Genomic DNA, 57,671 nt, shown 5'->3' on the forward strand with positions numbered 1-57,671 from the left:
TAGATGGCGTGGGGGGGGGGGGGGGGGGGGGGGGGGATAACCGGGATGGCTTTTATCTCAAAAAGATTTTTTCCGGGAAAGCATCTCCGGCGCGGGAAGGAGATGCCTTGAGTATGACAAAATTTGAAGAGCACGTGGTGATTTGCAGGCCTGTAGACAAGGTGTTTGCGTACGTTGCCGATTTGAAAAACAGTCATAAATGGCAAACCAGCCTTGAGTCACTGAATATCACCTCGGAAAAACAAACCGGTGCCGGCGCCACGTATCATATAGTAAACCGAATCATGGGATATAGAATCGAGGCCAACGGAATTGTTTCTGAATATGAGGCAGACAGGTGCTGTATCTATAAAGTGGTATCGGGGCTTATCATGGGGCAGAGCCGGATGAGTGTCGAGCCTTTTGGCGAGGGAACGAAATTGACCATTGAGGCGGAAGCAGACCTGAATACGTTCAGGCTTATGAAATCCCTGATCGCATCCAAAGCCAGAAAACAATTGTCAATGGATCTGAAGACGTTGAAAAAAGTGTTGGAAAACGAGTCCTGAGCACAATGACCGTACCTGTTGGTGTGCATTCGATCAGGGGAAAGTGATTATTTTGTATGGTGATGTCTGTATCTGAAAGACTGAAGCGTTTTTATCAGCAGTTTTCAGGTGATGATCAGGTGCTGATCGTCATCAATGCGGATCCGGATTCCATTGCCAGTGCCATGGCAATAAAAAGACTGCTTTGGCGAAAAGTTGCCAGTATAACCCTGTCGAATATCAATGTCGTAAAGCGGCCTGATAATCTGTCGATGATCAGGCTTTTGAACCTGAAGCTCGTTTATTTCGATGAGATCGATGTGGCTCGTTATACCCGATTTGTCATGGTTGATTCACAGCCCGCCCATCATGAGCTTTTTCAGAGAATACATCCGGATGTCATCATCGACCATCATCCTTATACCGGAGTTGAAGCTTCTTTTCTGGATATCCGTCCCCAGTACGGCGCTGCGGCAAGTATTATGGCCGAATACCTGAAGGCAGCCAAAATCAAACCCTCGATCAAACTGGCCTCGGGCCTGTGTTATGCGATTAAAACGGATACGAATAATTTTGAGCGCCAGACCCATATTGAAGATGTTAAGGCGTTTCAATTTTTTTTTAAGCATGCCAGCGTTGCGCTGATTCGGAAAATTGAGCATTCGGAGCTGAAGGTCGAGTTTTTAAAGTATTTCCGGCGTGCGCTTCAAACCATGTATATGGTGAAGGGCAAGGTGTTCGTTCATCTGGGGACGGTCAGCACTCCGGATGTGTGTGTGCTGGTTGCCGATTTTTATATGAAAGTGGATACGGTCAACACGACCGTTGTTTCAGGTTTATATGATGATAAACTGGTTATTGTATTAAGAAATGACGGGTTGAGGAAACATGCCGGCGAAGCCGCAAAACGGGGGTTTGGGCAGATTGGTTCTGCCGGTGGCCATAAAACAAGGGCCCGGGCTGAAATTCGCTTTTCCGAGTTAGTCAAATGTGTAGATCATAAAAATGATAAAAAACTGCTCCGATGGATCCGCCAGAGGGTCAGCCGTAATTACAGGCCAAAAAAGGAGATAAACTCTTGACAGTGTGGAATGAACCATGTCTTATAGTCATTTTTGCATGGATCTGAGTATACTTGGGTCAGGTACTTGCGTGCCATCGTTAAGTAGAAGTTCCTGCTCTGTATTGATCCGTTCAGGAGATGAAAAGATGCTGCTGGATTTAGGCGCCGGAACGATCCGGCGTCTCCTTGAAGCAGGAGAAAATATTCGGGAGATATCGGTTGTTTTCTTCAGTCATTTTCATCCGGATCATACCGGAGAGTTTGTATCGTTTTTATTCGCCAATAAATATCCGGACAGGGCCGCCCGGCAACGGATGCTTACGGTCATGGGCGGCAAGGGGTTGTCCCGTTTTTATTCCGGGTTAAGAGACGTTTACGGGCATGTGATCGAATTGCCGGGACGGCTTTTCAGGCTTGTTGAAACGGATGCGAAGGGCTATGATACCCGGCAGCTTGGAGTGTTTTTGGTGCAATCGGTGCCGGTTGCACATTGCCCGGAAAGTATTGCCTGTAAAATTACAGCCGCGGACGGACGATCCGTTGTATATTCGGGTGATACGGATTATTGTGATTCCCTGATCGAACTGGCCCGGGATGCGGATGTGCTCATTTGCGAATCCTCATTTCCGGATGGCATGAAAGTTAAAGGACATCTGACACCATCAATGGCGGGTGAAATTGCCGCCCGGGCGAACGTGCGCAAACTGGTACTGACGCATTTTTATCCGGAATGCGATACGGTCGATATTGAAGCTCAGTGTCGCAGGGCATACAGCGGTTCGCTGGTACTGGCCACTGATATGTTGAAAGTTGAGATTTAGCGTCCCGACAAGAATAATTTGTACCGTCTTGCCTGCCTTTTTGTCCGTCTTCAGCGTTGTATCAAAGCGTACGATGAGTATGTACATTTGATACGCCTTGAAGACGGGAAAATCCCGCGCAATCCCGGCATAATTTATTTGTGCCGGGGCCCTTACCTGAATCATGATTCTGATGAATTCATATGCGATATTACCCGGTATTTTTTGATATTCACGGTAAGCGCTGCCTGGTTGTTGGCGGAGGGACTGTCGGGACACGTAAGGTTTTGACACTGCTCAAGTGCGGTGCGGACGTTACGGTCGTCAGTCCCTGTTTTGATGACAGGCTTCTCGGGCTTGCAGAAACCGGGGCTGTTTCGTTAAAAAGCAGGTGCTATCGTTCTTCGGATCTGGAAGGCGTATTTATGGTTTTTGGCGCCACAGACAATGAGGAATTAAATCGTCGTGTCCATGAGGATGCGGAAAAGTGCAACGTGCTGTGCAATATTGTCGACCGGCCGGAGGCCTGCAGCTTTGTTCTGCCGTCGGTTGTTGAAAGAGGGGATCTGCTGATCGCCATATCGACATCCGGCAAAAGCCCGGCTCTGGCCAGGAAGCTGAGAACGGAACTGGAAAAGCAGTTCGGACAGGAATATGATGATTTGTTGATTTTAATGGGGGCGGTACGTAAAAAACTGCTTGCCCGCCATCATAATTCATGCGAGCATCAGAAAATTTTTCGCCAACTTATCGAAAGTGATCTTATTGAAAGGATCCGGGATCATGACGTTGACCGGATCAACGAGCGACTCAGAGAAATTCTGGGTGAAGGATATGCTTTTGCCGATTTAATGCGGATGAATTCATAAACTGGAGATAAACCCCGAAGGGGTGATCAATGGAGTATGTAATTTTTATTATAATTTTATGCTATCTGTGCAGCTCAGCGGTATATATGGCCTATTTGTTTTTTCAGAAAAATTATCTGCACAAGGCCGGGTATTATCTGATGCTGGCCGGATTGTTATGCCATTCACTGGCTATCGGGTACCGGTTTGCCCAGACAGGCCATTTCCCCGTCAACAACCTGTATGAGACATTGATGCTGTCCGGCTGGGCAATAGCGGTTGTCTTTATCCTGTTTCAATATAAATTCAACCTGAGAATACTCGGGGTGTATGCAGCGCCCCTGGCTGCATTGGTTACGATCGCCGCCTACCTGGTTCCAAATGAGCCGGTGGAAATGAATTACATTCTTAACAGCATGTGGATTGTGTTTCATGTCATCGTGATTCTCATCGGTGAGGCTTCATTTGCGCTGGCCTGCGGGCTGGGGATTTTGTATCTGATGCAGGAGCACGCGATAAAAACCAAATCGCATGGGTTTTTGTTCAGACGGCTGCCCTCCCTGGATCTGCTGGACAGCGCCGGATATGCGTGTCTGATCGCCGGTTTTATCATGCTGTCGCTGGGGCTTATTTCCGGGCTTGTTTATGCGAAATCGGTCTGGGGCAGATTTTGGGGATGGGATCCAAAAGAAGTCTGGTCAGCAATTACCTGGCTGTTTTACGCCGCGTTGCTTCATGAACGGCTGACGGTCGGGTGGCGGGGGCGTAAGTCCGCAGTGATGGCGATTATCGGCTTTGCTGTTCTTTTATTTACGTTTCTGGGGGTCAATTTTTTACTGGAGGGGCATCATGGCGCCTTTACCAGCATGTAGACTGCCTGATCGGTGAGGGCAATATCATGTGAGGATGAACCGGTTGTCAACGGGAATGACTACAGGGTAATTATAAGCAGCGAAAAAAGAAATTATCATGCGTGATATCGTATTAATGGGGATGAATCATAAGACCGCTCCGGTAGAGCTCAGAGAGTGCGTTGCATTTTCGAATGATGAAATATCGTCTGCGCTGGAATTGCTTCGAGACTATGAGTCGATTGATGAAGTTGTTTTTATTTCCACCTGCAACCGGGTGGAAGTGCTGATGGCGACCGAAGAGGCAAGCGGTGCGGTAGCTCAGGTCAAAGATTATATCATACGGGCAAAGAACGTATCCCGGCATGAACTTGAAAAATCCTTATATGTTTACGAGGGGGCTGAGGCGGTCCGGCACATGTTTCTGGTAGCTTCCAGCCTGGATTCCATGATGGTTGGCGAGCCTCAAATCCTGGGTCAGATCAAGGAAGCATATTTAAGGGCTGCTTCCAAAAAAACATCCGGAGTGATTTTAAACCGGTTGATGCACCGGACATTTTTTGTGGCAAAGCGTATTCGAACGGAAACCGGCATCGGTGACCATGCCGTATCAATCAGTTATGCGGCCATTGAGCTGGGACGGAAAATATTCGGTTCCCTGGAAGGAAAGAAAGTGTTGCTGATCGGGGCCGGTGAAATGGCAGAGCTGGCCGTCGAGCATCTGATTCGAAATCGCGTCGGCGATATATGCGTCGCCAACCGGACGTTTGAACGGGGGCTTGACCTGGCCAGCCGGTTTGGCGGGAATGCCATCCGGTTTGAAGAAATTTCCGATGTTCTTCAAACGGTCGATATCATTATCAGCTCGACCGGTTCTGCCGAATTTGTCATTCAGTACGATCAGGTCAGAAAGGTGGTTCGGAAAAGAAAAAATCGTCCGATTTTTTTCATCGATATTGCCGTTCCCCGTGATATCGATCCGAAAATTAACCGGATAACCAATTCGTATGTTTATGACATAGATGATTTGACAGGGGTGATCGAAGATAATATTGAAGATCGCAACAAAGAAGCCGTAAAAGGCCAGCGAATCGTTGATGAATCGGTCATTCAGTTTCGCCGCTGGTATGAGAGTCTCGATGTCATCCCGACCATTGTTGCCGTACGAAATATGATGAGCGAGATTGCCGATGCGGAAATGAAAAAAACGTTTCATTCATTGACTCATCTGGCAGAACCGGACTGTCAGGCGATCGAGAGGATGACCCAGGCCGTGATCAATAAAATACTGCATCACCCTACACTTTGTCTGAAAAACAACCATTTCCATGGTGATAAGCCCGTTTATCTGGACGTTACCCGAAAACTGTTTAATCTTGATAAATAGCCGGGCGTTTTGAAATCCGTTCCTCATCCTGACGGCCGGGTGTCATGGGCTTTTGAAGGTGCGCGTTCCGTTGTCCGGGTGGTATGAAACCGCTCGGCAGGAGAGTTAAAACGTTTAATTACAGGAGGCAGGCGTTGAAAAAGACAGCATTTCTATTCCCGGGCCAGGGATCGCAAAAGGTCGGTATGGCACTGGATTTTTACCAGGAATTCGAATTTGTCAGAGAGCGGTTTGATATGGCTGAGGAACTGACGAAAATTAACATATCCAGGCTTTGTTTCAAAGGCCCGATGGAGGAGCTGACGCAAACCGTGAATCTGCAGCCCGCGGTGACGGTCGTAAGTCTGGCATGCCTGGCCGCTATCGAAAAAGAAGGCATCCGGGCCGATATCTCTGCCGGTCACAGTCTGGGTGAATTCAGCGCCCTTTGTAATGCCGGAGTCGTATCTGAAGAAGACACCATCAGGCTCGTTCATAAGAGAGGGGCGCTGATGCACAGAGAGGCCGTAGCGCATACCGGCGCGATGCATGCCGTTATCGGACTTTCGATTGAAACGGTTCAGGCGATTGTGGATGATGTCCGGAAGACGGGAGTTGTCGCTGTAGCCAATCATAATGCTGAGAAACAAATCGTTATCACGGGAGCGCCGGATCAGGTTAAAAAGGTATCCGAGATAGCGGCTTCAAAAGGCGCCAGAGCAATTCCATTGAACGTCAGCGGGGCATGGCACAGCGATTTGATGAAAGGTGCGGAAAAAGAATTTGCAGCGGTGCTGGAGTCTGTTACGTTTCATTCGCCGGCTACGCCGGTTATTCACAATGTTACGGCAGATGTGGCCCTTGATTCCATGGCGATCAGGACGATTATGGGACAGCAGCTTTGCCACCCTGTAAAATGGTACGATTCTGTATGTAAAATGATGGAAAAAGGGATTGAAAATTTTGTGGAAGTCGGTCCGGGTAAGGTTCTGTCGGGATTATTGAAAAAAATTGTTCCCAAAGATTATCCGTACACTGTCTATACGGTTAGTTCACTTAAGGAATTTGAAAAACTGGTAGCCGATATTTCCTGATGGATTGCAAGCGGCTCGAGCCCATGGGACTTTTAGGCGGTAAAGCGATCCCCATGGGGGCCTGGGCATGAGAAATATGCGGCGAACGGCGATCTGCCGGATCGCTGTCGTTTATTAATTTCCAGGATCGATTTTAACCCATACCATACGGTTTTTCCCCCGTGTGCATCCCGACGTTTTTTAATCAAGCCGGAAGCTGTTCTTTTAAAGAATGAGGTCAACCGGTTCATGTTGCATGCGATAAACGCAAATAGCGTGCCATCGGAAAAAGTCCGCTGATCGGGATGTCGGGTCCATGAAGCGAAAGCGCAAAAACTCGGCACGCCTCAAACCGTTTGCGCTTCTTAACGCTTCATGGCCCCGACATCTTTTCCCCGGATCGCGCGCCATGTCGTACACCGGCAACGGGCGGAACTCCGAGGCTACGCACAGCAAAATACGGTCGCAGTTATGATCAAACCCAAATTTCAAATACCTGTGGGATGCTGAATACGTTTTGAAGCGCTGTTTTTTCATAAAACGGCTTTACATCTAAAATGACGTATGCTAAATAAATATATTTATTTAAAATATCAGACATCTATCGAAGGATAGCACCATGGATCAAAAAGAAATAGACTATTTTGAACAATTGCTAAGAAAGCGGTTAGATGATCTGCTGAGTCAGGCAGATGACACAGTGACAGACATGACTGGCCAACGGGAAAATTTTCCTGATCCGACGGACCGCGCTTCTCTTGAATCAGATCGGAATTTTATGTTGCGAATACGGGACAGGGAAAGCAAACTGATCAGAAAAATAAAAAAGGCACTCGAACGGATTGAAAACGGTACGTTCGGCGTATGTGAGAAGTGCGGGGAAGATATTACTGTTGAACGGTTAGAGGCCAGACCTGTTACCACTCTCTGCATAGATTGTAAAACCAGAGAGGAAGCTGTGGAAAAAGCGCTTGGATTGTAATTCGGGCGTGAAAATTGACCTTCATATACATTCATCGGCATCCGATGGAACCCTTGCGCCGGGTGAGATTCTATCCCTGGCGTATCGCCTGAATCTTGGCGCCATTTCAATTACAGACCACGATACGGTCCTGGGGGTGAAAGATGCGCTTCAAATCGGTATACCGGAATCCATTAAATTCATAACCGGTGTTGAAATCAGTGTAACCCCGCCTGCTTTTTTTCGTTTTTCCGGAAGTTGTCACATCCTGGGGTATTTTATCAGACTTGACGATCCGGAATTAAACCGATCTCTTAAAATGTTGCAAGCGGCCAGAGAAAGCCGGGCTCCCCGAATTATAGAACGCCTTGAGGTGCTGGGGATCGGTTTGTCCATGGATGAAGTTCTGACAGTGTCCGGGGGCGGTCAGATCGGCCGGCCTCATATTGCACGCGCGATGGTAAATAAACATCTGGTTCGATCGATTCATGAAGCTTTTGATCTTTATCTGGGTCGCGGAAAGCCGGCATATGTGGATAAGTATCGGATGAATTGTGAGCAGGCTATTCAGATTATAGCCAATGCGGGCGGTATCCCCGTACTGGCTCATCCGGTTCTTTTGAACATCCGGCAAAACGAGGTGCTGGAGGCATTCATTCGCGAGTTGAAAGAAATGGGGCTTAAGGGAATGGAGGTCTATTATCCTGAGCATTCAATTATCCATCAACGGTTTTATTTCGATATGGCGAAACGATATGAATTGCTGATGACAGGGGGATCTGATTTTCACGGTTCATTAAAGCCGGATATTCAAATGGGAACGGGCAGGGGAGACCTGTGTGTGCCTTATGAGGTATATGAAAATTTGATTCAATCTCAAAACAATTGATGGACCCGTAAACCGTCTTCTTTGATTCAAAAGGCGTTTTACGAATTTATCAATGAGATTGTCCATCCTCTTGTTTTCGTTCCCTCATCATCCCCTGCTTTGCTTGCAGCGTTTCCGGATAAGTCAACATCACGGCACCAGCCCCGATGAACCGGGTTCAGTCAGTGCTTTTTGTGCTTTTACGACGGGAATTTGTGCATTGCAATGGCCCAGAAGATTTCAATAACAACAATACGTGGTTTTCTGATTATAGATTCATGCCGAATCCGTAGTCGTTGAAACCGAGTTTGCCCATGAACTGCATATGGTGAAGCCCGTTTTGTTAAAAATATGATGAAATTCTGAATCTGATGAGATGGTAAAAGACGGTATGAAACCTCGAAATTTGATTGAAATTAAACAAAAAATATCATACGAATTCAAGAACCGGGAATTGCTTGAAGAAGCGCTTCGGCACAGTTCCTTTGTGAACGAATTGTCGAATTCATATTTAAGAGATAATGAGTGTTTTGAATTTTTAGGTGATGCGGTATTAAATCTGGTCATCGGTCATATCCTCATGATACGGTTTCCGAAATTAAAAGAAGGTCAGCTGTCCAGAATGAGAGCGGCGCTTGTAAATGAAACGCAGCTGGCGGATTTAGCCGGAAAGACGGGGTTGGGCGCTTATTTAAGCCTCGGAAAAGGAGAAATCCAGACACAGGGGCGAAAAAAGAAATCTATTCTGGCGGATGCTGTTGAAGCGGTTATTGCGGCGGTGTATCTGGATGGAGGGTTTGAAACGGCATTCCGGTTTATCGAATACCATTTCGATCCGATAATCAGTTCCATGGATGAACCCGATGGCAATCATGATTACAAAAGTCAGCTGCAGGAGCTGGTGCAGATCAAGCACAAGATGGTTCCGGAGTATAAGGTTATCGGAGAGTGTGGCCCGGATCATGACAAGATCTTCAGCGTTCAGCTCAACATTCAGGATATTCAGACCGAAGGCGAAGGAAAAAGTAAAAAAATAGCGGAACAGGATGCCGCCAGAAAAGCGGTTGAACTATTGATAAAAGAATAAAACTTGACGGCTGCGTAAAAAGTCCATGCGTTGCGCTTCATTCCGTGTTCACCGGGGCGTAAATAAGTACGCCCGATTCCACGGAATTTGCGATGCAGCGATTTTTTTATTTTGCCGTCTCAAATTTGATTTTTTACGAGTTTGTCAAACTTATGCCGGTTGAACGACCTTTTATTATTCCAATTTTTATTCCTGAAGGCGGGTGTCCGCATCAATGTGCCTTTTGCAATCAGGCTGCCATTACAGGAATTAAACGACACCTTCTTTCTCCGGACAAGCTCAGAACGCTGATTGATCAATTTCTTCAGTACAGGGGGCCCCATCGGTCTTCGGTTCAGCTGTCGTTTTACGGGGGGAATTTCCTGGGGCTGGACAAAAACTGCATGACATCGTTGCTTCAGACTGCAGCGGTATATGTGGATCAAGGCAAGGTGGACAGTCTCAGGTTTTCAACCCGACCCGATACGGTTGACGAAGAACGCCTTGAGATCCTGAAGGAATATCCCGTTAAAACAATTGAGCTGGGTGTTCAGTCCATGGATGACAGGGTTTTGGAGATGTCCAGGCGGGGGCATTCGGCCGCGGATTCCGAGCAGGCGACGGCGCTGCTAAAACAGAGAAAGTATGAGATCGGTTTGCAAATGATGGTCGGCCTGCCGGGTGATGATAAAGACACCTGCCTGGCGACCGGGCAGCGAATAGCCGCCCTTTCACCGGATTTTGTAAGGATTTATCCCACACTGGTGCTTCAAAACAGTTTGCTGGCAATATGGTATCAAAAAGGGCAATATGTCCCCCTGACCCTTGAACAGGGCATTTCGTGGGTAAAACCCCTGTATCTTTTATTCCGGGAGTATGGGATAAAGGTGATTCGAATGGGACTGCAGCCGACGGATGAGCTTTCTGACGGCACGACGGTCCTGGCAGGGCCTTATCATCCGGCGTTCGGTCATCTGGTCTTCTCGGATGTTTTTCTGGATATGACGTTGTCTCAATTAGCCTCTAAAGCAGATCTGACAGATCCGGTTGTCATTCACGTTCATCCTGGAAGCATCCCGAAGTTAAGAGGCCATAAAAACCGGAATCTTCGGGAAATAAAAAGCAGATATCATATTGAAACCATTCATATTGTTGCCGATCCGTCCCTGGATGAGAGCGCGGTCCGGGTGATTTGACAGTGTATATCCGATAAAGGAATTGCCGATATGGTTACCAGCAGTAATTATATTATGGAAAGTGAAGAAGAGTCGTTGCGTCTGGATTGGAAAACCGACACCGCACAGGTGTGTCAGCAGGCCTTGTGGGCCGGAATCAAGCCGGGGATGAGAGTGGCTGATATCGGATGTGGTCCAGGCAAAACGACCAGTTGCCTTAATGAACTGGTTCAGCCGGATGGCAGTGCGGTTGGCATCGACTTTTCCGGGCAGAGGATTCTGTATGCGGAAAACCATAATCAGGCCAGAGGGCTGACATTTATTCAAAAGGACTTTCTGGCTCCTTTGGATGAATTGGGTGCGGTGGATTTTATCTGGATTCGGTTTGTTCTGGAATACCATCGGTCCAGGAGTTATGAAATCATAAAGAATATAACAAAAATTCTTGAACCGGGGGGTATCCTGTGCATGATCGATCTGGATCTGAACTGCCTGTGCCATTACGGTATGCCCCGGCGGCTTGAGCTGGCCGTTTTCAATATCATGGATACGTTGGAAAAACATGCGGATTTTGATCCCTATGCCGGGAGAAAACTCTATTCCTTCTGTTACGATCTTGGTTATGAGGATATCGATGTCTCCGTAGCGTCTCATCATTTATTTTATGGTGGAATCAACGCATCGGACATGTATAACTGGACTCAGAAAGTGAAGATCGCCGCAAAAGAATCCGGGTACGATTTTAAAGAATATGGCGGAGATTATCATTGCTTCTATCGGGAGTTTCAAGATTTTTTCAGTAACCCCAAACGGTTTACCTATACTCCCCTGATTGCCTGCCGCGGGCGGAAACCTTCGCTCTGACCATGAGGATATCCTCGCTTCCGGGAGCGGGGGAGAGGGCATTGGACTGGGTATCTGATTCCGGAAGCAGAGAAACTGTAAGTTTGTTTTCAAAGGATTTGGTAAAGTAGTTCCAGAATGCATCAACAATATCTTCGTCCAGGTGCTGATTACATTCCTCCTTTAATATGCCTAACGCTTTGTCTACGGGCATCGGGTCGCGGTAATGACGTTTGGCGGTAATCGCTTCGAAAATGTCAGCTACTGCGATTATTTTCGATCCCAATGGAATGTCTTCCCCTTTCAGGCCATCAGGATACCCGCTGCCGTCATTTTTTTCATGATGCGCCCCTGCAATTTCAGGGATAAGACTGAATATTCCCTCAAAATTGATCTGTTTGAGAATTTCTCGGGTTTGGACGGCATGGGTTTTTACGATATCACGCTCCTGGTCGGTCAGGGTGCCCCTTTTCTTTAAAATAGAGTCCGGAATGGCAATTTTACCATAATCATGGAGAAGGGCGGCGACTCGTATCATTTCCGTGTATTCTTCGGAAAGCCCCAATTCCCGACAGATGCCTACCGCATATTCGGTCACTTTTTCAGAATGGCCGGCCGTCAGTGGGTCACGCGCATCAATGCTGGCAGCCAATACCTGAATAAACGATTTGAACTGTTTGGTGCGGTTATTCAGCAGATCCGCATTTCGGATGCTGATGCCGATGCTGGTGGAAATGCCCATCAGCAAGCTGACGTCACTTTGAACCAGAGCCCTTTTGGATTCGATATTATCCAGAGCAAATATTCCGATTGATTCCCCCTCACATACCACCGGGCAGCATATAAAGGATTGCGTACCCAGTTGCTTTGAGAATTCCAGGCTGCGCAGGGAAAGGTTCTCCTCGATGTCTTTGATATTGTTGATCAGAAAAGGCCGCTGTTCCCGGAATGAGACAATGAAAATACCCTTGGATTCAGGGTTGTCCAGGCGAAAGCGAGTGTGCTGAAACAACTTGAGCTGGCCGTCGGTATAGCCGAATCCGGCACGAAATATCAGCCGGTTTTTTTCCGGATTGGCAAGCAGAATAATGCCGCGGTCATAATCCAGGCGGTTTTGTGAGATTTGAATGACATTGCTCAGAATGTTTTCAACGGTTGTGTGCCGACTGATTGCCTGGCCGATTTCATTGGTTACCAGTATATTGTTGTAGTTGATATTTATCTGCTCAACCAGTTTGTCCGCAGAGACCATCTGGTATTCAAGACTGGTCAGCAGGTCTTTCTCATGAATTTTCTGGCTGATTAACGCCAGTGTCAGGTAAATGACGCCTGAAACCGGTGCAATGGTTTCCAGGGTCAGCAACGGATTTTTGATCAGGAACCAACAGGAGCACAGAAATAGAATCAATCCCGTAAATTTGCTGATTTTGAGCCAGATATCCGATGGGTTTTTTTGCCATGAGATTACATAACGGCAATGCCTGTCGCCTTTGAATATGCATTCGGGATGATGTATAGTCGGGCGTTTGTTGTTGAAAATAATTGCGATGGCTTCAAAATAACCGATTCGGTTTTCACATTGAAACGGTTTTTCCTGCACACCGTCTGCTGGGGTTACAATGATTTCAACCTTATTGGCGGCTATGGCCCGGGATTCATAAACCGCGGATCGTGTAAAATTGCGTGTTATTTTTGTTATTTTTTCGACAACTTTCTTTGGTCCAATCAGTCCGAGTATGTAATGCCTCATCGCACCGATGGATTCAGGCGATGCAGCATACCTTCCCGCTTCACGGGCGATATCTTCATTATGGGTCAGCTGTACCAGTCGTTCATAAAACAGATTGATTTGCGTTTGAGTAAACCAGTGCCCCTGATCGGCAACCTCGTATGGTTTCATTCGGGCGTAATTCAGCAAGTCATCGATGTCGATAGGACTGTATTTCTGTTGGATCAGTTTTATGTATGTGTCGATAATCCTGCTGTTATACAAAGGCTTTTCGTTTAAGTTATCCGAGGTGTTCATTTTGATTCATTTGATTTGAAACACGTTATTAGTTAAACTGATCAATATAAATCGGTATTTGGAAGTGCCCCTGTGAAGATGACCTTCTTCAGGACAGCTTCTCTCGGAATATTCGATTTGTAAAGCAAACCCGTAAATATATCTTCACCACCGTTAACCTCTATAAACACTTTATATGATTTTTTCAAGTAAAGTGTTTTGATTGGACAAGGGCGGTGAAAAAAATTTGGCTTATTTTTTTTAAACAAGAGGGACTTTGACGCTCAAGTCTCTCTGAGAGCTGGCCGGAGGAATTCGGAGGGCAGAGTTAATAGCGTATACATCGCAGCATTTTGTTTAAAAATTTGAAATAATTATCCGTAAACTGAGTGTTCAGTACCCATAGATTATATTTTTTTTCAACCTTGATGGAGTGACTTTCGGCATACGTTTCCGGATAGATCAACAGCGGAATCTGATCCTGTTCAAAATTTGAATCAAGTGTCGCCAAAGATGCATATAATATATCTTTTGTCAGTTCCTCCGGGTCCAGAATAATCACATTGGCACTGCTGGTCAGATCCGACAGGTTCAGGCCGATATCCGATATGTTGATCGAAAGCACCGCCGTTAAGCGGTTATTTTTTTTAAGAGAAAAAATAGAGCATTTTCTTTTTAATCCGGCTTTTTGGTACGCCTCGGACAATTCGGTAAAATCTTGTCCATGGGGCTTGAGGCCGATTGCATCGAGCATCAACCCTCCGGATGCATTTTCATAAAAACTTTCCAGCTCGGTAAGCTCATCGTCAGTGTTTTGAGTTAATTGCCAACCTTGCGGTAGGGCCAGATGTGAAATTTCGGCTTTGTCGTAATGGAGGTATGAAAACGTGTCGATGGAGCACCCTTTTGGATGATCGATACGCGTTTGTGCCCCGCCAAAAACTCGGTTCGGGAATTTATTGTCCGGTCTGTAATAGCAGATCAGGTACTCCATGTGAATGGAATAAAGGCTGTGGGAATCATTAATAAACCTCCCGATCTGATTCAGTACCGTCAGACCGGCCAGGGGGGATTCGCTTTTCCGGGAAGCATGGTGGTGAATCAGCCAGGTATTCGGATAAAACCGGATCGTCGCCATATGAGCCAGAATCCGGCCGTTTTTCTGGTTGATAAAATGCCGGGCAATACCTGGATGCTGGGTATATATTTTTTTATACGTCTGTTTAACAGCCGTTTTGTTGGCTTCGATATGTGCATATTTTCCCGGATAAATAAAGCCGGTTTCAAAGAAGAAATTCCACAGCTCCTCCAGATCGATATCCTTGCACATATAGGTATGAGAATCTTCAGCCTGGTACAGAAGTGACAAAAGTTTGATGTGGTCCTGAATATCCATGTCGAGAATGGTGAAGCCGTATTTGATCTGCTTTTTTCCCGAGCCGTTATCGAGGCTTTTTTTATAAACTATCTGCGCCATGCATTTAATAATAAACGTGTTTGCGAAACTCATCGAGAGATCAGAAATGGTCAGGCCCGGTAATAATCCGGAAAATGTGTCAATCTCGATAACCGAAAATCCCAAACCCGATAGATCGTGTATCTTCAGATTAATTATTTTACGGGTGACTGGATGCTGAAATGTAATGTCGGGAGAGGGGGAAAGACGCTGCCGGGTGCTTCGATACTCTTTGGGTTTAAAACGTCGTCTGGCCTGCTGCTGAATGGGTTGAAGATTATAACTCCGGGTGTATTGGCCGCTGCTTTGGCTGGCTATCCGGCATTGGCCTGAGTAGATAGTTTCATTTTTATCATGAATAATGATGCTTACCAGGGATTGAGAGTCAATCCACTGAAATGATTGCGGGGGTTTATACGAAATATCGACGCTTAAATTTTCCGGACCGAATTCTTTCAACGTTCCGGAAAATACGGCACTGTTTTGAATCAGCGTTATATCGATACCATTACAGCAATGTCTCGTATGGGTTTGAATTTGGGCCTCTAAACATGAATCCGTTAGCCGGAAACAGACTGTGTGATCGTCCATTCGGATTAATTGAGGAGCGATCAGGAATTGCATATGATCGTCAGAAAAAACAAGGTTCTCAAAACGGTACGATTCTGTGAGGTGATGAATATCCTCTTTGTTTGCCCAGGTGCATTCTAGCAAGTCATTGGTACATGGCTTGGGTTTGATATCGCATGTAATCGTGTGCGGTAATTTTCTGTGTGTGAGATTCATCAGAATGGTATCATTCTGGAAGTTGATAAAGTTCAGCTTGTTGATTAGTAATGATTTGCTGATTTTTACAGTAGTTGAGCGTTTTGAATCGTCTTCTGCTGAAAGAATCGGAACAATATCTGATGTAAGTTGCACAGTCCTGTCCCATCAAATGTTGACAAAAGTTCTGATCGTCAATTCTTTAGGGGCCGTTACGAAATAACCATTACATTTCTATCCATTTTGATACGGCCCTTTATGCCGGTTAAGACATTACAATGTTATAGTTATTTTTGAACAACGGCTTAACACTGAAGAATTAAAACCGATCGATTAAAATACGTATAACCAATTCCAAAAACCCTGGGCTCTCGTAACGATTAATGCAACAAATTTATGATAGCAGCCTGCAGAAAAAAGTTTTGCCTTCCGGCATTTGTAGACTTTTTTTGCCGCCCTCAGGCAACCCCGGCTATGACAATCCGACTCCCCTGTGCCGGACGAATTGCATAAGCGTCGTCTTCCGCGCAGGAATAAATTGGACCCAAAGCAGTAAAAAAATCTATATTTCCATCATGACGACAAATTGTTACATAGCCATCTGCGGGCTCAACGCTTTGGGAAAGTATATGTATTTTTTGCTGAAACGCAAGGATTTTCCTACGGTAAGCTGCGCATTTTAATGCGATGTATTTTAGCTATAGTCAAGTTATATTTGTAATTTACTTGCCTGGGGGCAGGGGTCCTGAAGCTCAGGGAAGGCGAAGTGATTTTAATTGCAGTATCCAAAATGATTTTGCATGATGTCCGGTGTGAAAAATCGGGATCCCGGCATAAAGCCTTGCAGCTTGACATGTTCATGTGCCCAGCATATAGTTAACGTATATATATGCCTCATTTGGTCATTGCTTCACTCTTTATCATCTTGATCCGTTCATATCAAAGGTTCCTTTTTATACGATCGTAATACATCGTGGTCTGACAACTTGTGCTGTCCTGATCATTGCCATTATAACCGCCGGGCCGGGTTGAACAGGCATGGACGTCAACGGATATGGAGAGGCCAGCCAGATTGAGGGGGAATTCTCAAATCATCTGCTAATCCAATCCATCCTGTCCCGGATTCGTTTACTGCCAGCGGGCGCCCATTTTTTCAGATTTTGAATAAAGGCTCTACAACGCATTGTAAAGTTCACCATTGAAGAAAATTAATGAGATTCTTGAGTCGGGTCGTGGATAGGGGGGTCGATTCTAATCGGTAAACAAAGAGGGGGAAAAATGATAGCAAAAACCTTTAAGCAGCTTCTTGTTTTTATTCTCGGTTTAATGATGGTCGGTTGCGCTGCTCGAGCACCTGTTCAGGAAGCGCCTTTTTTTGAACCGTTTGGTCTGAATTCAAAAATTCAGTCCGGTGCGTTTGTGCAAAAGGTGGATAATTATCTGATTATCCTGGATGCATCTCAATCCATGTCAACCGCATACAAATATAAGGATTATAGCAAATTTACCTTTACCAAAGAAATCATTCGGCGGATGAATCAGGCACTGCCGGATTTGAAAATCAACGGGGCACTGAGAACGTTCGGGCATGGGGCCTGTCTGCCGAAAGAATTAACCCTGCTGATCAATCCCCTGGATACCCACACAAAATCCAGACTGGATGCGGGGCTTGAAAAGGTGTCCTGTGCAGGGGGTACAAGTCCCATTCGTGAGGCTGTTCAGGCTGTTGAAGAAGACCTGAGCCAGGCCCAGGGGAGTACGGCGCTCATTATTTTCAGCGATGGAAAGGATATGAATGAAACGCCGGTGGCGGCTGCCAAACGCATAAAAGGTCGATTTGGGGATAAATTGTGCATTTATACGGTACTGGTGGGCGATGATCCTGCAGGCCAGATTTTGATGGAAAAGATCGCAACCGCCGGGGAATGCGGATTTTCGCTTAATGCCGAGGATATCGCCACGGGCCAGGGGATGGCAAATTTTGTTGAACGGGTATTTTTAAAGGAAGGGAAAGATTCTGACGGCGATGGGATCATGGATAAACTGGATCGGTGTCCGGGTACGCCCAAAGGGGTTACGGTCGATAGCAACGGGTGCCCGGTGGATTCGGATGGGGATGGTATTTCCGATGACCTGGACCGCTGCCCGAATACGCCCGCGGGTGTCCGGGTCGACAGATACGGCTGTCCATTGGTTATCGATACGGATGGCGACGGTGTCTCCGATGCTCTGGATCAGTGTCCGGATACCCCCAGGGGCGCGGCCGTAAATGATGTGGGTTGCTGGGTATGCAACCCCGTGCAATTTGAATTTGATAAATGGAAGATCACCCCTCAGCATTACGATGCGCTTGAAGGGCTGCTGCGGTGTTTAAAACAGTCGCCTTCATTGACGTTCGAAGTCCAGGGGCATACCTGTAATATCGGTACGGGACCGTATAATCAGACATTGTCAGAAAAACGGGCCAGATCCGTCATGGAATACCTGGTAATAAAAGGCGTTGAGAAGGATCGGCTGATGATCAGGGGCTATGGCTTGACGCAGCCGATTGATTCGAATGAAACAAGAGAGGGAAGATCAAAAAACAGGCGGGTGCAGTTAAAACCGATTGATTAATCATATAATGCGTGCCTGAAATCCGGGAAAACGATATGTTGCCGGGGCAGGCGAACTGTCTGCCCCGCTTTTCATCTGGATAGTATAGAAATTTTCATTATTCGATTGATTTTATCAGCAGACTTCAGGCTGAGGGGTGCTGCGTTTGAAGGGCGGGAGCTTTGCTCTCCGGTCCGCAGGACGCTGATTTAAAAATTATCAAATATTTCAGATAATTGAAAGGCGGTTTCAGGAGGTCGGGTTATGAATAAAATCATCAAATGGATTGCGATGGGTGTGGGCGCACTGGTTGTAATCGTGCTGGCGGCCCTGATATTTATTCCAAAACTGGTGGATATGGAACAGTATCGACCGCGGATAGAACAGCAGGTGGCGAAGGCCATCGGGAGGCCTTTTTCTCTGGGAAAGGATTTGCAGCTGTCATTATTTCCATGGGCCGGGATATCGTTTACGGATCTTTCGATAGGAAGCCCTCCGGATTTCAGGGAAAAAAACTTTATGACGGTAAAATCCTTTGAGGCGAGAGTAAAGCTGATTCCTCTGCTGTTCAGGGATATTCAGGTGAAGCGGTTTGTGTTGAAAGGTCCTCAAATCGTGTTGGAAACGCTTGCCGATGGAAGAGTGAACTGGGAATTTAAACCGGAAAAAGAACCGGTTGTCGTACCGGAAGTGCCAAAAGGGCCATCGCCGGCCAAAAAGGGGGGCGGCGGGTTCTCGATTAAGTCGCTGGCGGTCGGTGAGTTTTCGATTAGCGGAGGTTCGCTGCTGTGGGTTGATCACGGTAAAAAACAACAAAAAGAAATTACGGATATTCGTCTTGATCTTGAAGATGTTTCGTTTGACCGTCCGATCCGTCTGATTTTATCGGCAATGATCGCACAGGTTCCGGTTTCCCTGCAGGGAACCATCGGACCAGTTGGCAAAGATATCGGCAAAAATGCTTTGCCTGTGGAAATCACTGTACAGGCTGCGGAGCAGATTCATATGAACGTCAGTGGAACGGTTTCCGACTGGGTGGATTCTCCCCGGTATGATTTAAAAATAGATCTGGCTTCGTTTTCCCCCCGTCGTCTGATGGGGGCGGTTTTTCCGGAAAGACCGTTTCCGGTTAAAACATCGGCCCCGGACGTGCTTGATCGCGTATCTCTCAAGGCCGAATTGAAGGGGGATACGCAGAAGGTTGATCTGACATCGGCTGTGGCGATTTTAGATGATTCCCGATTCGAGTTTGATCTCAGGGTAAAAAATTTTGCAAAACCCGATCTGACATTTGATGTAAAGCTGGATAAGATAGATGTTGACCGCTATCTTCCTCCTCCGGTGGTACCGGGGAAAGCAAAGGAGGGGCGAGCACCCCAATCTCCATCGGTTTCGGGTGAAAAAAAGATGGATTATTCGCCTCTGCGTCGTATGGCCCTGAATGGCGCGGTCAGTATTGGTGAATTGAAAGCCGTTAACGCGCGTCTGGCGCAGGTGAAACTGAAGGCAGACGCTAAAGATGGTATCATTCGTCTCGGCAGCCTCTCTTTTGACCTGTATCAGGGACATATCGAGGGCAGCGCCGGAATCAATGTCCAAAAGGATATTCCGGGCACTCATGTCGAGCTGACGGCGAATCAGATTCAGGTGGGGCCGTTGCTGGGCGATGTCATGCAGTTGGATGTGCTCGAAGGCGCGATGGAAGCCAAAGTGGCTATTGATGCTTCCGGAGATGCGCCCGAGAGCATAAAACGCACGTTGAATGGAAACGGAAATATTCGTTTTCTGGATGGAGCGGTAAAAGGCATAGATCTGGCGGGAATGGTGCGGAACGCGCAGGCGGCATTCGGGTTGGCTGAAAAGCCGGAGGAAAAACCCCGGACCGATTTTTCCGAAATTGAAGTTCCGTTCGATATCAGCAATGGCAGGGTGCATACCGCCAATGCCCGACTCATGTCTCCGGTCATAAGGATAACGGCCATGGGCGATGCGGATCTGGTCAAAGAGGTGCTTGATTTCAGGGTCGAGCCTAAATTCGTAGCCACGTTGATCGGTCAGGGAGATACCGTGGAGCGTTCCGGAATAATGGTGCCAATTTTGGTCAGCGGGTCTTTTTCATCGCCGCGATTCCGGCCGGATCTCAAAGGGATGATTCAACAGAAGCTTGAGGGACAAGTGCCGGACATCCCGGATATAACAAAAACGATTACCGATAAAGAAGCTCTGAAAAAGACGTTAAAGCCGCTTGAAGAAACCGCAAAAGAGGTGTTGAAAGGACTGCCGTTCGGTCCATGAGCAGACTTTTTTCCAGTGTGCCGGCCTGATCCGCCGGCATACTGAAAATCATGAAGGCTGGTTATTCTGTAACCATCAGAAGTTATATTTTTTTCAAAATAGCTTCCGGTTTCAGGAAACATAAGTCAAAATCCGTATTTTTCAATGAATTGCTATCTTTAATATCCAGTCATACTTGTTCCCATTCCCGCAAAATCGGTTCAGACCGCAAAGCCAACCCATCCTATAATATCAGAAAAAAATTCGAAAAAATTATCCACTTTTAGGGCTTGATCATAACTGCGGCCATAACGTCGTGAGGACCGTCCCGGCCGTTTCCGGCTTCCCCCGATCGTGCCATGTCGTACGCCGGCAATGGCCGGGGCTTCGAAACTACACGTAAGAGAATATGGCCGCAGTTATGATCAAGCCCCACTTTTAATATAAAATATAGCATAGGGATTTCGGGCTGGGTTCCAACTTCGGCCAAATTCATTGTTACAGCGTTACATCCCGTTTTCGTCATTCCATCTGTGCGGCAATGACGAGATGCCCGATGAAAGAACCCCCCTGGATTTTTTCATTTTTCGATTGGCTTTATCTGCAGGTTGCAGACTTATTGATGCTGAGATTGAGGGACGAAAGCTTTGCTTTATTTAGAATGCTATAAGATAAACGCTTTTTGTTTTTCGTTTTAAACAAAGTGCTCACTGCCAGTGACGGCCGCTTCTCAGCCAGTCCGCAGACCATTGATTCAATGCGCGATACGTTGCATCCATATCAGGGATAACGCGGTGGAGACTTGTTTAGTCAACTGAGTGCAGATATTTGGGTATTGCTTTCCTTTGAATATCTTGGTAACGTCCAAAAAATTCGAGTAAAATTATTATCTTAATGTGTTACTGCTTGATGACTTGAAGATAGCATGGTGTCATTCATCTATTTTCCTGTTTTTCTGTGCAAATGGTCTCTGCCGATAAGGCTCAGTATCAGTCGATATGAAATATAATCATATACCTTATCGGCCATTTGAAAAAAGCGGTCGGATAAAGTGATTGAGCCGGATGAAAATTATTAAGGAGGAGAATGATGAGAAATTTTTTAAAAGAAATATGGTCAGGCGTTTTTATTCTGTTCATCGTGTCATTGTTCATCGCAACAGAATCTTTTGCAGGCGTATACAGGTTTTCCGGCGGTCCTTCCGGCGGAACGTATCAATACTATGCAAGTGGCATTTCGACTCTTGCCAAAAAATCCGGTATCAATGTCCTGGCCAGTTCATCCAGGGGCTCGGTTGAAAATATTCGTCTGACACACTCGGGAAAGGCAAATTTTTCAGTTGCTTATTCCGGGGATATTTTCCAGGGCAGGAATGGAACGCTCAAACAGGATACAAGAAAATATGATAATATTCTGGCGCTGGCCTATCTTTATGGTGCACCGGCACAGCTGATCGTGAAGGCGGATTCCAATATCAAATCGACCTGTGATCTGGAAGGCAGGCGAATCGGAGTCGGTACGCCGGGTTCTGGCGCTGCAGCCAGCTGTGAGACATATTTTACGGCGATGGGACTCTGGGATAAAATCGAAAGAAATTTTTTAGGGTATCGTGAGGCGGCAGATGCATTCAAAAATAATCAGCTGGATGGATTCTGGGTATTGGCGGGCTTTCCGAACGCTTCGGTTCTTGAGGCGGCGCTGCAGACCGATATCAATCTGATCAATACCTACAAAGACGGCGAATCGGTCGGGCTGTTTGAAAAATATCCGTGTTTTTCAAAGGTGATTGTCCCTGCAAATGTCTACAAAGGGGTTGTTGCTGATGTTGTTACGTTTCAGGATTCCACCATATGGATTGCCAATAAAATGGTTCCTGAAGAAGTGGTTTATAATCTGATGAAGACGGTATTTGCCAAAGAAGGGCTGGCCTATATGATCAGCATTCATAAATCCGCCAAGGAAATGACGATTGCCGGCGGTGTCAAGGGGATCGTTACGCCACTTCATCCCGGCGCCGAGAAATTCTGGAAAGAAAACGGGGTGGTGAAATAAAAGTGGATATTAGAAAGGGAGGTGAAGATGAATCGCCTCTCTTTTTTACTTTCAGATAATATGCAATAGGCAGGTTAAACGTGTACGATAGGTTAAATAAAGTAGAAAAACTGGCGTTTGATATTTTATCCGTAGGCCTGGTCCTGTTTTATTCCTTTTCGGCTATCATCAGACCCGCATCGACCCAGTATCACCGGGGGATTCTGGTTATCATTACGTATGTTCTCGTGTTTCTTCTGTATCGTTCAAAAAGCAGAATCATGCGGGTGGCGGATTATCTGCTTATCATGGGTTCTGTTATATTCTGTGGTTACTGGATGTTGAACTTTGAAGCGCTGAACTATCGTGCAGGCGCGGAAACGTATACGGACCAGCTGATCGGGGTGGCCGGTGTTCTGATAGGAATAGAAGTCGCCCGCAGGGTGATCGGACTGGTGTTTGTCATTTTAGGCGCTGTGGCGATTGCTTACGGCGTGTACGGACCCTATGTCCCTGAATTATTCGCTCATCCGGGAGACAGTTTTATCGGGATGTGTACCACCATTTTTTATCAGAGTGATGGCGTATTTGGAATTATGGCCGATGTAGTGGCCACTTATGTGCTGTTGTTTGTCCTTTTCGGATCGTTTCTGGAAAAGTCGGGGGCACAGAAATTTTTTATGGACTTTCCGCTTGCCGCGGTTGGGCACAGAACCGGCGGGCCGGCAAAAGTGGCGGTCATTGCCAGCGCATTGTTCGGCTCTATTTCAGGAAGCGCCATTGCCAATACGGTATCTACAGGCGCATTCACCATTCCTCTGATGAAAAAAGCCGGTTTCCGTCCTCATGTCGCGGGAGCAATCGAGCCGGCGGCATCCATTGGCGGCATGTTCATGCCGCCGATTATGGGAGCCGGCGGATTTATCATGGCGGAGCTTACGGGCGTTTCGTATTCCAGGATCATGCTGATTGCGCTGTTCCCCGCGTTCATGTATTTTTTCAGTGTGTTTGTGATGGTTCATTACGAGGCCAAAGCCCACAACATCAGGGGGGTAAAATCCGAATTCAGCCCGTGGAGTATCCTGAAAGCCGAATGGTACTATATGCTTCCATTGATTCTCATCACGGGGTTTATGCTGAAAGGCTATTCAGCGGGATTTTCCGCAATCATCGGTATCTTAAGCTGCATAGCGGTCAGCTGGGTCAAAAAGGAGACCCGGATCGATTTGAAAGGCTTTGTTGCGGCATCCCGGTCAGGGGCTGAAAGCAGCCTCAAAATCGGGGCAACGATCGGGGTGATCGGTATTATCATCTCTGTGCTGACATACAGCGGGTTGATATTGACCTTTGCGGACATCGTCATACAGCTGGCCGGCGGTAAACTGTTTTTAACGATTCTGCTCATCGCGTTTGCATCTCTTTTCCTGGGGATGGGCGTGCCGGTGACGGCCGCATATCTGATTACGGCCGTGGTTGCAGTACCTGCGCTGACTCATCTGGGCGTCAATGAAGTCGCGGCGCATATGATCGTATACTGGCTTTCACAGGATTCCAATATCACCCCGCCGGTATGTATCGCGGCGTTTGCCGGTGCAACCATTGCAAGGGCCAATATGTGGAGAACCGCTTTTTCATCATTCAAATTTGCCAAATTTCTCTACCTGGGCCCCTTCCTGTTCGGATATGTGCCCGGCTTTTCCCTGCAGGGGGATACCGCGGATATTATCAAAGTCTTTGTACTCGTTACCATCGGCACCTTTTCCTATTCCTGGTTCCTGAGTCTCATCTGGTGGTACAAGATAAAAGAAATGTGGAAAAAACGCGCAGTTGCCGCCTGATTCCGGTTTTCGTTCAAGCACAGCTTGAAGTTAAAACCCCGTCGCAGTATCGGCGGGGTTTTTTATTGGGGGGATGAACCGGGAAAACAGCCGGAATTATAAAAAAACTGTTGCTGCTTGAAAAAAACGGTATCCATAGTATCATAGCGTTGCGTTACCGACTTGACGTGTTTTTAAGTGCTTCGATATTGGCTTGACATAAACAGGAGCGTTCTGATGGCTGTTAACCGGATTCCATGCGGCTGGTGTGGTAAAATTGCACGAATTGATTTAACATCAAAGCAGTGGACCGTTGAAATTCCCGACCCTGAAACCTTAATGAAATTTATCGGGGGCAGGGGGCTTGCCGGTTTTTATTTGAGGGATCATATAACCTTGAACTGGGATGATCCGGATATGCCGCTTCTGCTATTTACCGGGCCTCTTGTGAATACACCGTCACCGACTTCGGGCAGGATGACGATCATGTCGCGCTCGCCACTGACCGGTACGATCGGGGACTGCTCGGTAGGCGGCTCTCTGGGCGTACAGCTTAAAAGCGCCGGTTTTGACGGCATTATTATTACAGGCAAAAGTGATTTGCCCTGCGGTATTGAGATTGAAGATCATGCGATCCGGTTTGCTTCGGCGGAATCTGTGACGGGCATGTCCACCAGTGACGCCTGCAGGATTTTTAAACCCAAAGGGGCGGTTGCCGTAACCGGGCCGGCTGCCGAACGCGGCGTACTGTATTCAAATGTGATCATTGACGGTCATTATGCAGCCGGACGAAATGGCCTGGGGCTGGTTTTCGCCTCCAAAAAACTTAAATACATCACGGTGCGGGGGACGGGTAAAACAGGCATTTATGATTCGGAAGAATTGCGGCGGGCAAAGGAAGACATTTTGCGCCTGGTTGCAGCCTCTCCGGCGATTATGGGCCATTTCGGAATTTCCCGGTTCGGTACGGGGGCGTTGTATGATCTGATGGATGCCCGATGCATGATGCCGACCGATAATTTCCGTAACAGCCGGTTCCATTGCGCCTCATCGATGAATGCGGTTGCTTACGCGAAGCAGTACCATCCTGTCAAGACCGGATGCCGGGGGTGTCATATCCGGTGCAAGAAAAAAAATCGGGACGGAATCCATATCCCTGAATTTGAGACGATGTCTCATTTCAGCGCGCTTTTGGGAAACTGCGATATGAAGACAGTAATTGAAGCAAACCGGATCTGTAACGATCTGGGAATGGATACGATTTCGGCGGCGGTTACACTGGCGTGTTATGCGGAAATTACAGAAAAACGGCTTTCCCCGGAACAAATTCTACGGCTTTTGTCGGAAACGGGGACGCAAAAAAATCCGGGCAGGGACCTGGGGGTGGGTGCTGCCCGGATGGCGCAACAGCATAATCGCCCGGAATTTGCCATGGCGGTTAAACGACAGGAACTTCCCGCCTATGATCCCCGTGGCGCTTACGGGATGGCACTGGCCTATGCCGTATCAACACGTGGGGCTTGCCATTTGAGGGCCTATCCCATCAGCCATGAAATTCTGAGAAAACCCGTAGCGACGGACCGGTTCTCCTTTGAGGGAAAAGCAAGGATTATCAAGATCAATGAAGATGTCAATGCGGTAGTGGACTCATTAACTGTGTGCAAATTTGTTTTTTTTGCCGCCACGCTGGAGGAATACGCCAGAGTATTTTCTGCGGTTACCGGCCTTCAGGTATATGGCCAGGATTTACTGAAGACCGGAGAGCGAATCTGTTATCTGGAACGGATGATGAATGCCCAAAACGGATTTGGCAAGGCTGATGACGATTTGCCGTCCCGGTTTTTCGAGACCCCCGGATATATCAGCCCGACAAAGAAAAATGATCCCATCAACCGGGATCGATTTATGAGAGCGTTAGCCGATTATTATACTGTCAGAGGGCTGGATGAAAACGGGATGCCTGTTTTGTCCAGAGCAAAAGAACTGGGGCTGGTATAACGCAGAACCTGTATACGTTGTATGACATGGAAAGATCCGGATAAATGGAAAGTGCTCTGCAGATATATGAAAATAAACTCTACGAAAGCGGGTTGGTCAGTCCCGGAGATGCCGTTCTGGGCAGTCTGGATGCCACGCTGGACTGGAATAAAAACGACGGCGTCTGTGAGCTGCTGGAAACGCTATTTTCCCGGCTGAGCATCAATTCGCTGATTTTTTCCCGGCCGGCGGAACCCTACCGGACCATCATTGATTATCTGGCAGAAAATTCGGGCGACTGGATTCTGCCCCAGGATTGCGAGAGCCGGACATTTTTGCATGACATTCCGGTGTTACATCAATTGAATCCGATTAAAATTGCAGAAAAGCTCATTCGGAGGAAAAGCGTGGTTTTGCCGGGTATCGGCGTGATCACCTGCGGTACCGTCAGCCTTGAGCAGGCATACGTTACGTTTTCATCGGTGTGCTTTGCATCGTTTGTCAAATTTTTTTCAGATTATCTGTCCCGGTGTCGGAAAGGCATGCCGGATGCGGGATATAAGGCTGTGGCTGCCCGGATTTCCGGATTGCTTGAGTCCCCTCCGGAGTTTAACGGGTCGTTGAGGAAGGGGCCCTTTGATGACGAGGATACGATCCGTGCCGCACTGGAAGAAGCCGGCAGTCTGACGGTGGAAAAACGTCTGGTGGATTCGTATTTCGGAAATATTTCCTATTGCGATGGCCGGATTCTTTATATCAGTCAGACCGGGGCGTCACTGGATCACCTGCGCGGATGTATAGATCCATGCCCGATAGACGGGTCATCCTGCGCGGCCATCACCGCCTCCAGTGAGCTGCCGGCCCATCTTCGAATTATCAGTGAGACCCGGTGCCGGGCGATACTTCACGGACATCCGAAGTTTTCGGTCATATTGTCAATGGACTGCAGCGATGATCGCTGTCCGGTCAGGGGCCAGTGTCATATCCGGTGTCCTCAACAGCGATACGTCTGCAACATTCCGGTCGTTCCGGGGGAGGTGGGCTCCGGCCCGTATGGTCTCTGCCATACCGTTCCTGAAGCCATCAAGGGGCATTTGGCGGTGATCGTTTACGGGCACGGGTTGTTTGCAATCGGCGATGAGGATTTTAACGAACCGTTCAATCAGCTGCTTTCTGTTGAAAATGCCTGTCGGACCGAGTATTTTCGCCGGATTCAATCATTTCAATAAGTGTATAGTATGGGAATTTCTATTTTTTGGATTAATTCTATCAGTAGGTTACAGCCCTGAGGGGGCAGCTTTGCGTCCTTGCGGATGTTATACGATAGAAGCTTCTCGCTTTTTATCTTTTGCCTCAAACGAAGTGCTCCTCAAGCGATAGCGCTCTTCAATCCGCCCGTAGGGCGCCCCTATACCCGGCTGCCGCTCCATCTCAGCTTAGCCTTTAAAACGTCAAAATAGTGACGATTCGGCATGGCCATCATATGGACCGGATGGGGGCTTTTTGTAATGATAATCGTGTCCCTTTCGTCAATTTCAAGGCCGGTCTGACCGTCAAAGGTCATCATGATATCAGATGATTTTTCGGACAGCCGGATTTCGATTTTGACCGAATCCGGAACAATTAAGGGCCGGTTGGTCAATGTGAACGGACAGATGGGGGTCATGATAATTCCGGGTACTGCAGGATGAATGACAGGGCCGCCCGCAGCCAGCGAGTATGCCGTGGATCCGGTTGGCGTGGCAACAATCAGACCGTCTGCCCGGTATGCGGTCAGGAAGTGATTGTTGATATAGGTTTTAATATAGGACAGTCGGGCAAGAGCCCCCTTGTTGATCACGATATCATTCAGAACGGTTTCCCGGGCAAAATCTTCTCCCTCCCGGAGGACATTGACCCGAAGCCGCATTCTGTGTTTGATAGTAAATTGGTTGTTTAAAATGGCCTGAGCGGACGAAAACAGGTCGTTGGCAGACGTTTCGGCTAGAAAGCCGACTTCGCCGAATTTGATCCCGTGGATGGGGATGTCCTGATCCCCGATCCAGTTAACCGCGCTTAAAAACGTCCCATCTCCTCCAAGCACAAATACACAGATTAAATCGGACGGTGCAGCTGAAAGGTGTCTGTTCGCCAGTTGGCGGCTGGGAGGTATGCTTTCTTCACGGACAACCTCATAGCCTTTATCGCGCAGCCACAGCTGAAAATCATCAGCCTTTTTACAGGCGTTTTTGTCAACCTTTACGTATAGTCCTATTTTCTTCAAGTTTTGACTCCGATGCAATTTGCATGAAACGCAGACGATGCAAACAGTATATAACTTGCTGAATGGATGGTTGCCTTGATCCATCTGCCTCTTATTACAAATATAATTTACGTACAGCAAGATGTTTTTATAATGAAAAAGCTTTTATCTTGACGCATTTAACACATATTATTATAGTATGAAACTTATAAAAGTTATTAGGTGTGCGTGAGTTACCAAATTTATAACATATAAGAGAGAGGAGTCAAGACGATGAAACCAAATTTGAAAAAATTGGTTTTGATTGGGGGCATGGTAGGGAGTTTTTTTCTGATGATATCAAGTCCAGGATTTGCGGCCGATACCATTAAAATCGGAGTGCCCGGTGCCCACAGTGGTGATCTGGCCTCTTATGGGCTTCCGTCAGTCAAGGCAGCTGAACTGGTGGTGAAGAAAGTCAACGCCAAAGGCGGGATTCTGGGCAAACAAATTGAACTTCTGGTTGAAGACGATGTGTGTAAACCCGAAGTTGCCACCAACACGGCAACCAAACTTTTGTCTCAGGGCGTTGATATCGTGATGGGGCACATCTGCAGCGGCGCTACCAAGGCAGCGCTGGGTATTTATAAGGATTCAAAAATTATCTGCATGTCACCGTCGGCCACTACTCCGGATCTGACTCAAAGCGGAGAATACCCGAATTTTTTCAGAACGATTGCTTCCGATGATGCTCAGGCAAAAATCCAGACGGACTTTGCTATCGATGTGCTGAAAGCAAAGAAGATTGCCGTTCTGCATGATAAGGGCGATTATGGAAAAGGTCTGGCCGAGTTCGCAAAAGGATTTATTGAAAAATCCGGTAAGGCCGAACTGGTGCTGTTTGAAGGTGTTACTCCCGGAGCAGTGGATTATTCGGCCGTTGTTCAGAAGCTCAGACGTTCCGGGGCCGATGCCGTTATTTTTGGCGGTTATCATCCGGAAGCATCGAAAATCGTTATGCAGATGCGAAAGAAAAAGATGAAAACCCCCTTTATTTCAGATGATGGCGTAAAGGATGACACGTTCATCAAGGTCGCCGGCAAATATGCAGAGGGCGTTTATGCCACAGGCCCCCAGGATGTTTCCAGCAATGCCATGGCCATAGCGGCGATTGAAGAACATCGAGCAGAATATAACTCGGATCCGGGGGCATTTTTTCTTAATGCCTATACGGCTACCCTGGCCCTGGTCAATGGCATTGAAAAAGCCGGCAGTACGGATTATGATGCCGTTATAAAGGCATTGAGAACCGAATATGTGGATACCCCGTTCGGGAAAATCCGGTTTGATGAAAAAGGTGATGCCATCGGAGTTGGCTTTGCCATCTATCAGGTACAAAATGGCACTTATGTCGAAATCAAGTAGCGCGTAAGACGATCCTGCGCTGACCAGGGGGGATGATCATAACTGTCCCCCCTGATATTGAAATGGATATCGAAATATTGATAACAACCGTTGCATCAGATCTAAGAGCCGGTGTGATGTTATGGGCTCGTTCAAAAATAACTTTACATTATAAGCGCCGATGCATCCTGCCCGGCTGCGTTGCGAAAGCCTTGAATGTGTCGGAGTGTGCGTTATCGTGTCTTGACAGACAGGTGCCTTGATACATAAGCGAATTTATTTTTGAGCGAACCCTAAGGAGCCGAGAGAGTTAAGATGGATTATTTTCTGGAGCTTTTCCTTGGAGGCCTTACCCGCGGGAGTATATATGCACTGATAGCCCTGGGCTATACCATGGTGTACGGAATCATCGAGCTGATTAATTTCGCTCATGGTGAAATCTATATGCTCGGTGCTTTTACGGCGCTTATCGCTGCCAGTATTTTCAATATGATGGGATTGAATTATGTGGTGGTTTTTCTGCTGGCAACGGCACTGGCCATTATTTATTCGGCTGCCTACGGGTATACGGTGGAAAAGATTGCGTATAAACCCCTTCGGCATGCCCCGCGACTGTCCCCTTTAATCAGTGCAATTGGAATGTCCATGTTCCTTCAGAATTATGTGCTTCTCGCACAGACATCCGATTTTCTTCCCTTTCCCAGTCTGATTCCCGATTTCGAGTTCTGGGAACCCTATTCACACATCATTGGCACGCCCGAGTTGTTAATTCTGGTCATAACGGCCGCCGTCATGATTTTTCTGACGGTTCTTATCAAATTTACCAAAATGGGCAAAGCCATGCGGGCTACGGCTCAGGATCGAAATATGGCCATGCTGGTAGGGATCAATGTCAACCGGGTGATTTCCACCACCTTTGTAATCGGCTCAGCCCTTGCGGCAGTCGGTGGGGTCCTGATTGCCTCCCATATCGGAATGATCAATTTTTATATCGGTTTTATCGCCGGAATCAAAGCCTTTACTGCGGCGGTGCTGGGCGGCATCGGGAGTATCCCGGGTGCTGTTCTCGGCGGCCTGGTACTGGGTTGTACGGAGAGCTTCGCCACGGGATATGTGTCCAGCGATTATGAAGATGTATTTGCATTTCTGCTGCTGGTATTGATCCTTATCTTCCGGCCTGCCGGGATTCTTGGACGTTCCACGATCCAGAAGGTTTAAGCAGGGGAAAACGGCATTTGTTCTTTAATTCTCATACAGTATGTTGGAAATGAAAATTGATAAAGATTGAAGACGTTAAAAAATCATTGCTGGTCTCTGTCTGGTTTATATTTCTGACCTTTCCGATTATGGTCATCCGGGTGAACCCCATTGAAAAGATCATCCAGTGGCGATGGGATAATTTGATCATGGTGGGTGTCGGCAGTTTTATCCTTTCCTTTGTCTGGCGTTATTTGCTTGAGCGTAAGGAATTGGGTACGAATAAAGACACAGACAGTTCTGAAATATCGGTTTCATGGTCACAGAAACTGTTTGAAGACCGGAGATTATATATTCCGACGCTTGCAGGGCTTGCCGTGTTTGTCGTGTTGTTTCCGTTTGTATTTTCCGTATACCAGATCAGTATTATGACGACGGCATTGATATATGTCGTGCTTGGGCTTGGATTGAATATCGTTGTCGGGCTTGCAGGACTTCTGGATCTGGGATATGTGGCATTTTATGCGGTTGGCGCGTATGCCTATGCACTGTTGAATTATCATTTCGGATTGGGATTCTGGGCGGTCCTGCCGGTTGGCGCTGCGCTGGGTGCCCTGTTCGGCATTTTGCTGGGGTTTCCCGTGCTGCGGCTTCGGGGGGATTATCTGGCGATTGTTACACTGGGGTTTGGAGAAATCATCCGGCTGATTCTCGAAAACTGGAATGAATTTTCATTCGGACCGAGCGGCATTGCCAATATTCCGAGACCCGGCTTCTTCGGCCTGGAGCTGTCTCTGGAAACCGCAAATATTTACATGTACTTTTTGATGATCGCGTTGGCGTTGTTTACGATCGCGGTGGTTAACCGGTTGCAGAATTCCAGGATCGGACGTGCCTGGATTGCGCTTCGTGAGGATGAAATTGCATGTCAGGCCATGGGGATCGACAAAACCAGAACAAAATTGACGGCATTTGCATTGGGTGCGACATGGGCCGGTATGATGGGCGTTATTTTTGCCGCAAAAACAACTTTTATCAACCCGGCCAGTTTTACTTTTCTTGAATCCGCCATGATCCTGTCCATTGTGGTCCTGGGCGGTATGGGGTCCATCACCGGGGTGATCCTGGGCGCGTTGCTTCTCATTCTTCTGCCTGAATATCTTCGAGCCTTTTCTGATTACCGGATGATTCTTTTCGGTGCTGCCATGGTGGTGATGATGGTATTTCGTCCTCAGGGCATCATCAGCAATGTCCGTCGGAGGTATCAATTTAAAGGGTCATCTCAATCCGGAGATGCTCAGCCGTAGACAGGAGCTTACGATAATAGACGATATGAAGCCGATACTGGAAGTTAAAAAACTGACAATGGACTTTGGCGGGCTGCGGGCGCTGGATCATCTGGATCTGGATATCAACAAGGGTGAAATTATAGCACTGATCGGGCCGAACGGCGCAGGGAAAACAACCTTTTTCAATTGTATCACCGGAATGTATATACCCACCAGGGGAGATATTCTCATCTCTCCGCCCGGTAAACAAACCCAGCGCATTAACGGACTTAAACCGAATAAAATTACAGAAAAGGGGATGGCCCGCACGTTTCAGAATATCCGGTTGTTTCCGACCATGACGGTTTTGGAAAATGTTATGGTCGGGCGGCATTGCCGCGCACGGGCGGGTATTATCGGCGCGATATTCAAGGGGCCCTCCACCCGGCTTGAAGAACAGAACATAGTCGATATCAGTTATCACATGATCGAGAGGGTGGGGCTGTCTTCATTTGTAAATGAACAGGCTAAAAATCTTCCTTACGGCGCCCAAAGACGCCTCGAAATCGCCAGAGCTATGGCGACAGATCCGTTTTTGATACTGCTGGATGAACCGGCAGCCGGAATGAATCCGCTGGAAACACGGGAACTGGTTGAGTTGATTACCAGCATTCGTGAAACTGAAGGCTTTACGATTCTTTTGATCGAGCATGATATGAAACTGGTCATGAGTTTGTCCGACCGGATTTTCGTGATGGATTACGGGAGGAAAATCGCGCAGGGCACGCCCGAAGAGATCAGGAATAATCCGCAAGTGATCAAGGCTTACCTCGGGGACGAGATTTATGCTTAAACTTAGTAATATCAATACGTTCTATGGAAATATACACGCGTTAAAAAATGTTACCCTTGAAATTGGCGAAGGCGAGATTATTACGCTGATCGGTGCCAACGGTGCCGGGAAAACGACAACGCTGATGTCCATATCGGGGCTGGTTCCTGCCAGATCCGGAGAGATTATTTTCGAAGGGCAGGGTATCCACAAAATTGCTCCGGAACAGATTGTGGCCCGCGGGCTTTGCCATGTTCCTGAAGGGCGGCATATTTTTCCTTTTCTTACGGTGATGGAAAATCTGGACATGGGGGCGTTTTTGAGAAAAGACAAGGAAAATATAAAAAAGGATTTAAACTATATTTTTGATCTGTTTCCAATTCTTGCGGAGCGGAAAAATCAGCCGGGCGGTACGTTGAGCGGCGGAGAGCAGCAGATGCTGGCCATATCCCGGGCATTGATGACAAAGCCCAAACTGCTTCTGCTCGATGAACCCTCACTGGGGCTTGCCCCGTTGATTGTGCTTCAGATATTTGAAATAATAAAAAAAATTAATATTGAGAACAATACGACCATATTCCTGGTAGAGCAAAATGCCAACATGGCGCTGAAAGTTGCCAACCGGGGATATGTCATGGAAAACGGCCGCATCACGCTGGCGGATACCGCTGAAAATCTCGTGACGGATGAAGATGTGAAAAAAGCCTATCTGGGGCTGTAAGGGCCTTGGTCCTGCATTAGCCCCAGATCCACATCGGATGATCCGTATCAGACGATATCCTGAAGCCGTTTCAGTCGCGTGCTGAGGTGTACCGGGTATACTTTCTTGCAGGTTTTGAATCGATCGTCAAGTTTTGAGAAATTCTGCTTGAATCGTCCCCGAATGGTTTGAAGCGGCGGAATCGGCGCCACTATTTTGCCGTTTTCCATAATGGTTTCGAGCAATGGCTCGGTCCCCTCTATTATGTCATCCCGAAGACCGATAGTATCTTCAGCGTAAAAACCGTTTGGATCATATTTTCTGAAAAGTTGTTTCTCTCCGGCCAGTGTAATTTTCTCTGAACTGAGCTTTCTTACATTGCGGTCTTTGTATCGAACCATTTTATATACGATGTCCAGATAGGGCGCATCGGCGGAAACACCCATTTTGGTCCCGACGCCAAAGGCATCTATTCTGGCGCCTCTGGCCAGAACATCTGTTATCTTGAATTCATCAAACCCGCTGCTGACAAAAATTTTTACATTCGGTAAACCTTCCTCATCAAGAATGGCTCGAACCTGCTGGCTTAATTCGGTCATATCTCCGCTGTCAAGGCGCACCCCGATGAGGTGATGGCCATGCTGCTGCATGTGTTTTGCAACTCTGGCCGCATTTCTTGCACCTTCAAGCGTATCATAGGTGTCAATCAGGAATACGGACGCATCGGGGAATGTTTTATAGAATGCCTGAAACGCATCAATTTCACTTTCAAAAGCCGTGACAAAAGAGTGTGCCATGGTACCGGAGAGGGGAATATCGTAGAGCTTTCCGGCCAGAACATTGCTCGTGGAATTAAAGCCGGCCAGGTACGTGCTTCGGGCTACTTTGTTGCCGGCATCCTGCCCCTGGGTTCTGCGGAGGGAAAAATCAAGCAGCGGTCGTCCCTTTGCCGCATGAATACATCTGGCCGCTTTGGTGGCAATCATAGTCTGGAACCCGATCGTATTGAGAATAAAGGTCTCCAGAAGTTGGGCTTCGATGATCGGCGCGCTGATTTCCAGTATGGGTTCGTTGGGGAAAAAAATAGTGCCCTCAGCCATGGCGCGCAACTGGCCGGTAAAGCGCAGATCGGTCAGATAGGACAGAAAATCAGCTGAAAAAAGGTCGGTTTCTTTCAGGTAGGCAATTTCACAGTCGTTAAAATGAAAATTATTCAGTTCATCGACAACCTGTTCGAGGCCGGCGGCTACAAAATAGCTTCTGAGCATGGGTTGATTCCGGATAAACACGGAAAATGTCGCAGAATCAAAGACATGGTGATCAAAATAACTGGCGGCCATGGTCAGTTCATAAAAATCGGTAAACAAAGGCCCTATCGTGTGTGTTCGTGTCATTGGATTGTAGCTCCGTAAGTCTGTTTCATTCGTTTCAAAGCAAATTCATGAAAATTAGGATCAAAGTCGGCCACCCCATCTGCCGGTACGATGACAAAATAATCTCGATTGGCCAAACCACCGACCGTATCCATTATACATATGGATGTGCATACACCCACCACCTCTACTTCGTTTATATCGGATGATTTGAGCACCTGATCCAGATCGGTTCCATAAAATCCGCTGTAGCGCTTTTTGGGAATGACTTTTTCCCCTGAGACAGGGGCCAGTTCCCTGATAATCTGATTTCCCCAGGTGCCCTTGACGCAGTGCGGCGGAAATTTTTCAAATTCCTTATCGTCCGGGTCATGGGTATCCTGCAGAAAAATAATCAGATCCGCCTGCTGCCTGTGAGTGTTGAGCCGCTGCTGAATAAATGGAATAATTTTTCTTGAGGATTCACCGCAGTAGAGGCTTCCGTTTTCATTCATAAAATCATTCAGCATATCAACAATGACAAGCGCTCTTTTCGGCATAAAGTCTCCTTATACATGTGAGGCAAAAAAAGGGGGGCAGAACTGACAAAAATACTGTATTACGGAATTGAAAATGGAGTCATCCGGCGGTTGAAAACCGGAAAGCCATTCTGGCGATGGGAGATGAGTACCTGATCCAATGTGCGGTTTGACGAAACTCCTTATGAATACTGTTATATCAGCAGGTTAAAAACAAATCAACGGGATGAAAACTTCAAGCAGGCTGATGGCCTGAAACGACCATTTCCTGAAATGACCATTTATGGATGGACGCTATCCATGATTCTAAAAGAACAGATTAAGTCAGCAGCAGCTGTCCCGGCAGGTGGATACTGCCTTTACGAGTCCTTTCGGCCCCTGCCCAGGTAGGCGTTCTGAACATCCGGATTTGCCAGAAGCCGGTCGGCCGAATCCTTAAGAATAATATTGCCCACTTCCATCACATAGCCTCTGTGAGCCAGTTTCAAAGCGGCCCGGGCATTTTGTTCCACCAGAACAATGGTAACACCCGAGCTGTTAATTTCTCTGATGGTATTAAAAATGGTTTTAACCAGCAACGGAGCCAGTCCCAAACTGGGTTCATCCAGGAGCAGAATTCTGGGATGCGCCATCAGTGCGCGACCGATCGCAAGCATTTGCTGCTCCCCCCCGCTTAAGGTTCCGGCAAGCTGGTCAAATCGCTCTTCCAGAACAGGGAAAAGTGCATAAATCCATTTCAGGGTTTTATTGGCTTTTGCCGTGTCGCGAGAGAGAAATCCGCCCAGAATGAGATTTTCTTTAACGGTCAATGTGCCGAATATACGGCGGCCTTCAGGCGCCTGAGCAATGCCGCCGGCTACGATTTTGTGGGCGGGCAATGGATTTAATGAGGCGCCGTCAAAAAAAATAGTCCCTTCACTCGGTTTTACCAACCCGCTGATGGCCATCAGGGTGGTGGATTTTCCGGCGCCGTTGGCGCCAAGGATAGTGACGATTTCCCCCTCGTCTACTTCCAGGTCGACCCCGTGAAGTGCCTCCACATTGCCGTATTTAACGTGCAGATTTTCTATTTTCAGGAGCATGTCGGTATTTATTCCTCATCTGAACCCAAATATGCCTCAATCACTTTCGGATCGGTCTTGACAGTTTCCGGGGTGCCTTCGGCAATTTTTGATCCGTATTCCAATACAACAATGTGTTCACAGGCCTGCATGACGAGGTTCATGTCGTGCTCGATCAGCAGGACCGTAACCCCCCGGTCCCGAATCTGCCGGATCAGCGATATCAGTTGGGAGGTCTCATGATTGTTCATTCCGCCGGCCGGTTCATCCAGTATCACCAGCCGCGGTTCTGTCGCCATGGCCCGTGCAATTTCCAGCAGCCTTTGTTTGCCGTAGGAAAGATTTTTGGCAAGCTGCTGAACCTGGTCTTTGAGTCCGACAAAAGCAATTTCCTCAAGTGCACCCGCCAGCGCCTGCTTTTCTTCCCTTTTCTGTGAAGGCAGTTGCAGCATCGCGGCAATGGGGCCCGATTTCATTCGGCAGTGGTATCCGGCCAGAACATTTTCCAGTGATGAGAGATTCTGAAAGAGGCGTATCGTTTGAAATGTCCGTGCAATGCCCAGGGAAACGATTCGGTTGGGCTGCAGATTGGTAATCGGGTTGCCGTTGAATATGATTTGTCCCTTATCCGGTCTGTAATTTCCGGTAATCAGGTTAAAGACAGTAGTTTTCCCGGCTCCGTTGGGGCCGATCAACCCGACGATAGAATTTTCCATGACATCAAAGGATACATTGCTGACAGCCATCAGGCCGCCAAACGATTTTGTGACATGGCTCAGTTGCAACAGGCTCATATACGGTCTCCTGTTTCAGAAACATCATCGAGGCAATAGCGACGGGGCCGCTGGGGCAGGATTCCTTCGGTTCGGAAAATCATCATAAACACCATGACCGCACCGAAAATCAGCATCCTGGCGCTGGCAAATTCTCTGAAAATTTCAGGGAGTCCGATTACTATAAACGATCCCAGAATGACGCCCGGGATGCTTCCGGAGCCTCCTAAAATGACAATCATGAAGAGTACGACCGATTCCCAGAAACTGAAAGATTCCGGCGCGATGATGGTCATTTTCGAGGCATAAATATTACCGGCCATTCCGGCCCAGAATGCGCCGATCACAAAGGCGGTGAGTTTATAGCGGGATATGTTGATTCCGCTGCCTTCAGCGGCGACTTCGTCTTCACGGATAAAGTTGAGGGCCCGGCCGAAGCGTGAATGTTCCAGGCGGTAAAACAAAAAGACAGTAATGGCGGCGAAGATCCATATCAGATAAAAAAACTCATTCGGGCGGCGTATCCGGAAGCCGAAAATTTCTGGACGGCTGATGCCGAAAATGCCGTTTGAACCACCGGTAATACCGAAAATGTTGTTTACTAAAGCAATCCGGACAATTTCAACAAAGCCGATTGTAACAATGAGCAGGTAGTCTCCGCGAAGGTGAATAATCGGCCGGGCGACGATCAGCGCAAATATGCCGGCAGTGATACCACTCAGTGGCAGCAGCCACAATATGGGAATGTGATACACGGTATTGAGGATGGCCGTGGTATAGGCGCCTACCGCGTAAAAAGCGGCGTGGCCCATGTGAAAAAGGCCGGCATGTCCCAGAATCAGATTCAGACTCAGCGCCAGAATGGCGTACAGGCCCACATTGTTGAGCACATCCATCCAGTAGGCGTTCAGATAAAGAGGGGATAATATAAAACCGGCTGAAATGATCCCGTAAATGATGCTGCGTTTGGTGATTTTCATATTTTTTCCGCTACCCGTTCCCCCAGAATTCCTGTGGGGCGCACAATCAGAATCAGAATCAGTACCACAAAGGCGATGGCATCTTTCCAGGCGATGGAAATATAAGCGGCCCCCATTGCTTCAATCACTCCGAGCAGCAACCCGCCGACCATGGCGCCGGGGATATTGCCGATCCCGCCGAGTATGGCGGCAATAAAGGCTTTCATTCCATACATCCAGCCCATGGTAAAGTTGATCTGGCCATAGTAAAGCCCGACCATTACACCCGCGACCCCGCCCAGGGCGGGGCCGATGAGGAACACAATGAGAATGACCCGGTTTACATCGATGCCCATCAATTTGGCGGCTCCCTGATCGATGGCGGCTGCACGGATGGCCATGCCGATCCGGGTTTTGTGGATGTAGACATATAAGACCACCATCATGATGATCGAAGACAGAAGAATGATGATGCGGATCAACGGGATATCCAGACCGAACAGGTTCACGGCCATTTTCGGGAGGATATTGTGCGGATATACTCTGAAACGGGCGCCGTAGATAAGCATGATGGCATTTTGAAAAAATATCGAGGCGCCGAGCGCGGATACAACTGCCGACAGTCGGTGTGAGGTCCTCAATGGCCGGTAGGCGACCCGTTCAAGAATTGCGCCCACCAATGCCACCAGTCCCATGACCATGGCAGCCAGAAGAATGCAGCCCCAGAGCGGCCCCAGATGGTCGGTCAGGCCCATGGCCGTCAGCAGGGTTAATCCCAGGTAGGCGCCGATGGTAAATAAATCCCCGTGAGCAAAATTGATTAATTTTAATACGCCGTAGACCATCGTGTATCCGAGAGCAATCAGGGCGTAAATGCCCCCTACGGCAAGACCATTTGTGAGTTGTTGGAAAAAAAGTTCCATTAGGCGTAACTTTTAAGTTTCCGTCGGCCGAAGGCTGTCTGTCGGCCGGCATGAATTTGTATTTGATGTAATCGGCAAAAGTATCAATATGTTTCAGACAGGTCAAGTCATTCCCTGCATCAATGGTGATGGGGATGCCCTTGAAATATCTCAAAGGCGCTGTGCCGGATCGACATAACCGGGCAGCGCCTTTGTCTGGTATAAACCCTGGCTCAATCTAAAAGGCAGAAGGACCGAATCAGGGTTGCAGAATAAAGTTTCCGGTGCCGTCAATTTTATACACGCGATAAACATCACCGACCCGGTCACCTTTTTCGTTGAAGGAAATTTTTCCGGTCAGACCCGGCAGGTCTTTGAGCTCCTTGTGAAGATATGCGGCAAGTTTGGATGCATCGGTCGATCCGGTTGCCCTTATGGCGCCGGCGATTGCCTTGAATCCGTCACCGGCCAGTACCGCCCAGATGGAGCCGGGCTCTTTGTCATAGCGTTTTTTGAAATTTGTCATAAAGGATTTGGCTTCCGGTGTCGGTAAATCCTGAGGCACCGGCGGGCTCAGAAAATAATATCCTTCAGCGGCATCCGTGCCGGCAATTTTGACCAGATCCGGATTGTTGGTGGCATCGCCGCCAATGAATGTTACATTCCAGCCCATTTCCTTTTTCTGGCGCAGCAGCATCCCCACTTCACTGTAGTAACCGGTAAAGTAGACGCAGTCCGGATCAGCTGCCTTCATTTTGGTCAGAATCGCCGTGTAATCGTTTTCCTTGGGGGTCAGGGCATCGTAAAATACGATATTGGCCCCTGCTTTTTTTAAATGTGCCAGGGTTTCATCCGCAAGGCCCTTGGCATAGCTTGAATTGTCGTGAAGAATGGCAATACGTTTGAAATTCATGCTTTGGATGGTGTTGAATCCCACATATCCCTGCTCATCATCCCTGGGGCATGTCCTGAAAAAATAGTTCAATCCTTTTTCCGTAAGCCGGACGCTGGTGGAGCCATTGGCGATCTGGATGATCTCAGATTCATTATAAATGCCCTGAGTCGCTTCGGTAACGGCTGAACCGTAAGTTCCGATCACCGCTATAATTCCCTGAGTGGAAAGTCTCTGGGCGGCAAGAGAGGCGTTTCTGGCATCACCACCGTCATCCGCCGTGATAATCTCCAGCTTTTTCCCGATAAGTCCTCCGGCATCGTTGACTTCATCTGCCAGAAGGGTGACGATATCCTTCATGTCCTGGCCTTCACTGGCCCATGGGCCGGTCAACGGACACATCAATCCGATTTTGATGGTGCCGGCAGCCAGAGCGGTTCCGGCAATCAGACATAAAATTAACGATAGAAACAAGGTTTTTTTCATGTAAACCTCCAAAAATGAATGGTTAAAAGCTTATTAATATCAATGGATAAATTTAAAAGTTAGAACCTTAAAGGTATTAACAAAGAATTACTTATGTGTCAACTTTCAGTTCAGCACAAAGGCCTGTGCGATTTATTTTTGCCGAGGCCCCGGGTCCGGGACAGGGGGTTTTTCCCCATGCTGAAATAATCAAAACCGGCTTCGGAAGTGATGCCGGGCGGTTGCTCGAGGGTGCGGGCGTTGAATGGTTGATATAAAAAATATTTTAGCATAAATTCTCATTTTCGGGTTCAAAACTTCCATCGATGCGCATCTTTTGGTATCCGGATTTCAGAATTCATGACATGATAATTATAACACATTGATATAACAGTTCTATTTCCAATACATCAATCGTATCACAGGCAGGGGCTTTTAAAAAATACGTGGAAATCAGGTTTTCTGGAATTTAGGATGTCTATGTGGTTGAATTTTGTGCGTATTTACAAAGTTCTGGTATCATGATAATGGTTTTTTCCGATGACGATGCTGCCGGGTAAGGGAAACGGCGGACGTCGGACTGACACTGAATATCCGGACGTATCAAATCCAGCGGGAGAATAAACATGACATCACAACATGAACGAATTGATTTTGATGTGGTTTTTATCGGGGGAGGACCTGCCAGCCTTGCGGGGGCGATCCGTCTGATGCAACAGGCCCGGCAGAAGCATATCGATCTGCAAGTGGCGCTGATTGAAAAGGGCGCGGAAATCGGATCGCATGCGATCAGCGGCGCGGTTTTGAATCCGGTCGCCCTGAAGGAGCTGATACCGGATTTTCTCGAAAAAGGCTGTCCGGTTGAGGCTGTCGTCCGAGACGATGAATTTTATTTTCTGGCGCGTCAAAAGGCGTACAAGCTACCGCTTGTACCCCGATATATGCATAATAACGGGTTTTTTATCGTCAGCCTGTCGAAATTTACCCGGTGGCTTGCCGGTATTGCGGAGGATCTCGGGGTGAATATCTTTCCGGGTTTTGCCGGTCAGAAGGTTCTGTATGCGGATGACGGGAAAACAATTGCCGGCGTTCGGACCGGTGATAAGGGGCTTGGAAAGGACGGTCAGCCCAGGGCCAATTTTGAACCCGGCATCGATTTGATGTCAAAGGTTACGGTTTTCGGTGAGGGGGCAAAAGGCAGCCTGATGGGAGATGTCTGCAGCAAGTTGAACCTCTCGGAAGGAAAAATGCCCCAGGTGTATGAAACCGGCATCAAGGAAGTCATTGCGCTTGCCGCAGATAATTATTTTACCGCCCGCCCGGCCAATGTGATTCATATGATGGGATATCCTCTCGGGTTAAATACGCCGGGCGGCGGGTTTATCTATGAAATGAAGGATAACAAGGTCGCTCTCGGGTTTCTGGTCGGCCTGTCCTATGATGATCCGGCGCTGGATGTATATGATCAGTTTATCGCGTTCAAACGGCATCCCTTTGTCGCGGACATTATCAAAAACGGCAGGGTCATTGAACAGGGCGCTCGAACCGTGTCCACCGGCGGCTATTACACAATTCCCGGGCTGGCGGCCGGCGGCGGGGTTTTTATCGGCGGTTGTGCGGCAATGCACAATACCCCCGGCCTTAAGGGCATTCATGTCTCCATGAAATCCGGAATGCTGGCGGCCGATGCCATTCTCAACGCCGTTGAAAAGAATGATTTTTCTCAGGACAGCCTGTGGGCATACCAGGATCTGTTTGAAACCAGCTGGGCAAAGGAAGAAATATACGAAGGCAGAAATTTTGCTCAGGCACTGGCGAAAAAAGCACCCGCCAAATTGATTCACCTGGGGCTTCAGTACCTGACCCGGGGACGGGGGTTTCAGGACCCGATGCCCCTTGAAGAAGACTTTAAAACACTCAGGCCCTTTAAAACCGGAGAAGCCGGAAAAACTCCTCTTGCAGGAGGCAAATCCGGGGCGGCCGTTGACGGGGTTCTGTATCCGGATAAACTGGGCGGCGTGTACCTGTCCCGGACCATGCATCGGGAAGACCAGCCCTGTCATCTGGTTGTACATGATGCGGATTTGTGTGTGACCCGGTGTTATGAAACCTACCGGAGTCCCTGCACGCGATTTTGTCCCGGCAGCGTGTATGAAATAGAGATCGATGAAGCAACTTCAAAGCGGCGGCTGAAACTGAATCCGTCCAACTGTCTGCACTGCAAGACCTGCGAAATAAAAGATCCGTTCAGAAATATCACGTGGACCTGCCCGGAGGGGGGCGAAGGGCCGGGCTATTCGGTCGTTTGACTTGGCGACCTTGCGCACTCGTAGCTTGATAGTAGAGGAATTTTCATTTTTTGATTGAGGCTTTGATCATAACTTCAGTCACGTTGTCGCGTGCTCCGTCGCGCCCATTGCCGGCTTCTCCAACACGATCCGGGGGATGCCGGAACTATGGCCGAAGTTATGATCGAGCCCTTTGAATTATTTAATCAATAGGTTACATGCTGAGTGGTGCTGCGCTTGAGTGGGAAGATTTTTGTTTCTTTGAAGATGTCATAAGTTAAAAGACTTTCGTTTCTTGTCTTTTGCCTCAAACGAAGTGCTCCTCAAGCGATAGCGCTCCTCAGTCCGCCCGCAAGGGCGCTATTTTTAATCCTATAGCCTGCCTTTTTTCAGTATGGCGATCAGCAGCCATATGCCCATGATGCCGGCGGCTACAAAAACAATGATTCCGATCATGGAGATTCCGAACATCATGGGGGGGATTTCAGAAATGATGATGAGCGCCGAGCCGATGATCAATGCCGCGATTACGATGGAAAACGATATCCGGTTGCTGATCCGGTCATAGGTTCCCATCATGGTGTCAAGGCCCTGGTTTTCAAATTTTACGCAAAGATCTTTGCTGCGTATCAGACGGCCTATTTCCAGCATGTCTTTAGGAAACTGCTGCGTGAATTGCAGCAGGTCCGATGATATGGACACGATGTCCTCGGCGAGTCGCTGCGGGTGAAGTTTTGCGAGTTTGATCTGTTTCAGGAAAGGGGCCGCCTGGGAGATTATGTCAAATTCCGGGTCCAGCATGGTTCCCACCCCTTCCATAGCACTGAAGGATTTGATCATGAGGAAAATATCGGCCGGAATTCTGAGCCGGTGACGGGACACCAGCTCGAACATCTGCTGAATCAGTTTGCCGATCCGGATGTCCTTCAAGGGCTTGAAAAGATGAGTGCCCATAATGTCGGCAACCCCTTTTTCCAGATCCCGGATATCCGGCTCTTCGACCCACGTGGTCAGCTTCAGGAGAATCTGGGTGGCCTTGACCTCGTCCCGGTGAACAATGCTGTCGATCAGATCGACAAACAGCTCACGTGTTTTTCGATCGATATATCCCATCATGCCAAAATCCAGCAGACAGATCACATTGTCGGGCAGGACAAAAATATTTCCGGGATGGGGATCGGCATGAAAAAATCCATGGTCAAAGACCTGCTTTAAAAACAGATGGGCGCCGCGGGCGGTAATAATCTTCCGGTCCAGACCTTTTTGCGTCAGCTCGTGGACCTCGGAGACCTTGATTCCGGACACATATTCCATCGTCAGGACCCGGGGGGCGGTGGTATCCTTGAAAACCTTGGGGACGTAAATTGTCACATCATCTAAAAAATTACCGGCAAAACGCTCCATATTGGCCGCTTCGTTGGTGTAATCGATTTCTTTTTCAAGGGTTCTGGCAAATTCTTCAACGATTTTCACCGGCCGGTAAAGGTCCATCCCCTCGATGTGACGCTCCATCAGGGTCGCCAGGTGAAGCATGATTTCCAGATCGACCTCGATCAGTTTTCGGATACCGGGCCGCTGAACTTTTACGGCCACCGGTTCTCCGTCCTTGAGACGTGCCCGGTGGACCTGTCCGATGGATGCCGATGCGATGGCCTTTTCATCGAAAGCATCGAAGATCTGATCGATGGGTAACTTTAACTCGGATTCGATAATGGATTTGATATAGCTGAAATCGATCGAAGGGACTTGATCCTGAAGTTTGGAAAATTCGGTGATGTATTCGCCGGGTACCAGATCGGTTCGGGTGGAAACGGCCTGCCCCAGTTTGATATAGGTGGGGCCCAATTCTTCAAAAGCCATGCGGAGCCGTTGCGCCCGGCTGAGTCTTTCCACTTTTTCGCGGCTGCGGGTCGACAGCATCCGCAGACCTGTTTCCAGATACTGGTCGATCTTAAGCAGTTCCAGCAGATCGCCGAACCCGTATTTGATAAATACGGTCAGGATCTGCCGGTAACGGTTCAGGTGACGGTAGGTCCGTCCGATAACGCCGATTTTTCGAATGTTCACCATCGGAGAGCTGCTGACATTTATTCGGGTTTTTTGTTATTCTTATGGATGGCTTTTTTAAGTTCGCTGATTTCGGTTTTTAATTCGTTCAGCTCATCCATCGTTACGATATCGGCTTTTTTCAAAAAATCTTTCACCGTGGTTTCTACGCGTCCTTCAAACTTGCTGGTGGCCTCATCATATTTTTTCATCAGGTCATTCAAAAATTCCCTGCCATCTTTTTCGGACAGCTTGCCTTTTTGAATCAGGTCCTTTGCAAGTTCCTCCACCTCGTCCTTTGTTTTAAGCACCATACCAATGCCGGTGAGCAAGCTTTTTTTGATAAGATCAAACATGGATGACCTCCTTATGGATAGATGATCAGAAAAAGTGATTATAGACCCGGATGGATTCAGACAAAGGCGCTGAAATGTCCGGAGTGGGTTTAACGGGTTGTAATAAACCTAGCATATGAGTCATATGATTGCAAGGAAATAGAGGGTCTCAGATCGCTACGTGAATATGCCGGTGCCCGAAGGAAAATTCATCACAGATGACACAGCGGATGGGGATGGATTGATTTGCGCGGGGGCTTTGTCTGCCTTCGGAGACGGCCATGACGGAAGCGGATCTGGAACGGGTGGTTACGGTGATCCTAAAATGCCAAAGATTGATAGCCGCAAAAGGTCACAAGAATCGCAAAGAGAGGTAGCTTTTTTGTGTATTTTGTGACTCTTGGCGGCCGGAAAAAACAGGGAAAAGAACAGGTCTCACGCAAAGCCAATTAAAACTTGACTGGAATAAACTAGACGCAAAAAAAGAATTTTTACCGCCCGCTTCGCTTGAGGCGCAGGGAGCGCAGAGGGGAGGGGGATTTTATATTTCGTGAGGTTCAAAAAAGGAAAATTTACTACAGCGTACAGAGGATGGGAAGGCCAACGGATAAAACGCTATTCGTTACGCCAGACACTATGGAGTTACACGAAATTGATGGCAACAGAAACCCCGATCAGGGGTTGAGTCGTATAGCCGGTGGTTTTTAACCACCGGTTGAATGAATCACACGGCCATGAGTCCTGAAAGGACGACGTTAAGAAATACGTTACAATCATGGGAAGCGAGTTAAACCATCGGGTGCACGCTGCGGTAAAATAGCATAATTTATATAGCCCCATTTTCCCCGGGATTTCCAGCGGTTCATCCCCACGTGTGTGGGGAACGGGCAGCAAAAGATGGAACAATCCTACACGGCGGAGGTTCATCCCCACGTGTGTGGGGAACGGCATGACAGCGTTGGCGTTATCCAGGGCCCGATCGGTTCATCCCCACGTGTGTGGGGAACGGACTTCTTCTAACTCAATGAAATATCATTCAATTTTCAAAGAGCAAAAATCTACCGGAATTTTCAAACAAAATTTCAGCCATCTTCAGAAGATCCATTCAGTGTTTCGGCAGTATTTTTTTCAGGCAAAAACGAAACAAGTTTGATTCCATCCATCTCAACAGGCAACCGCCGGTTCGGACCCAGCGTCAGGAAATCAAATCCCGATTCCGTATTCGTATTCCAGGCCATGATTGCGTTGCCGTCGGCAACGCCTTCCTGCACGTTATGCCAGATCATCTCCCGTGTTCTCAGTGAAACTTTTCCGACATAGACCCCGGCTCTGACTTCGAGAAGCCAGAGGGCAAGACGTCCGCGCAGCCTCGGGGGCGCGTTTTCAACCACGATGACCAGCATCGCCAATCTGCTCCTTGTTGGGTATTGCGATATCCACCGCTTCCTTGTGAGAAACCGGCGGGGTTATTTCTCCCGCGGCAAGCACCTGTTCAATTGTCGGGATGATTCGCTTCAAAAGGCGAGTCTGTCGGAAAATATCCCGGCAGGCAAGCCGGACATCCCTTTCCGGATTTCCGGGTTTGCGACCGGCAATTCTGAATGCCACGGGGACAACTGTATCAAATTTGAAAATATCCGCAATGTCATAGACAAAAGACTGCGGTTTTCCGGTATGGATAAAACCGACTGCCGGCGCATATCCTGCGGCAAGAATGGCCGCCTCACAGATTCCGTAGAGGCAGGCGGTGGCCGAGCTCAGACAGCGGTTGGCCATATCGCCGCTGCCCCAGTTGCCGGCATCATAATTGCGACGGGTCCATGTTACCCGATGCTGCTTTGCCAGCAGTTCATACATCTTCCGAACGCGCGCGCCCTCGATGCCCTGCAACTGCAGAACGCTTCTTTTTTCCGGCGGTTTTTCCCCGAAGCGGATTTCATACATCTTGCGGACCACCTTGAGCCGGGCCGCATCGTCCAGAGCGAGCTTTGCCTGATAAAGAAGCCTGTCAGCGCGCGCCCCGCCCGGCTGGCCCGATGCATAGAGCCGAACCCCGGCTTCGCCGATCCAGACCAGAAGACACCCGACTCTTGAGGCAAGCGTGACAGCGGCATGGGAAACCCTTGACCCCGGTTCCAGCATCAGGCAGGCAACCCCGCCAACCGGGATATGGGTGCGCACACCGGTTTTGTCCACCACCACAAATGCGCCGTCAATCACGTCGAGATTTCCCTTTTCTACAAAAATAGCTGAGACTCTGTCCTTGATGGGTATGGGTTTTAATGGCGGAAGAATGGGTTCAGTCATAACCAGCCCTCCAGATCTGCATCTTGATCACTTTGTGCGCCAACACGTTATTTTTTTCCTTTCAGCCGCTTTCGGCTTTCCGGCTCAGCGAGGTAATTTTCGGGAGTGACCACCTTTTCGCCCGTTTCCACCCCCAGCTTTTCCCTCGCCTCACCGGCAATTCTGCCCCCCTTGCGGGCTGCCGTTTTATTTTCGATGAACCCTTGCGCATCCTGTTTGCGGGCGATCTCGGTGGTGGCGGCCTCGCCCAGCATGGAAAAAATCAGCTCCGGATCGGTCATGTGATCCCGCAGATTTTCCCGTTCAAGTCCTTTTAATTCCTTATACTCGGACGGCGTCACACCGAAAGCGGCCTTGGAAATTTCCGCAGTCAGAATGGCGTATTCCGGCTCACCCTTTACATCGCGCTTTTTCCACTCATCGGTCAACTCGGCCCGAACGGAGATGCCTCGCATCCATTTTTCTATCCAGACATCCGAATATCCTTTGGCTCTGTATATGGCTTTCGTCCTTTTTGTTGCCAATTCAGGATCTTCAATCTCCTGAACCCGTTCATAACCGACCTTTGCCAGCCACCGTTTGAACGGCTCGGCCCTGGGCGAAGGGATGGACTGAATGATGCGGAAGATGCCTTCGGTGTTGGCGCAATTTGTCTTGCGCCTTTTCCCGTCCGGCGCAAGCAATTCAAGTGGGGTACAGATTGTACCCCAGTAGGAATCAAGCTCGGTATCGCGCCGCCGCATTTTTTTGATGTATTGGCGGATATCAGCGCTGTCCGTAAGTGCTTCGACAACATCGGCAACGGCAAACCACCATTCATTATTGTGAAGGGTTCTCCGGATTTCCCTGTTTTTGAGAACGACCAGTTTGGTTTTTATGTCAAACCCTCGCTACCGAAAGTAACCCACAGCCAAAGGCTTTAGCTGGCCCTATGCCTTTTCTTATCAAATCGGCCATGGCGTTCGTGTCGTCAACTTTAAAAACACCACGAAAAATAACAGGTTGGATTTTCCCTGCCCGATTCTCTCTAAACTTTCTAAACCGAAGCGGGAATGATGGATGAATATTTACAAACTCCAGAGACGCAGCATCCCCCAACTTACGACTGATCCATGCCCGTTGTTCTTCATCGTGTATGAGCGGAACTCGGCACTTTTTTGTCTGCCCCTTGCTGTTTTTTCGTTCCATTTCATCATTAATTGTCTTTACAGGATTTGCTACTATCAGAAATCGTAAGCGTTGTTCACTTTGTAATGAGAGGTGATATTCTTTGCTGGCAATGATTTGAGCCGCCTTAATCGATGAAACAGGCACCCTGCTCGATTGCATCAGCACTTCGGCGTGATCTTTATCCGAACGTTCAACACGGAAGAGAAAATCGCGAATCGCCATAGAATCCTCAGGAAAAAGATTCCAGATAACGCGATGGATCTCATAGGGCTTATGGCATGCCGTTCCTCTGATCAGTATCTTAGTCAGATACATATTCACCTCCATATATGTACAGATTCCGACCAGCGAATTGACGAGGCTGCTGTACAAGCGGCACATCGCGAACTCTTTTCATCCGAACATTTTTACTATCTATTTTCTCTTCACTGTATATTGTCCCGCCGGAAGGAGGTATTCCTTTCAACGCATCAACAGAATTCATGGCTTGAAGCCTTTCCAGAAAAAGCGGCCGTGCAAGCGGACAACACCTGCGTCCTAAATAGGGTGTGAAAACAGGTCGTTTTACCGAAGCTTCAAGTTGGTCAAGCGATATCCGGGCATGATTGTGATTCCAAAGCGAAACAGTGAATTCACCATCGTAAAGATATTCTCGCCAAGTCTGAATGGTTTTATGAGGCTGTTTTTTCCCTTCATAATCAGCCCGTGCATCCAGAACCGTGTGATAATCCGTTGTTTTAACGATTCTAAGAGTCTTGAAACTACCATTTTTTCCCGTCAAACAACGAGTATCCACCCGCACAGCCATGCCCACGCTGTCAGCGAGTTCCTGAAGTTGTTTCTGATCGTTACGCTTTATGCCAAGACATGATCCTATAAGGCCTAAAATTCCGCTCCTTGATGGAAGATTAGCTGATGGTCTCAGTCCTTCAAAAGTGTGCTCGCCCCAGCATTGCATTGGCGCCTGCAATTTGAGAATCAGAAATTTACGCATGGCTTAACCCTCACCGTTATTGCGAACCCATTTTTTCAGATCATCCAATTTTGTGAAATACTTCATGCTATCCGGTAATGGCACATCTCCAACAATAAATTCACCGCAACGCTCTTCAAGACTGTAGCCCGAGTGAATTTTTTGCCAATATTCATGGAGGGCGTTAATCGAAGGTTTAAGATATCCGCCCGGTTGATCAGGCTTGACCGGCTCTTCAAAAGCATTTGCCAAAGATACCGGGATATCGGAAAAGGAGACCATAGATAGATCCGCAAGATTATGAGCGGCAAAACTCTGCTGTTTGGCTGAAGGCACAATTGTTGCCATCAAATGGAGAAGATGCGCCGCTATGTCAAGTGCCTTTTCACGCGGGGCATTCCCAAGATTCTCCTGTAGCTGGCCAAGGTTGAGACTGGCATACCGGTAAAAGACTCCGCTTGAAAATTCCTGAGTATCCAGATGACCGGAACCTAACTCCTGTAAGTCATCAACCGCAGTAAACCAGTCAATATCCGCATCAACTGTGTGAGTGGTGATGGAATGAGCCATGGACATAGCCCCATCAACAGTTGTCATTAAACCGGAGGTTGCCATTCGACCGGATAGAGCCACATCTTTGGCAGATCCTATGGCAATAATTAACGCCGATAGGTTTTCCTTTAATTTTGTATCAATTTTTTTGGAAAAAAATTTTTCACGAAAATGCTCAAGAGGTTTTTTGTTTCCGTTCTTCGGTTTTTTCTGCTTCTCAAAATTTACGAGGGCCTTTTCTTCCTCTTCTTCAGTTAATCCCTCATCCCGTATTTCTTTCACAATTCGGCAGATTATTTTAAATTCATCTTTCACCCACGGCGCGACAGCAATTTTCTTTTTGGGGTTTTCTTCCGTCCCAGCTTCTTCTACTTGATCTTCATCATTATCATCTACAACATCTTTGGTCGTGACAAACCGAGTTACCGCTTCCTGAATAGTCTGCTCATCAAATTCGCACAGCAAATCTTCTACAAACTTATTTTGTAATAACAATAGATTACGAGATCTAATACTCGTCTCGCCAAGATGGGTTTTATAATATGGACTTTTCCGTATGCTCCGCTTCAGGCTTTGGCTGGAAATACGAACTCGCCGCTTGCCGCCAAAAACAGCGGACTTCTGCATATTCATGTCATCGCGGTTAAGACATGACGGGCTATGGGAGATCAATACATGAAAATTGATGAAATTTTTATCCATAATGATTCCTCGCTTTTTGTATTAGTGATTCTTTGGGGGTTGATTGATGAAATATTCTTCAAGCAAATCTCGCTTACTGCGCTTATTCCAGTACCAGAGCCGTTTAGCGGCCTTGGGCCAGTTCACCGCAGGTTCAGCCATTTTGAGGATACGCCGCAATTGAATCATGTCATTCGGTTGTTCTGAACGGACAACCTGAAACAACCGTTTCTCAGTGACCTTCATACCCTTTGCAAGCGCCTTCCCTATGCCAATATCTTCATTTGTGTGCGTCAGGCAGGGAAGACAAAAAATCAGCCGCTGGAATCTGAGTTTGGCCCATTCCGAATAAGCCCTGCCACTGAAAAGACGATAGAATGCCGGGATTTCAAGCAGGTCATCCGGGGTTGCAGTTCTTCGCAACTCGGCCCTGGACCCCGGGGGCAGATGCTCCCATCCTTTGTATAAATCCATAAAATCAGGAAGCTTCAATTGTTCCATCATTTCCTCCTTATATCCTTTTGGGGTTCAAGATTTTTCAAATTGAAGTCGAGAGTTTTTCTTGCGATTGCCATCGTGTGAATCAGTTCAGGATCATTCGAATACGGCAGCACAATCTCGTTGAAAAGTTCTCGGCATATTTCCTTCAAAGCATGCCCCAGGTTCAAAAGAAAAGGGCCAGGGATTGAAAAGTCGATACAGGCTAAAGTTTCCAAGACTACAGGCTCTGATCTTCTATAATATTGATCTTCGGCAATTTTATAGAGTCTAATCTTTTCTCCGATCCCCTTCAGATTTTTGGCGCTATCATATTTGTCTTTTTTGCCCTTACAAAACAGACTTACTGCTTCGGTCAAAGCATTTTTGTATTCAATGCCGTACCAAACAAAATCCTTAATGACCAAGGGATGTTCATCCCATCCCGGGCTAAAGGCGTAAACCTCATGACATCGACGTACAATCGATGCCTTTTTCCGGCCATAACCCCCGATGATCAAATGAAGTTTTTGGGACTGTTGACCATAAATTTGTTTTGATTGAAGAACAACGGCTGCGGGTTCGTACCCCTCGATTGATACTTCTGGCCTCTGCTGGATAACAAAACGATTTAATTGCGACCAAGCGGGAGCAATTGAAGTGAACGATGGAAAGCGATGTTCAATCTCACCACCCCGTTTAAGTTCAAGAATACGTGGTGAATGTGGGTGAGGCCAAGTTCCACTTATTTTGTAGTTTGAAAATTTGTCTTTCTTAAACCTCGTATAGCATTGACTTGTTGGTTGTCCGCACAAATAGCACATACTCTCCTTTTTTGTTGGAGGCATAAGTTCTATATGCGCAGGTTGCCAAAATAAGCCGCGAACTATCCCAATGGATTCCGCAGACTTTGTACCAGTGGTAATAGGCGCAATCCACGTTGGTTTCTGTTTCGAAGTTGTATGGTGCCATGGCAGAATGCGTTTAACCTCATCTTCGTGTAGTACATTTAGCCAAACCGTTTGTCGCAAATGAGCCCCTTGAATCAGAGTGGTAATTGGAGTGCCACTACGCAGGGGCTCTTTAAATCCGCCTCCAAAACCTGGAGTACATGATGCTTGATTGAAAAGAGCTATAGCCGTGCATCCTCCACAAAGTTCTTTGACCAGACCGGGCTCATTAACGAAACAACAATTTTCCGCCCCAGTAATTCCCGCAAAAAGCTTATCCATGGGAGTAATTACCTTAGCGCCCCGCATCTGCATAAAAGGATATTTGGGATGATCAAGCTGAAACCAATCACTGAATGGCTGAATCGCCAAATCGTATTCTTCTTTCGGCAACGATTTCGCTATGCGAGTTTTCAGTTCTATAATTGTCTTGGGAGTAATGAGTGTCTGCATAATGCAGATAAGCAACTGCAATGCAGCGAGTTCCATGTCATCTCTGGGCAAACATAGACCCCATTTGTCATCGCCGCACAACAATTCTCGCAATGCAATTTTCTTCGGGCTGCCCCCGTAAAGGGAACGCACCGGAATCCAGGGTTCTAACAGCAGATTCATTTTTCTTTCTCCATTCCTGTATCTTTGTGATAGCGAAAGATCATTCCGTTTGAACGCCCCTTATAGCCATCTCCGTCCTGTTCCATTTCCAGCCAAAATCTCCCATCCTCATCCGACTCATCCAAAGAATAACGCCATGATTTTGGGACTCCGATGCTGTTCAATGCCAAGACTTCAAGGCGCTGGTATTCATCAAACGATTCCAGAACAGTTCCGTCCATCAACATCTTGCCGCTTGCACAAAGGCAATAAGGGATAACGGTTAAATTCATTTCTCCATCGCGAGTTACAGCTGTAATTTTTTCGTCAGTATCGGCAAAAGGATTGGCCACGGAACTGATCATGTACTTCGCCTTAAATCTTTTTACAGCCTCAACTTCGTCGAGAAACTTTTCATACTTTTTTTGGATCTCGGGAGGTTCATTCCCCCACACTTCCTGTTGATAAACCGATTCAATCCAGGTGCGGTATGCATCCGGGAAAATGATCCGGGTATCTGGAGCAGAGATGATTTTCTGTTCAGTACGCCACAGCACACGGGCGTTGCCATAGATCATTTCATGCAAACCGTAATCAACTTCTTCCGGCAAAAGAATCGTGCAGAATGGTTGTTCGAATCCCAGAGGACGGTTGGTACGTTTATGGCGATGCAGTCTCCCGAGCCGCTGAAACAATAGATCAACAGGACAGATTTGAGTGATAATCCAGTCAAAATCAAGATCGAGTGATTGTTCTATGACCTGCGTTGCTACCAGAATGTGTCCTGTTGCGCGTTTTCCTTCCGGACCGAAACGGGTAATGGCGTCCAATTCTTTTTCCTGCCGATGTTTGTAACAGTAACGGGCATGAAACAAATCAACCGGTATAGAGCTAAGAGTTCGCAGTGTTGTGGTGACCGTTTGTGCGACATCCACCAGATTGCAGACGATAGCGATTTGCGCCCCGCCCTCGGCTGCATTAATGACTCGTTCCAGCAAAGAATGATCCGGCATCATCCCTTCACACCTTATGGATTCTATGTCCACAATGGTTCCGGCAGGCACTTGATCCGGATCAAGCTCAAAAGGTATTGGTCTTTCTCCTGCCGTCCAAGTCGCCAAGGGATATGGATCATTGACTTCCTGCGGTTCCATTTCCGCGGCCCAAGCTTCAAATAGATGTCGTCTCTGTTGCCCGGAAAGCGTCGCGGAAAGCAAAATTGCTGAACCTCCAGCGTCCCTCTGCTGCCGCAATACCTCTTCAAGCAACCCGCACATGTATGCGTCATATGCATGCACCTCATCCACGATAAGCACGCTACGCCCCACCCCGAAACTGCGGACAAATCGATGTCTGACCGGGAGTACCGAAATCAGCACCTGATCAATGGTGCAAACACCAATTTGTCCAAGAAATATCCGTTTTCGGCTTTCGGCCAGCCATTGGCTGCACTGCACCCACCCATCTTCCTTTTCATATTCTTTAATTGCCGCGTGCTTCAAATTTGTAAAAATTTTGTTAAAACGAGCTGCTCCATGAGCCAGAAGAACATTAGGACGATTTTCGAAAAGTTTTGTCGCTATTTTTTTAAGGCGTCCGAGCATGGCATTAGCAGTGGCTTGGGTTGGCAAGGCAAAAATTATGGAATCGGCCAACCCAGCACCTATTAGCCTCCATGCATAGGCCAGAGCTGCCTCGGTTTTGCCGCTTCCTGTTGGGGCTTCGACGACAGTCATTCCAGATTGTAACGGCAGTCTGTCAACCAAGGTCTGCATGGAACGCGGGGTAAAGTTCGAATTCAATAAGACCGACACTCCTTCATATTTTTTTGCTTTACCTCTAATACCGGCTATGTCGAGAGTTTTGATGGCATCCACTGCGCAACGTTGTTCAAAATAAAGAGACAATTCTTGGGGCTTGGCTTGATAGGAAAAATTTTGTTCATCACAACGAGAACCAAGCCAGTCGGAAACAGAACAGAATCCAGCCATCAACGGAGAAAATGCAGGAGGTGAATCATCTATAGAAAGCGACACAGGATGAAGGAATAAGCCTTCCGATGCTGCCAACCACTCAGTTCGGGCCTGATGATCAACTTCGGCAAAATTTTGATCACAAGTCGGTGGTAAGGATGCTGAAGCTAAATATGACGCGTCTTTAATGTGGCCATGGTGGCCGGTTACCGCTTCCAACCATGGTTTCCATGCCGACCATCGATCCGAGAATGGTTCTTCAATATCATCAAGAAAACTTAGTCCAATGCCTGAGACAGGAGAGGTAAGACTTAATTTCTGCCCTTGATCATCCATAAACCACGATAGTCCCTTTTCTCCGTGGTAATAATTCTTGCAATCCTGTGTTGACGGCAGGAAATCGTAGTTGTTTGTATTTGGGTAAAGGCCCTCCCAGATATGTCTTGCACGTAACTGAAAACGCACATCGAACTTGCCATAGTCATGCAAAGCCACAAAAAAGAGCACCCAAGCCCGTAGCTGTTCAATCGGCATAACATTCTGAAATTGAAAACCATGCCGGATTGTCGGACTCGCCTCCCACTAAGCCGCCGCCACCGCCGCCACATCCAGACAATGATAGGGCAAAAGATGATATCTTGCAGGTTTGCCTTCCTCGGCTTTTTCCGCCTTGCCCCAGTATTTAAAATAATCAGGAATTGAATTGTTCACGGTCATGAATCATCCTCCTAATCCTTGCCAATAGAGCCCACACACCCACCTTCAACTAACATCAGGGAGGCGCTTGCCCGCAGGTCTTTGAGCCGCTTTCTCCGGGCTGATGGTTTTTAGATATCCGGCCATCGTAAATGACATCATACGCCCCCACCCCGGACATGTAGCGTCCTATGTCCCAAATAATTTTTACCGCGTCTGAATTTTCAGGCAAAGGGGCGAGGAGTGTTGACGTATCATCCGGCTGTCTTTTCATACAAGTCCTGCAGCCGCCTGACCTCTGTGGCCACCTCCTGTCTTAAATCCGCAGGGCTGATCACCTCCACGTCCGCGCCGAACTGTAGGATGCGCATCTTGATTTCCCGAAAATCGGCCACCGGCAGCGTCAGTTCCAGGCCCCCGTCGGCAAGATCCTGAATTTTCTGGTCAGGATGCCAGCTCTGTTCGCGAACCCACCGGGAACGAAAGGGGGAAAACCGCAGTACCACATCCACGAGCGCATCTCCTTGAAAAATGCCGAAAGCGCCTTCCAGAAGATGGTTCCAGATTGAGGCGGGTTTTTTTTCGAACGACTCGTTTAACACCGAAAGATCGCTGATGCGGGCCAGATAGAACTTTCGCCAGTTGCTGCGCTTCCGGCACCAGGCAATCAGCACCCAGCTGGCCATGTAGTGCTGCAGGTGGTGGGGCTCGACAATGCGGCGGGTCTGTCGGTCTGCGCCCGGCGAACGGTAGGTGAATTCAAGCGGTTTGCTGTGCAGCAGGGCGTCTGCGGCCTTGTGAAAGATTTCGGACTGGGTCGGAGAATATCCGTTCCAGACGGCGGAAAAGCATTCGTCCATTGCGTTTTCGGTCAGCCCCAGGTTGCCGGTCTGGGCAAAGAGCTTTTTGATAGGGGGGACGCCCTTGAAATATTCAGTTGACAAGACAATGAGGGATTGATAGCAGTAAAAACATGCCGAGATTAGCCCGATTAGACGCACCTGGTGTTTTACATCATATTATGATCAGGGGAATAGAGCGTCGAAAAATATACAGGAACAATAAGGATCGTGAAGATTTCTTAGATCGACTATCAACTTTGCTTCCCGAGACTGGGATCCTTTGCTATGCATGGGCGTTTCTTCCAAATCATGCACACTTTCTTTTTAGAACAGGTTCAATTCCTATTGCCACATTGATGAGAAGATTGCTTACCGGATACGTTGTCAGTTTTAACAAGAGACACAAACGGAATGGGCAACTGTTTCAGAACCGATATAAGTCAATCGTTTGTCAAGAGGAAGTTTATCTAAGAGAACTGGTGAGGTACATTCACCTGAATCCTATCCGGGCAGGAATTGTCCAAACCTTATCTGATTTAAATCAATATAGCTACAGCGGGCATAGCGTGTTAATGGGTGAGAAAAATTGTCCATGGCAGGATGTGGATTATGTTCTCGGTTATTTTGGCGACGCTGCAGGTCTGGCAAAAGAAGCATATTATTCATATGTAGAGGCTGGTCTTGAACAAGGGCGACGCAATGAATTGACAGGGGGAGGATTGATAAGGAGCCTTGGCGGATGGGCAGAAGTAAGAAAATTTGCCTTGAAAGGCACTGACCATATTAAAAGTGATGAGAGAATATTGGGTGAATCGGATTTTGTGACCGATATCCTTTCCCAAGCCAATGAGATATTTGAGC

46 protein-coding genes, 1 pseudogene and 1 CRISPR repeat array (1 of these 48 running past the window's edge) are annotated in these 57,671 nt (G+C 47.8%); of the genes and pseudogenes, 25 read left to right on the plus strand and 22 right to left on the minus strand.

The annotated features are described in order from the left end of the window. The 12 genes from PHQ97_06245 to PHQ97_06300 form a co-directional block, all read left to right on the plus strand. A partial coding sequence (locus tag PHQ97_06245) for an SRPBCC family protein (protein MDD4392334.1) occupies positions 1 to 548 on the plus strand: 548 nt, incomplete at its 5' end. A gap of 56 nt (positions 549 to 604) precedes the next feature. Next, a complete protein-coding gene (locus PHQ97_06250) occupies positions 605 to 1,609 on the plus strand; it encodes a DHH family phosphoesterase (GenBank protein ID MDD4392335.1) in 1,005 nt (334 codons plus the stop codon). 37 nt (positions 1,610 to 1,646) lie between these two features. Then, the gene (locus tag PHQ97_06255; protein ID MDD4392336.1) at positions 1,647 to 2,411 is read left to right on the plus strand and encodes an MBL fold metallo-hydrolase; all 765 of its coding nucleotides are present in this window, start codon (positions 1,647 to 1,649) and stop codon (positions 2,409 to 2,411) included. Positions 2,412 to 2,593: 182 nt separating this feature from the next. Then, entirely contained in the window at positions 2,594 to 3,259 is a 666-nt protein-coding gene (locus PHQ97_06260) for a bifunctional precorrin-2 dehydrogenase/sirohydrochlorin ferrochelatase (protein MDD4392337.1), read from the plus strand. Between the two features lie 29 nt (positions 3,260 to 3,288). After that, positions 3,289 to 4,110: a c-type cytochrome biogenesis protein CcsB gene (gene ccsB / locus PHQ97_06265; protein ID MDD4392338.1), complete on the plus strand. Its 822-nt coding sequence runs from the start codon at positions 3,289 to 3,291 to the stop codon at positions 4,108 to 4,110. A 97-nt stretch (positions 4,111 to 4,207) separates the two neighbouring features. Next, complete coding sequence (hemA, locus tag PHQ97_06270; GenBank protein MDD4392339.1) at positions 4,208 to 5,476, plus strand: glutamyl-tRNA reductase; 1,269 nt, start codon at positions 4,208 to 4,210, stop codon at positions 5,474 to 5,476. 134 nt (positions 5,477 to 5,610) lie between these two features. After that, entirely contained in the window at positions 5,611 to 6,549 is a 939-nt protein-coding gene (gene fabD / locus PHQ97_06275; GenBank protein ID MDD4392340.1) for an ACP S-malonyltransferase, read from the plus strand. Between the two features lie 598 nt (positions 6,550 to 7,147). Then, positions 7,148 to 7,510 carry an RNA polymerase-binding protein DksA gene (gene dksA / locus PHQ97_06280; GenBank protein ID MDD4392341.1) on the plus strand — a complete coding sequence of 121 codons (363 nt, stop codon included), beginning with the start codon at positions 7,148 to 7,150 and terminating at the stop codon, positions 7,508 to 7,510. Next, positions 7,500 to 8,378 carry a PHP domain-containing protein gene (locus tag PHQ97_06285; protein ID MDD4392342.1) on the plus strand — a complete coding sequence of 293 codons (879 nt, stop codon included), beginning with the start codon at positions 7,500 to 7,502 and terminating at the stop codon, positions 8,376 to 8,378. The genes dksA and PHQ97_06285 overlap by 11 nt, the downstream gene beginning before the upstream one ends. Before the next feature lie 370 nt (positions 8,379 to 8,748). Next, positions 8,749 to 9,444: a ribonuclease III gene (gene rnc / locus PHQ97_06290; GenBank protein MDD4392343.1), complete on the plus strand. Its 696-nt coding sequence runs from the start codon at positions 8,749 to 8,751 to the stop codon at positions 9,442 to 9,444. Between the two features lie 92 nt (positions 9,445 to 9,536). Continuing rightward, positions 9,537 to 10,619: a radical SAM protein gene (locus PHQ97_06295; protein ID MDD4392344.1), complete on the plus strand. Its 1,083-nt coding sequence runs from the start codon at positions 9,537 to 9,539 to the stop codon at positions 10,617 to 10,619. A 30-nt stretch (positions 10,620 to 10,649) separates the two neighbouring features. Beyond that, positions 10,650 to 11,462 carry a methyltransferase domain-containing protein gene (locus PHQ97_06300; GenBank protein MDD4392345.1) on the plus strand — a complete coding sequence of 271 codons (813 nt, stop codon included), beginning with the start codon at positions 10,650 to 10,652 and terminating at the stop codon, positions 11,460 to 11,462. On the opposite strand, the gene PHQ97_06305 is transcribed toward PHQ97_06300, so the two are convergent. Both PHQ97_06305 and PHQ97_06310 read right to left on the minus strand, forming a co-directional pair. Then, the gene (locus PHQ97_06305; protein MDD4392346.1) at positions 11,413 to 13,467 is read right to left on the minus strand and encodes an HD domain-containing protein; all 2,055 of its coding nucleotides are present in this window, start codon (positions 13,465 to 13,467) and stop codon (positions 11,413 to 11,415) included. The two genes, PHQ97_06300 and PHQ97_06305, sit on opposite strands and share 50 nt — an antisense overlap. Before the next feature lie 307 nt (positions 13,468 to 13,774). Further along, positions 13,775 to 15,823 (minus strand): hypothetical protein, encoded by a 2,049-nt coding sequence (locus tag PHQ97_06310; GenBank protein ID MDD4392347.1) that lies wholly within the window; start codon positions 15,821 to 15,823, stop codon positions 13,775 to 13,777. A 1,122-nt stretch (positions 15,824 to 16,945) separates the two neighbouring features. Here PHQ97_06310 and PHQ97_06315 point away from each other — a divergent pair. The 6 genes from PHQ97_06315 (at position 16,946) to PHQ97_06340 (ending at position 27,590) form a co-directional block, all read left to right on the plus strand. Then, entirely contained in the window at positions 16,946 to 18,283 is a 1,338-nt protein-coding gene (locus tag PHQ97_06315; protein ID MDD4392348.1) for an OmpA family protein, read from the plus strand. Positions 18,284 to 18,526: 243 nt separating this feature from the next. Continuing rightward, positions 18,527 to 20,557 carry an AsmA family protein gene (locus PHQ97_06320; protein MDD4392349.1) on the plus strand — a complete coding sequence of 677 codons (2,031 nt, stop codon included), beginning with the start codon at positions 18,527 to 18,529 and terminating at the stop codon, positions 20,555 to 20,557. 1,065 nt (positions 20,558 to 21,622) lie between these two features. Beyond that, on the plus strand, positions 21,623 to 22,588 hold the full coding sequence (locus PHQ97_06325) for a TAXI family TRAP transporter solute-binding subunit (protein MDD4392350.1): 966 nt from the start codon (positions 21,623 to 21,625) through the stop codon (positions 22,586 to 22,588). Between the two features lie 80 nt (positions 22,589 to 22,668). Further along, positions 22,669 to 24,405 (plus strand): TRAP transporter fused permease subunit, encoded by a 1,737-nt coding sequence (locus PHQ97_06330; protein ID MDD4392351.1) that lies wholly within the window; start codon positions 22,669 to 22,671, stop codon positions 24,403 to 24,405. 216 nt (positions 24,406 to 24,621) lie between these two features. Continuing rightward, the gene (locus tag PHQ97_06335; GenBank protein ID MDD4392352.1) at positions 24,622 to 26,382 is read left to right on the plus strand and encodes an aldehyde ferredoxin oxidoreductase family protein; all 1,761 of its coding nucleotides are present in this window, start codon (positions 24,622 to 24,624) and stop codon (positions 26,380 to 26,382) included. 44 nt (positions 26,383 to 26,426) lie between these two features. Further along, positions 26,427 to 27,590, plus strand: coding sequence for a class II aldolase/adducin family protein (locus PHQ97_06340; protein MDD4392353.1), 1,164 nt, complete (start codon positions 26,427 to 26,429; stop codon positions 27,588 to 27,590). 179 nt (positions 27,591 to 27,769) lie between these two features. Here the strand turns inward: PHQ97_06340 and PHQ97_06345 are convergent, their stop codons facing one another. After that, positions 27,770 to 28,624, minus strand: a complete 855-nt coding sequence (locus PHQ97_06345; protein ID MDD4392354.1) for an NAD(+)/NADH kinase — start codon at positions 28,622 to 28,624, stop codon at positions 27,770 to 27,772. Between the two features lie 312 nt (positions 28,625 to 28,936). Between PHQ97_06345 and PHQ97_06350 the strand changes: the two genes are divergently transcribed. From PHQ97_06350 to PHQ97_06370, 5 genes are all read left to right on the plus strand, one after another. Further along, positions 28,937 to 30,007, plus strand: coding sequence for a branched-chain amino acid ABC transporter substrate-binding protein (locus PHQ97_06350; GenBank protein MDD4392355.1), 1,071 nt, complete (start codon positions 28,937 to 28,939; stop codon positions 30,005 to 30,007). A 294-nt stretch (positions 30,008 to 30,301) separates the two neighbouring features. Next, complete coding sequence (locus PHQ97_06355) at positions 30,302 to 31,204, plus strand: branched-chain amino acid ABC transporter permease LivH (GenBank protein MDD4392356.1); 903 nt, start codon at positions 30,302 to 30,304, stop codon at positions 31,202 to 31,204. Positions 31,205 to 31,260: 56 nt separating this feature from the next. Then, positions 31,261 to 32,490, plus strand: a complete 1,230-nt coding sequence (locus tag PHQ97_06360; protein MDD4392357.1) for a branched-chain amino acid ABC transporter permease — start codon at positions 31,261 to 31,263, stop codon at positions 32,488 to 32,490. Positions 32,491 to 32,515: 25 nt separating this feature from the next. Beyond that, the gene (locus tag PHQ97_06365; GenBank protein MDD4392358.1) at positions 32,516 to 33,304 is read left to right on the plus strand and encodes an ABC transporter ATP-binding protein; all 789 of its coding nucleotides are present in this window, start codon (positions 32,516 to 32,518) and stop codon (positions 33,302 to 33,304) included. Next, a complete protein-coding gene (locus tag PHQ97_06370; protein ID MDD4392359.1) occupies positions 33,297 to 34,004 on the plus strand; it encodes an ABC transporter ATP-binding protein in 708 nt (235 codons plus the stop codon). The genes PHQ97_06365 and PHQ97_06370 overlap by 8 nt, the downstream gene beginning before the upstream one ends. A gap of 47 nt (positions 34,005 to 34,051) precedes the next feature. Here PHQ97_06370 and PHQ97_06375 read toward each other — a convergent pair whose 3' ends face one another. From PHQ97_06375 to PHQ97_06405, 7 genes are all read right to left on the minus strand, one after another. After that, positions 34,052 to 35,377, minus strand: coding sequence for a nicotinate phosphoribosyltransferase (locus PHQ97_06375; protein ID MDD4392360.1), 1,326 nt, complete (start codon positions 35,375 to 35,377; stop codon positions 34,052 to 34,054). Next, on the minus strand, positions 35,374 to 35,895 hold the full coding sequence (locus PHQ97_06380) for a cysteine hydrolase (protein ID MDD4392361.1): 522 nt from the start codon (positions 35,893 to 35,895) through the stop codon (positions 35,374 to 35,376). Before PHQ97_06380 ends, PHQ97_06375 begins: the two co-directional genes overlap by 4 nt. 338 nt (positions 35,896 to 36,233) lie before the next feature. Beyond that, positions 36,234 to 36,956 carry an ABC transporter ATP-binding protein gene (locus PHQ97_06385; protein ID MDD4392362.1) on the minus strand — a complete coding sequence of 241 codons (723 nt, stop codon included), beginning with the start codon at positions 36,954 to 36,956 and terminating at the stop codon, positions 36,234 to 36,236. Positions 36,957 to 36,964: 8 nt separating this feature from the next. Next, positions 36,965 to 37,729, minus strand: coding sequence for an ABC transporter ATP-binding protein (locus PHQ97_06390; protein ID MDD4392363.1), 765 nt, complete (start codon positions 37,727 to 37,729; stop codon positions 36,965 to 36,967). After that, positions 37,726 to 38,688, minus strand: coding sequence for a branched-chain amino acid ABC transporter permease (locus tag PHQ97_06395; protein MDD4392364.1), 963 nt, complete (start codon positions 38,686 to 38,688; stop codon positions 37,726 to 37,728). The genes PHQ97_06390 and PHQ97_06395 overlap by 4 nt, the downstream gene beginning before the upstream one ends. After that, positions 38,685 to 39,590 carry a branched-chain amino acid ABC transporter permease gene (locus PHQ97_06400; protein MDD4392365.1) on the minus strand — a complete coding sequence of 302 codons (906 nt, stop codon included), beginning with the start codon at positions 39,588 to 39,590 and terminating at the stop codon, positions 38,685 to 38,687. The genes PHQ97_06395 and PHQ97_06400 overlap by 4 nt, the downstream gene beginning before the upstream one ends. Before the next feature lie 238 nt (positions 39,591 to 39,828). After that, a complete protein-coding gene (locus tag PHQ97_06405; GenBank protein ID MDD4392366.1) occupies positions 39,829 to 40,947 on the minus strand; it encodes a branched-chain amino acid ABC transporter substrate-binding protein in 1,119 nt (372 codons plus the stop codon). Positions 40,948 to 41,552: 605 nt separating this feature from the next. On the opposite strand from PHQ97_06405, the gene PHQ97_06410 reads away from it, so the two are divergent. Continuing rightward, positions 41,553 to 43,235, plus strand: coding sequence for an electron transfer flavoprotein-ubiquinone oxidoreductase (locus PHQ97_06410; GenBank protein ID MDD4392367.1), 1,683 nt, complete (start codon positions 41,553 to 41,555; stop codon positions 43,233 to 43,235). Between the two features lie 351 nt (positions 43,236 to 43,586). Here the strand turns inward: PHQ97_06410 and PHQ97_06415 are convergent, their stop codons facing one another. The 12 genes and pseudogenes from PHQ97_06415 to PHQ97_06470 all read right to left on the minus strand — a co-directional run bounded on the left by PHQ97_06415 (position 43,587) and on the right by PHQ97_06470 (position 56,912). Then, entirely contained in the window at positions 43,587 to 45,284 is a 1,698-nt protein-coding gene (locus tag PHQ97_06415) for an AarF/ABC1/UbiB kinase family protein (protein MDD4392368.1), read from the minus strand. 17 nt (positions 45,285 to 45,301) lie between these two features. After that, positions 45,302 to 45,616, minus strand: a complete 315-nt coding sequence (locus PHQ97_06420; protein MDD4392369.1) for a hypothetical protein — start codon at positions 45,614 to 45,616, stop codon at positions 45,302 to 45,304. Between the two features lie 837 nt (positions 45,617 to 46,453). Further along, positions 46,454 to 46,604: direct repeats of the CRISPR family, unit length 28 nt; unit sequence GGTTCATCCCCACGTGTGTGGGGAACGG. 73 nt (positions 46,605 to 46,677) lie between these two features. Next, complete coding sequence (cas2e, locus tag PHQ97_06425) at positions 46,678 to 46,998, minus strand: type I-E CRISPR-associated endoribonuclease Cas2e (protein MDD4392370.1); 321 nt, start codon at positions 46,996 to 46,998, stop codon at positions 46,678 to 46,680. Beyond that, positions 46,979 to 47,902: a type I-E CRISPR-associated endonuclease Cas1e gene (gene cas1e / locus PHQ97_06430; GenBank protein ID MDD4392371.1), complete on the minus strand. Its 924-nt coding sequence runs from the start codon at positions 47,900 to 47,902 to the stop codon at positions 46,979 to 46,981. Before cas1e ends, cas2e begins: the two co-directional genes overlap by 20 nt. Before the next feature lie 47 nt (positions 47,903 to 47,949). Continuing rightward, positions 47,950 to 48,744, minus strand: coding sequence for a Bro-N domain-containing protein (locus PHQ97_06435; GenBank protein ID MDD4392372.1), 795 nt, complete (start codon positions 48,742 to 48,744; stop codon positions 47,950 to 47,952). 37 nt (positions 48,745 to 48,781) lie between these two features. Beyond that, complete coding sequence (gene cas6e, locus PHQ97_06440; GenBank protein MDD4392373.1) at positions 48,782 to 49,387, minus strand: type I-E CRISPR-associated protein Cas6/Cse3/CasE; 606 nt, start codon at positions 49,385 to 49,387, stop codon at positions 48,782 to 48,784. Further along, positions 49,374 to 50,066 (minus strand): type I-E CRISPR-associated protein Cas5/CasD, encoded by a 693-nt coding sequence (gene cas5e, locus PHQ97_06445; protein ID MDD4392374.1) that lies wholly within the window; start codon positions 50,064 to 50,066, stop codon positions 49,374 to 49,376. Before cas5e ends, cas6e begins: the two co-directional genes overlap by 14 nt. A gap of 3 nt (positions 50,067 to 50,069) precedes the next feature. After that, positions 50,070 to 51,299, minus strand: a complete 1,230-nt coding sequence (gene cas7e, locus PHQ97_06450) for a type I-E CRISPR-associated protein Cas7/Cse4/CasC (GenBank protein ID MDD4392375.1) — start codon at positions 51,297 to 51,299, stop codon at positions 50,070 to 50,072. A 21-nt stretch (positions 51,300 to 51,320) separates the two neighbouring features. Beyond that, positions 51,321 to 51,782, minus strand: a complete 462-nt coding sequence (casB, locus tag PHQ97_06455) for a type I-E CRISPR-associated protein Cse2/CasB (protein ID MDD4392376.1) — start codon at positions 51,780 to 51,782, stop codon at positions 51,321 to 51,323. After that, the gene (gene casA / locus PHQ97_06460; GenBank protein ID MDD4392377.1) at positions 51,779 to 53,320 is read right to left on the minus strand and encodes a type I-E CRISPR-associated protein Cse1/CasA; all 1,542 of its coding nucleotides are present in this window, start codon (positions 53,318 to 53,320) and stop codon (positions 51,779 to 51,781) included. The genes casB and casA overlap by 4 nt, the downstream gene beginning before the upstream one ends. Beyond that, a pseudogene (gene cas3, locus PHQ97_06465) lies at positions 53,317 to 55,989 on the minus strand (CRISPR-associated helicase/endonuclease Cas3). The gene casA and the pseudogene cas3 overlap by 4 nt, the downstream one beginning before the upstream one ends. A 233-nt stretch (positions 55,990 to 56,222) precedes the next feature. Then, a complete protein-coding gene (locus tag PHQ97_06470) occupies positions 56,223 to 56,912 on the minus strand; it encodes a WYL domain-containing protein (protein MDD4392378.1) in 690 nt (229 codons plus the stop codon). Positions 56,913 to 56,941: 29 nt separating this feature from the next. On the opposite strand from PHQ97_06470, the gene PHQ97_06475 reads away from it, so the two are divergent. Further along, a protein-coding gene (locus PHQ97_06475; protein MDD4392379.1) for a transposase crosses the window boundary here: on the plus strand, positions 56,942 to 57,671 show its 5' portion. Its footprint extends 278 nt past the window's final position; 730 of the gene's 1,008 nt are visible here — the first part of the coding sequence; its start codon is at positions 56,942 to 56,944; its stop codon lies beyond the right edge, outside the window.

It is taken from the genome of Desulfobacterales bacterium (assembly GCA_028704555.1).
Lineage (GTDB): Bacteria > Desulfobacterota > Desulfobacteria > Desulfobacterales > JAQWFD01 > JAQWFD01.

Excerpts from the sequence above, each read along its gene's own strand:
- casA (MDD4392377.1), bottom strand. The coding sequence starts at position 53,320 with ATGAATCTGCTGTTAGAACCCTGGATTCCGGTGCGTTCCCTTTACGGG.
- PHQ97_06405 (MDD4392366.1), bottom strand. The coding sequence starts at position 40,947 with ATGAAAAAAACCTTGTTTCTATCGTTAATTTTATGTCTGATTGCCGGA.
- dksA (MDD4392341.1), top strand. The coding sequence starts at position 7,148 with ATGGATCAAAAAGAAATAGACTATTTTGAACAATTGCTAAGAAAGCGG.
- PHQ97_06325 (MDD4392350.1), top strand. The coding sequence starts at position 21,623 with ATGATGAGAAATTTTTTAAAAGAAATATGGTCAGGCGTTTTTATTCTG.
- cas7e (MDD4392375.1), bottom strand. The coding sequence starts at position 51,299 with ATGGATAAAAATTTCATCAATTTTCATGTATTGATCTCCCATAGCCCG.
- casB (MDD4392376.1), bottom strand. The coding sequence starts at position 51,782 with ATGATGGAACAATTGAAGCTTCCTGATTTTATGGATTTATACAAAGGA.
- PHQ97_06420 (MDD4392369.1), bottom strand. The coding sequence starts at position 45,616 with ATGTTTGATCTTATCAAAAAAAGCTTGCTCACCGGCATTGGTATGGTG.
- PHQ97_06260 (MDD4392337.1), top strand. The coding sequence starts at position 2,594 with ATGCGATATTACCCGGTATTTTTTGATATTCACGGTAAGCGCTGCCTG.
- PHQ97_06375 (MDD4392360.1), bottom strand. The coding sequence starts at position 35,377 with ATGACACGAACACACACGATAGGGCCTTTGTTTACCGATTTTTATGAA.
- PHQ97_06295 (MDD4392344.1), top strand. The coding sequence starts at position 9,537 with ATGCAGCGATTTTTTTATTTTGCCGTCTCAAATTTGATTTTTTACGAG.
- cas1e (MDD4392371.1), bottom strand. The coding sequence starts at position 47,902 with ATGACTGAACCCATTCTTCCGCCATTAAAACCCATACCCATCAAGGAC.
- PHQ97_06370 (MDD4392359.1), top strand. The coding sequence starts at position 33,297 with ATGCTTAAACTTAGTAATATCAATACGTTCTATGGAAATATACACGCG.
- PHQ97_06255 (MDD4392336.1), top strand. The coding sequence starts at position 1,647 with ATGGATCTGAGTATACTTGGGTCAGGTACTTGCGTGCCATCGTTAAGT.
- PHQ97_06390 (MDD4392363.1), bottom strand. The coding sequence starts at position 37,729 with ATGAGCCTGTTGCAACTGAGCCATGTCACAAAATCGTTTGGCGGCCTG.
- cas6e (MDD4392373.1), bottom strand. The coding sequence starts at position 49,387 with ATGTATCTGACTAAGATACTGATCAGAGGAACGGCATGCCATAAGCCC.
- PHQ97_06410 (MDD4392367.1), top strand. The coding sequence starts at position 41,553 with ATGACATCACAACATGAACGAATTGATTTTGATGTGGTTTTTATCGGG.
- PHQ97_06380 (MDD4392361.1), bottom strand. The coding sequence starts at position 35,895 with ATGCCGAAAAGAGCGCTTGTCATTGTTGATATGCTGAATGATTTTATG.
- PHQ97_06415 (MDD4392368.1), bottom strand. The coding sequence starts at position 45,284 with ATGGTGAACATTCGAAAAATCGGCGTTATCGGACGGACCTACCGTCAC.
- PHQ97_06315 (MDD4392348.1), top strand. The coding sequence starts at position 16,946 with ATGATAGCAAAAACCTTTAAGCAGCTTCTTGTTTTTATTCTCGGTTTA.
- PHQ97_06250 (MDD4392335.1), top strand. The coding sequence starts at position 605 with ATGGTGATGTCTGTATCTGAAAGACTGAAGCGTTTTTATCAGCAGTTT.
- hemA (MDD4392339.1), top strand. The coding sequence starts at position 4,208 with ATGCGTGATATCGTATTAATGGGGATGAATCATAAGACCGCTCCGGTA.
- PHQ97_06320 (MDD4392349.1), top strand. The coding sequence starts at position 18,527 with ATGAATAAAATCATCAAATGGATTGCGATGGGTGTGGGCGCACTGGTT.
- PHQ97_06355 (MDD4392356.1), top strand. The coding sequence starts at position 30,302 with ATGGATTATTTTCTGGAGCTTTTCCTTGGAGGCCTTACCCGCGGGAGT.
- PHQ97_06305 (MDD4392346.1), bottom strand. The coding sequence starts at position 13,467 with ATGAACACCTCGGATAACTTAAACGAAAAGCCTTTGTATAACAGCAGG.
- rnc (MDD4392343.1), top strand. The coding sequence starts at position 8,749 with ATGAAACCTCGAAATTTGATTGAAATTAAACAAAAAATATCATACGAA.
- PHQ97_06300 (MDD4392345.1), top strand. The coding sequence starts at position 10,650 with ATGGTTACCAGCAGTAATTATATTATGGAAAGTGAAGAAGAGTCGTTG.
- PHQ97_06335 (MDD4392352.1), top strand. The coding sequence starts at position 24,622 with ATGGCTGTTAACCGGATTCCATGCGGCTGGTGTGGTAAAATTGCACGA.
- ccsB (MDD4392338.1), top strand. The coding sequence starts at position 3,289 with ATGGAGTATGTAATTTTTATTATAATTTTATGCTATCTGTGCAGCTCA.
- PHQ97_06395 (MDD4392364.1), bottom strand. The coding sequence starts at position 38,688 with ATGAAAATCACCAAACGCAGCATCATTTACGGGATCATTTCAGCCGGT.
- PHQ97_06350 (MDD4392355.1), top strand. The coding sequence starts at position 28,937 with ATGATATCAAGTCCAGGATTTGCGGCCGATACCATTAAAATCGGAGTG.
- PHQ97_06340 (MDD4392353.1), top strand. The coding sequence starts at position 26,427 with ATGGAAAGTGCTCTGCAGATATATGAAAATAAACTCTACGAAAGCGGG.
- PHQ97_06400 (MDD4392365.1), bottom strand. The coding sequence starts at position 39,590 with ATGGAACTTTTTTTCCAACAACTCACAAATGGTCTTGCCGTAGGGGGC.
- cas2e (MDD4392370.1), bottom strand. The coding sequence starts at position 46,998 with ATGCTGGTCATCGTGGTTGAAAACGCGCCCCCGAGGCTGCGCGGACGT.
- cas5e (MDD4392374.1), bottom strand. The coding sequence starts at position 50,066 with ATGCGTAAATTTCTGATTCTCAAATTGCAGGCGCCAATGCAATGCTGG.
- PHQ97_06385 (MDD4392362.1), bottom strand. The coding sequence starts at position 36,956 with ATGCTCCTGAAAATAGAAAATCTGCACGTTAAATACGGCAATGTGGAG.
- PHQ97_06365 (MDD4392358.1), top strand. The coding sequence starts at position 32,516 with ATGAAGCCGATACTGGAAGTTAAAAAACTGACAATGGACTTTGGCGGG.